The 55,922-nt window shown below is 73.1% G+C and carries 56 protein-coding genes and 1 riboswitch (2 of these 57 running past the window's edge); of the genes, 24 read left to right on the top strand and 32 right to left on the bottom strand.

Annotated elements, in window-relative coordinates:
• A protein-coding gene (locus GA0070618_RS17540) for a deoxyguanosinetriphosphate triphosphohydrolase (protein WP_088982598.1) crosses the window boundary here: on the bottom strand, positions 1 to 455 show its start. 796 nt of this gene lie to the left of the window's left edge; only the first 455 of its 1,251 coding nucleotides appear in the window; its start codon is at positions 453 to 455; its stop codon lies off the left edge, out of view.
• A 5-nt stretch (positions 456 to 460) separates the two neighbouring features.
• Positions 461 to 820, bottom strand: coding sequence for a VOC family protein (locus GA0070618_RS17535; RefSeq protein ID WP_088982597.1), 360 nt, complete (start codon positions 818 to 820; stop codon positions 461 to 463).
• 291 nt (positions 821 to 1,111) lie between these two features.
• Between GA0070618_RS17535 and GA0070618_RS17530 the strand changes: the two genes are divergently transcribed.
• Positions 1,112 to 1,612 carry a roadblock/LC7 domain-containing protein gene (locus GA0070618_RS17530; RefSeq protein ID WP_170107769.1) on the top strand — a complete coding sequence of 167 codons (501 nt, stop codon included), beginning with the start codon at positions 1,112 to 1,114 and terminating at the stop codon, positions 1,610 to 1,612.
• Positions 1,613 to 1,864: 252 nt separating this feature from the next.
• Here the strand turns inward: GA0070618_RS17530 and ppdK are convergent, their stop codons facing one another.
• Complete coding sequence (gene ppdK / locus GA0070618_RS17525; protein ID WP_088985612.1) at positions 1,865 to 4,600, bottom strand: pyruvate, phosphate dikinase; 2,736 nt, start codon at positions 4,598 to 4,600, stop codon at positions 1,865 to 1,867.
• A 314-nt stretch (positions 4,601 to 4,914) separates the two neighbouring features.
• Here ppdK and GA0070618_RS17520 point away from each other — a divergent pair, with 314 nt between their 5' ends.
• Complete coding sequence (locus tag GA0070618_RS17520; protein WP_231931780.1) at positions 4,915 to 6,636, top strand: family 20 glycosylhydrolase; 1,722 nt, start codon at positions 4,915 to 4,917, stop codon at positions 6,634 to 6,636.
• On the opposite strand, the gene GA0070618_RS17515 is transcribed toward GA0070618_RS17520, so the two are convergent.
• The gene (locus GA0070618_RS17515; protein WP_231931779.1) at positions 6,567 to 7,511 is read right to left on the bottom strand and encodes a response regulator; all 945 of its coding nucleotides are present in this window, start codon (positions 7,509 to 7,511) and stop codon (positions 6,567 to 6,569) included. The two genes, GA0070618_RS17520 and GA0070618_RS17515, sit on opposite strands and share 70 nt — an antisense overlap.
• A gap of 209 nt (positions 7,512 to 7,720) precedes the next feature.
• On the opposite strand from GA0070618_RS17515, the gene GA0070618_RS17510 reads away from it, so the two are divergent.
• A complete protein-coding gene (locus GA0070618_RS17510; protein WP_088982594.1) occupies positions 7,721 to 10,567 on the top strand; it encodes an AfsR/SARP family transcriptional regulator in 2,847 nt (948 codons plus the stop codon).
• Between the two features lie 72 nt (positions 10,568 to 10,639).
• Here the strand turns inward: GA0070618_RS17510 and dusB are convergent, their stop codons facing one another.
• Complete coding sequence (gene dusB / locus GA0070618_RS17505) at positions 10,640 to 11,806, bottom strand: tRNA dihydrouridine synthase DusB (protein ID WP_088982593.1); 1,167 nt, start codon at positions 11,804 to 11,806, stop codon at positions 10,640 to 10,642.
• A gap of 267 nt (positions 11,807 to 12,073) precedes the next feature.
• On the opposite strand from dusB, the gene GA0070618_RS17500 reads away from it, so the two are divergent.
• The gene (locus GA0070618_RS17500; protein WP_088982592.1) at positions 12,074 to 13,027 is read left to right on the top strand and encodes a hypothetical protein; all 954 of its coding nucleotides are present in this window, start codon (positions 12,074 to 12,076) and stop codon (positions 13,025 to 13,027) included.
• Positions 13,028 to 13,202: 175 nt separating this feature from the next.
• On the opposite strand, the gene GA0070618_RS17495 is transcribed toward GA0070618_RS17500, so the two are convergent.
• From GA0070618_RS17495 to GA0070618_RS17485, 3 genes are all read right to left on the bottom strand, one after another.
• Entirely contained in the window at positions 13,203 to 14,582 is a 1,380-nt protein-coding gene (locus GA0070618_RS17495) for a glycine--tRNA ligase (RefSeq protein ID WP_088982591.1), read from the bottom strand.
• Between the two features lie 315 nt (positions 14,583 to 14,897).
• Positions 14,898 to 15,446, bottom strand: a complete 549-nt coding sequence (locus tag GA0070618_RS17490) for a hypothetical protein (protein WP_231931778.1) — start codon at positions 15,444 to 15,446, stop codon at positions 14,898 to 14,900.
• Positions 15,447 to 15,471: 25 nt separating this feature from the next.
• Positions 15,472 to 15,813 carry an antibiotic biosynthesis monooxygenase family protein gene (locus tag GA0070618_RS17485; protein WP_088982590.1) on the bottom strand — a complete coding sequence of 114 codons (342 nt, stop codon included), beginning with the start codon at positions 15,811 to 15,813 and terminating at the stop codon, positions 15,472 to 15,474.
• A gap of 28 nt (positions 15,814 to 15,841) precedes the next feature.
• On the opposite strand from GA0070618_RS17485, the gene GA0070618_RS17480 reads away from it, so the two are divergent.
• From GA0070618_RS17480 to GA0070618_RS34050, 8 genes are all read left to right on the top strand, one after another.
• The gene (locus GA0070618_RS17480) at positions 15,842 to 16,099 is read left to right on the top strand and encodes a DUF6703 family protein (protein ID WP_088982589.1); all 258 of its coding nucleotides are present in this window, start codon (positions 15,842 to 15,844) and stop codon (positions 16,097 to 16,099) included.
• Positions 16,100 to 16,335: 236 nt separating this feature from the next.
• Positions 16,336 to 17,322 carry a metal ABC transporter substrate-binding protein gene (locus tag GA0070618_RS17475; protein ID WP_088985609.1) on the top strand — a complete coding sequence of 329 codons (987 nt, stop codon included), beginning with the start codon at positions 16,336 to 16,338 and terminating at the stop codon, positions 17,320 to 17,322.
• Entirely contained in the window at positions 17,319 to 18,083 is a 765-nt protein-coding gene (locus GA0070618_RS17470) for a metal ABC transporter ATP-binding protein (RefSeq protein WP_088982588.1), read from the top strand. Before GA0070618_RS17475 ends, GA0070618_RS17470 begins: the two co-directional genes overlap by 4 nt.
• Positions 18,080 to 18,946 (top strand): metal ABC transporter permease, encoded by an 867-nt coding sequence (locus tag GA0070618_RS17465; protein WP_088985608.1) that lies wholly within the window; start codon positions 18,080 to 18,082, stop codon positions 18,944 to 18,946. Before GA0070618_RS17470 ends, GA0070618_RS17465 begins: the two co-directional genes overlap by 4 nt.
• Positions 18,947 to 18,989: 43 nt before the next feature.
• Entirely contained in the window at positions 18,990 to 19,289 is a 300-nt protein-coding gene (locus GA0070618_RS17460; RefSeq protein ID WP_088982587.1) for an ArsR/SmtB family transcription factor, read from the top strand.
• A gap of 67 nt (positions 19,290 to 19,356) precedes the next feature.
• Positions 19,357 to 19,761 carry a Fur family transcriptional regulator gene (locus GA0070618_RS17455; protein WP_088982586.1) on the top strand — a complete coding sequence of 135 codons (405 nt, stop codon included), beginning with the start codon at positions 19,357 to 19,359 and terminating at the stop codon, positions 19,759 to 19,761.
• 90 nt (positions 19,762 to 19,851) lie between these two features.
• Positions 19,852 to 20,457: a hypothetical protein gene (locus GA0070618_RS17450; protein ID WP_088982585.1), complete on the top strand. Its 606-nt coding sequence runs from the start codon at positions 19,852 to 19,854 to the stop codon at positions 20,455 to 20,457.
• A 9-nt stretch (positions 20,458 to 20,466) separates the two neighbouring features.
• A complete protein-coding gene (locus GA0070618_RS34050; RefSeq protein ID WP_170107768.1) occupies positions 20,467 to 20,634 on the top strand; it encodes a hypothetical protein in 168 nt (55 codons plus the stop codon).
• 102 nt (positions 20,635 to 20,736) lie between these two features.
• Here the strand turns inward: GA0070618_RS34050 and GA0070618_RS17445 are convergent, their stop codons facing one another.
• The 5 genes from GA0070618_RS17445 to GA0070618_RS17425 all read right to left on the bottom strand — a co-directional run bounded on the left by GA0070618_RS17445 (position 20,737) and on the right by GA0070618_RS17425 (position 26,175).
• The gene (locus GA0070618_RS17445) at positions 20,737 to 22,710 is read right to left on the bottom strand and encodes an acyl-CoA dehydrogenase family protein (protein WP_088982584.1); all 1,974 of its coding nucleotides are present in this window, start codon (positions 22,708 to 22,710) and stop codon (positions 20,737 to 20,739) included.
• 125 nt (positions 22,711 to 22,835) lie between these two features.
• A complete protein-coding gene (locus GA0070618_RS17440; RefSeq protein ID WP_088982583.1) occupies positions 22,836 to 23,339 on the bottom strand; it encodes a DUF6328 family protein in 504 nt (167 codons plus the stop codon).
• A gap of 260 nt (positions 23,340 to 23,599) precedes the next feature.
• A complete protein-coding gene (locus tag GA0070618_RS17435; protein ID WP_088982582.1) occupies positions 23,600 to 24,430 on the bottom strand; it encodes an alpha/beta fold hydrolase in 831 nt (276 codons plus the stop codon).
• A gap of 56 nt (positions 24,431 to 24,486) precedes the next feature.
• Entirely contained in the window at positions 24,487 to 25,221 is a 735-nt protein-coding gene (locus tag GA0070618_RS17430; protein WP_088982581.1) for a TIGR03943 family putative permease subunit, read from the bottom strand.
• The gene (locus GA0070618_RS17425) at positions 25,222 to 26,175 is read right to left on the bottom strand and encodes a permease (RefSeq protein ID WP_088985607.1); all 954 of its coding nucleotides are present in this window, start codon (positions 26,173 to 26,175) and stop codon (positions 25,222 to 25,224) included.
• Between the two features lie 326 nt (positions 26,176 to 26,501).
• A riboswitch (TPP riboswitch) is annotated at positions 26,502 to 26,607 on the top strand.
• 76 nt (positions 26,608 to 26,683) lie between these two features.
• Here GA0070618_RS17425 and GA0070618_RS17420 point away from each other — a divergent pair.
• The 3 genes from GA0070618_RS17420 to GA0070618_RS17410 are packed head-to-tail and all read left to right on the top strand — an operon-like array spanning position 26,684 to position 29,580.
• Complete coding sequence (locus tag GA0070618_RS17420; protein ID WP_088982580.1) at positions 26,684 to 27,274, top strand: ECF transporter S component; 591 nt, start codon at positions 26,684 to 26,686, stop codon at positions 27,272 to 27,274.
• A gap of 45 nt (positions 27,275 to 27,319) precedes the next feature.
• A complete protein-coding gene (locus GA0070618_RS17415; protein WP_088985606.1) occupies positions 27,320 to 28,783 on the top strand; it encodes an ABC transporter ATP-binding protein in 1,464 nt (487 codons plus the stop codon).
• Entirely contained in the window at positions 28,780 to 29,580 is an 801-nt protein-coding gene (locus GA0070618_RS17410; protein ID WP_088982579.1) for an energy-coupling factor transporter transmembrane component T family protein, read from the top strand. The genes GA0070618_RS17415 and GA0070618_RS17410 overlap by 4 nt, the downstream gene beginning before the upstream one ends.
• A gap of 167 nt (positions 29,581 to 29,747) precedes the next feature.
• On the opposite strand, the gene GA0070618_RS17405 is transcribed toward GA0070618_RS17410, so the two are convergent.
• The 12 genes from GA0070618_RS17405 to GA0070618_RS17350 all read right to left on the bottom strand — a co-directional run bounded on the left by GA0070618_RS17405 (position 29,748) and on the right by GA0070618_RS17350 (position 40,340).
• Positions 29,748 to 29,981, bottom strand: a complete 234-nt coding sequence (locus tag GA0070618_RS17405) for a hypothetical protein (RefSeq protein WP_088982578.1) — start codon at positions 29,979 to 29,981, stop codon at positions 29,748 to 29,750.
• A 282-nt stretch (positions 29,982 to 30,263) separates the two neighbouring features.
• Positions 30,264 to 30,722 carry a class F sortase gene (locus tag GA0070618_RS34710; RefSeq protein ID WP_231931777.1) on the bottom strand — a complete coding sequence of 153 codons (459 nt, stop codon included), beginning with the start codon at positions 30,720 to 30,722 and terminating at the stop codon, positions 30,264 to 30,266.
• A gap of 334 nt (positions 30,723 to 31,056) precedes the next feature.
• Positions 31,057 to 31,707 (bottom strand): hypothetical protein, encoded by a 651-nt coding sequence (locus tag GA0070618_RS17395; RefSeq protein WP_088982576.1) that lies wholly within the window; start codon positions 31,705 to 31,707, stop codon positions 31,057 to 31,059.
• A 935-nt stretch (positions 31,708 to 32,642) separates the two neighbouring features.
• Complete coding sequence (locus tag GA0070618_RS17390) at positions 32,643 to 32,831, bottom strand: hypothetical protein (RefSeq protein ID WP_088982575.1); 189 nt, start codon at positions 32,829 to 32,831, stop codon at positions 32,643 to 32,645.
• A 94-nt stretch (positions 32,832 to 32,925) separates the two neighbouring features.
• The gene (locus tag GA0070618_RS17385; RefSeq protein ID WP_088982574.1) at positions 32,926 to 33,735 is read right to left on the bottom strand and encodes an isoprenyl transferase; all 810 of its coding nucleotides are present in this window, start codon (positions 33,733 to 33,735) and stop codon (positions 32,926 to 32,928) included.
• A 53-nt stretch (positions 33,736 to 33,788) separates the two neighbouring features.
• Entirely contained in the window at positions 33,789 to 34,586 is a 798-nt protein-coding gene (gene recO / locus GA0070618_RS17380; RefSeq protein ID WP_088985605.1) for a DNA repair protein RecO, read from the bottom strand.
• A 52-nt stretch (positions 34,587 to 34,638) separates the two neighbouring features.
• Complete coding sequence (locus GA0070618_RS17375; protein WP_088982573.1) at positions 34,639 to 35,895, bottom strand: acyltransferase family protein; 1,257 nt, start codon at positions 35,893 to 35,895, stop codon at positions 34,639 to 34,641.
• 145 nt (positions 35,896 to 36,040) lie between these two features.
• Positions 36,041 to 36,934 carry a GTPase Era gene (era, locus tag GA0070618_RS17370; protein ID WP_088985604.1) on the bottom strand — a complete coding sequence of 298 codons (894 nt, stop codon included), beginning with the start codon at positions 36,932 to 36,934 and terminating at the stop codon, positions 36,041 to 36,043.
• Positions 36,935 to 37,032: 98 nt separating this feature from the next.
• Positions 37,033 to 37,407, bottom strand: a complete 375-nt coding sequence (locus tag GA0070618_RS17365; protein ID WP_088982572.1) for a cytidine deaminase — start codon at positions 37,405 to 37,407, stop codon at positions 37,033 to 37,035.
• Entirely contained in the window at positions 37,400 to 38,815 is a 1,416-nt protein-coding gene (locus tag GA0070618_RS17360; protein ID WP_414467590.1) for a hemolysin family protein, read from the bottom strand. The genes GA0070618_RS17365 and GA0070618_RS17360 overlap by 8 nt, the downstream gene beginning before the upstream one ends.
• On the bottom strand, positions 38,791 to 39,264 hold the full coding sequence (ybeY, locus tag GA0070618_RS17355) for an rRNA maturation RNase YbeY (protein WP_088982570.1): 474 nt from the start codon (positions 39,262 to 39,264) through the stop codon (positions 38,791 to 38,793). The genes GA0070618_RS17360 and ybeY overlap by 25 nt, the downstream gene beginning before the upstream one ends.
• Before the next feature lie 14 nt (positions 39,265 to 39,278).
• Positions 39,279 to 40,340, bottom strand: a complete 1,062-nt coding sequence (locus tag GA0070618_RS17350; RefSeq protein WP_088982569.1) for a PhoH family protein — start codon at positions 40,338 to 40,340, stop codon at positions 39,279 to 39,281.
• Positions 40,341 to 40,631: 291 nt separating this feature from the next.
• On the opposite strand from GA0070618_RS17350, the gene GA0070618_RS17345 reads away from it, so the two are divergent.
• Complete coding sequence (locus GA0070618_RS17345; RefSeq protein WP_088982568.1) at positions 40,632 to 41,189, top strand: snapalysin family zinc-dependent metalloprotease; 558 nt, start codon at positions 40,632 to 40,634, stop codon at positions 41,187 to 41,189.
• Between the two features lie 234 nt (positions 41,190 to 41,423).
• Here the strand turns inward: GA0070618_RS17345 and GA0070618_RS17340 are convergent, their stop codons facing one another.
• Together GA0070618_RS17340 and GA0070618_RS17335 are read right to left on the bottom strand one after the other, a co-directional pair.
• Positions 41,424 to 42,776, bottom strand: a complete 1,353-nt coding sequence (locus GA0070618_RS17340; RefSeq protein WP_414467607.1) for a serine hydrolase domain-containing protein — start codon at positions 42,774 to 42,776, stop codon at positions 41,424 to 41,426.
• A 143-nt stretch (positions 42,777 to 42,919) separates the two neighbouring features.
• Complete coding sequence (locus tag GA0070618_RS17335) at positions 42,920 to 43,270, bottom strand: histidine triad nucleotide-binding protein (RefSeq protein WP_088985603.1); 351 nt, start codon at positions 43,268 to 43,270, stop codon at positions 42,920 to 42,922.
• Positions 43,271 to 43,402: 132 nt separating this feature from the next.
• Between GA0070618_RS17335 and GA0070618_RS17330 the strand changes: the two genes are divergently transcribed.
• The gene (locus GA0070618_RS17330) at positions 43,403 to 44,164 is read left to right on the top strand and encodes an SDR family NAD(P)-dependent oxidoreductase (protein ID WP_088982566.1); all 762 of its coding nucleotides are present in this window, start codon (positions 43,403 to 43,405) and stop codon (positions 44,162 to 44,164) included.
• A 72-nt stretch (positions 44,165 to 44,236) separates the two neighbouring features.
• Entirely contained in the window at positions 44,237 to 45,148 is a 912-nt protein-coding gene (gene ppk2 / locus GA0070618_RS17325) for a polyphosphate kinase 2 (protein WP_088982565.1), read from the top strand.
• 31 nt (positions 45,149 to 45,179) lie between these two features.
• On the opposite strand, the gene GA0070618_RS17320 is transcribed toward ppk2, so the two are convergent.
• The 3 genes from GA0070618_RS17320 to hrcA all read right to left on the bottom strand — a co-directional run bounded on the left by GA0070618_RS17320 (position 45,180) and on the right by hrcA (position 48,150).
• Positions 45,180 to 45,914 (bottom strand): 16S rRNA (uracil(1498)-N(3))-methyltransferase, encoded by a 735-nt coding sequence (locus GA0070618_RS17320; RefSeq protein WP_088982564.1) that lies wholly within the window; start codon positions 45,912 to 45,914, stop codon positions 45,180 to 45,182.
• Positions 45,915 to 47,054, bottom strand: a complete 1,140-nt coding sequence (dnaJ, locus tag GA0070618_RS17315) for a molecular chaperone DnaJ (RefSeq protein ID WP_172900394.1) — start codon at positions 47,052 to 47,054, stop codon at positions 45,915 to 45,917.
• A gap of 73 nt (positions 47,055 to 47,127) precedes the next feature.
• Positions 47,128 to 48,150 (bottom strand): heat-inducible transcriptional repressor HrcA, encoded by a 1,023-nt coding sequence (gene hrcA / locus GA0070618_RS17310; protein ID WP_088982562.1) that lies wholly within the window; start codon positions 48,148 to 48,150, stop codon positions 47,128 to 47,130.
• Positions 48,151 to 48,409: 259 nt separating this feature from the next.
• On the opposite strand from hrcA, the gene GA0070618_RS17300 reads away from it, so the two are divergent.
• Complete coding sequence (locus GA0070618_RS17300) at positions 48,410 to 49,480, top strand: DUF4870 domain-containing protein (protein ID WP_231931775.1); 1,071 nt, start codon at positions 48,410 to 48,412, stop codon at positions 49,478 to 49,480.
• A gap of 120 nt (positions 49,481 to 49,600) precedes the next feature.
• Here the strand turns inward: GA0070618_RS17300 and hemW are convergent, their stop codons facing one another.
• Positions 49,601 to 50,824: a radical SAM family heme chaperone HemW gene (gene hemW, locus GA0070618_RS17295; RefSeq protein ID WP_088985601.1), complete on the bottom strand. Its 1,224-nt coding sequence runs from the start codon at positions 50,822 to 50,824 to the stop codon at positions 49,601 to 49,603.
• Positions 50,825 to 50,844: 20 nt separating this feature from the next.
• On the opposite strand from hemW, the gene GA0070618_RS17290 reads away from it, so the two are divergent.
• From GA0070618_RS17290 to GA0070618_RS17280, 3 genes are all read left to right on the top strand, one after another.
• A complete protein-coding gene (locus tag GA0070618_RS17290; protein WP_088982561.1) occupies positions 50,845 to 51,636 on the top strand; it encodes an enoyl-CoA hydratase family protein in 792 nt (263 codons plus the stop codon).
• 123 nt (positions 51,637 to 51,759) lie between these two features.
• Positions 51,760 to 52,623: a hypothetical protein gene (locus GA0070618_RS17285; RefSeq protein WP_088982560.1), complete on the top strand. Its 864-nt coding sequence runs from the start codon at positions 51,760 to 51,762 to the stop codon at positions 52,621 to 52,623.
• A gap of 178 nt (positions 52,624 to 52,801) precedes the next feature.
• Entirely contained in the window at positions 52,802 to 53,704 is a 903-nt protein-coding gene (locus tag GA0070618_RS17280) for a phytanoyl-CoA dioxygenase family protein (protein WP_231931774.1), read from the top strand.
• A 128-nt stretch (positions 53,705 to 53,832) separates the two neighbouring features.
• Here the strand turns inward: GA0070618_RS17280 and GA0070618_RS17275 are convergent, their stop codons facing one another.
• Entirely contained in the window at positions 53,833 to 54,483 is a 651-nt protein-coding gene (locus GA0070618_RS17275) for an MOSC domain-containing protein (protein WP_088982558.1), read from the bottom strand.
• A gap of 301 nt (positions 54,484 to 54,784) precedes the next feature.
• On the opposite strand from GA0070618_RS17275, the gene GA0070618_RS17270 reads away from it, so the two are divergent.
• Complete coding sequence (locus tag GA0070618_RS17270) at positions 54,785 to 55,711, top strand: ABC transporter ATP-binding protein (protein WP_088982557.1); 927 nt, start codon at positions 54,785 to 54,787, stop codon at positions 55,709 to 55,711.
• Positions 55,689 to 55,922 carry the beginning of an ABC transporter permease subunit gene (locus tag GA0070618_RS17265; RefSeq protein WP_088982556.1) on the top strand. 555 nt of this gene lie beyond the right edge of the window, so the window shows 234 of its 789 coding nt (coding positions 1-234); the start codon lies at positions 55,689 to 55,691; its stop codon lies beyond the right edge, outside the window. Before GA0070618_RS17270 ends, GA0070618_RS17265 begins: the two co-directional genes overlap by 23 nt.

Genomic DNA, 55,922 nt, shown 5'->3' with positions numbered 1-55,922 from the left:
AGGTTGAGCCCCGCCGAACGACCGTCCGGGGTGAGTACCTTGGCCTCCAGCCGGGTGAGCACCCGCAGGGTCTGCGCGTTGCCCTCGAAACCACCGCAGCCGGCGGCCAGGCTGTCGAGCGCCCCCTCGCCGTTGTGCCCGAACGGAGGGTGCCCGAGGTCGTGGGCGAGCCCCGCGGTATCCACCACGTCCGGGTCGCAGCCGAGCCGCGCGCCGATCTCCCGGGCGATCTGGGCCACCTCAAGGGAGTGCGTGAGCCGGGTCCGCAGGAAGTCGTCGGTGCCGGCGGTGTGCACCTGGGTCTTGGCGGCGAGCCGTCGGAACGCCGCGGAGTGCAGCACCCTCGCCCGGTCCCGCTCGTACGGTCCACGGCCGTAGCCGGTGTCCTTGGGCGGCTCGGGCACCCACCGCTGGCTGTCCGCCGGGTCCGGTCCCCCGCCGACGTCGACGCCCAAGCCGCTCAGCCGGCCCGCTCGCGCTGCCGCAGGACGCGGAACTCGTTCCCCTCGGGGTCGGCGAGCATCGTCCACCCGGGGCCGTCCCGCCCGACGTCGACGTGACGCGCGCCCATGTCGACCAACCGTTCCACCTCGGCTTCCTGGTCCTCGGGACGCAGGTCGAGGTGGAGCCGGTTCCTCGTGGTCTTGCCGTCGGCGACCGGGACGAACACGATCGCGGGCGTCCGGGGCGCCGCCGCGCGGATCTCCACCGCGTCGGGCCGCTCGTGGACGACCTGGTAACCGAGCGCCTCGGCCCACCAGCGGGCCAGCCGGGCCGGGTCCTCGGCGTCGATCGTCAGGCTCTCCCAGAGGCTGGTCATGCGGCCCTCCTTCGCTGCCGGACAGCGGTGTCACCGGCCAGCCCAGGTTACGCCCGCCGGGTCGTCGGGGCTCGGCGACGAGACCCGGACCGGTCCTGCCGCCGGCTCGACGGCCCCGGGGCCGGAAGCTACCGTTCGGCGGACCGCGCATCGGCCGATCGGACCTCGGTTGCGGACCGATCGCGGCCCGTTATGGGATCGCAGCTTTCCGTGGCCGGCGGTAGCTTTCCAGGAGCGGAACGTCACCGGCGTCACCCCCGCCGGTGCGGAGCGACCCTGGGGAGGGCGATCGTGAACGCTGGCACCCTGATGGACGCGGAGCTGCGCCGGTTGCGGTCGAACCGGCCCGAGGTCTGCGGCGCGGTCCTGGCCGGCACGGACGGCCTGCTGATCGCGAGCGACCTGCCGGCGACCGAGGCGGCCCACCTCGCCGCGCTCGCCGCCGCCAGCTTCGGTCTCGGCCAGCGGGTCGCCCAGGCGGCGACCCGGGGCGAGTTCCGTGAGCACGTGGTCCACACGACGGACGGCAAGGTGGTCATCTACCCGGCCGGGCGGCACGCGCTGCTCACCCTGGTCGCGGGCCCGGACGCCGACCCGGAGTCGCTGCACGAGGCGGCGCGCGCGGTGGCCCGGCGCACCGGCGGGTTCTTCGACGCCCACCGCCGGGGGTACGACGAGCCCCAGCCGCCGATCACGCCCGGCCCGCTGGCCGTCCGCACCCCGCTGGCGACGATCCCGACCCACCTGCGTCGCTCCACCGCTCCCGGTGGCTGGCAGCGGCCACTGATCTGACCCGCCGGGGGCCGGTGGGGGAAGGACGAGCCCGCACCGGCCGCCCCGGCACCTCGCTGCCCGCACGCCGGCGACGAACACGCCCGCGATCGGCACGGTGGTAACGGCGTACGCCAGCGCTCGGGCGGGCAGCGCATCGCCGGCAGGGGCTGGGCCGCCGGCGATGCGCTGCCCGCGCCCCACCCGTCGGCGCTGGCCGCCCGCGCCCCACCCGCCGCGACGGACGGCGACGGGTGGGGCGCGGGCGGCGGGTCAGCGGCTGTCCGAGCCGGTGGTCTCCACGGCGGCGCGGCCGGCCTCCAGCCGGGCGACCGGCACCCGGAACGGCGAGCATGAGACGTAGTCCAGCCCGACCTCGTGGAAGAAGTGCACCGAGTCCGGGTCACCGCCGTGCTCGCCGCAGACGCCGAGCTTCAGGTCCGGCCGGGCGGCCCGGCCCTCCTCGGCGGCGATCCGCACCAGCCGGCCGACCCCGTCCCGGTCGAGCGACTCGAACGGGGAGATGCCGAAGATGCCCAGCTCCAGGTAGCGCCAGAAGAACGCGCCCTCGACGTCGTCCCGGGAGAAACCCCAGCCCATCTGGGTGAGGTCGTTGGTGCCGAAGGAGAAGAACTGGGCCGCCTCGGCGATCTGGCCGGCGGTCAGCGCCGCCCGGGGCACCTCGATCATGGTGCCGATCAGCACCTCGACGCCACTGCCCCCGACCACCTCGGCGATGATCCGCTCCGCCTCGGCGCGTACCGTCTCCAGCTCCTGCACCGCGCCGACCAGCGGCACCATGATCTCCGGTCGGGCGGTGACGCCGTCCCGGGCGCACTGCACGGCGGCCTCGGTGATGGCCCGGACCTGCATCGCGAACAGGCCGGGGATGACCAGGCCGAGACGGACGCCCCGGAGGCCGAGCATCGGGTTCTCCTCGTGCATCCGCCGCACGGCGGCCAGCAGCGCCTCCTCCTGCGCCACGTCCTCGCCGCGTTCCTGGGCGACCGCGACGTTCACCGCGAGCTGCTCCAGCGGCGGCAGGAACTCGTGCAGCGGCGGGTCGATCAGCCGCACGGTGACCGGCAGCCCGTCCATCTCGCGGAAGATCTCCACGAAGTCGGCCCGCTGCAACGGCAGCAACGCGGCGAGCGCCTTCTCCCGTTCGTCGTCGGTGCGGGCCAGGATCAGCCGCTCGACCAGCTCCCGCCGCTCGCCGAGGAACATGTGTTCGGTGCGGCACAGGCCGATGCCCTGCGCGCCGAAGCGCCGCGCCCGGGCGGCGTCCGCGCCGGTGTCGGCGTTCGCCCGGACCGCCAGCCGCCGTCGCTGGTCGGCGTGGCCCATGATCCGGTGTACGGCCCGGACCAACGCGTCGTCGGTCCGCTCCGGGTCGAGGGTGCCCTCGAAGTACTGCACCACCTCCGACGGCATCACCGGCACCTCGCCGAGGTAGATGTTGCCGGTGGTGCCGTCGATCGACACGACGTCGCCCTCGGCGACGGTCTGCCCGGCGACGGTGAACCGCCGCGCCGGGACGTCGACCTCCAGCGCGTCCGCGCCGGAGACGCAGGTCTTGCCCATGCCCCGGGCGACCACCGCCGCGTGGCTGGTCTTGCCGCCCCGGGAGGTGAGGATGCCCTGGGCGGCGATCATGCCCTGGAGGTCATCCGGGTTGGTCTCCCGGCGGACCAGGATCACCCGCTTCCCCTCGGCGGCCAGCTCGACGGCCCGGGCCGAGGTGAAGACGACCTGGCCGACGGCCGCGCCCGGCGACGCCCCGATGCCCCGGGCCACCGCCTGGAACTCGTGGTCGAGCTGGAACCGGGGGAACATGAGCTGGGCGAGCTGGGCCCCGTTGACCCGGTGCAACGCCTCGTCCAGGTCGATCAGCCCCTCGTCGACGAGCTGGCCGGCGATGACGAAGGCCGCCGCCGCGGTGCGCTTGCCGACCCGGGTCTGGAGCATCCAGAGCTTGCCGCGCTCGATGGTGAACTCGATGTCGCACAGGTCCCGGTAGTGCCGTTCCAGCCGGGCCATGATGTCCAGCAGCTCGTCGTAGGAGCGCTTGTCGAGCCGCTCCAGCTCCTGCAACGGGATGGTGTTGCGGATGCCGGCGACCACGTCCTCGCCCTGGGCGTTGGCCAGGTAGTCGCCGTAGATGCCCTGCGCGCCGCTGGCCGGGTCCCGGGTGAAGGCGACCCCGGTGCCGGAGTCCGGACCGAGGTTGCCGAAGACCATGGCGACCACGTTGACCGCCGTGCCGAGGCTGGCGGGGATGCGTTCCTGCCGCCGGTAGAGCACCGCCCGCTCGGCGTTCCACGAGTCGAAGACCGCGCGGACGGCCAGGTCGAGCTGCTCGCGCGGCTCCTGCGGGAAGTCCCGGCCGGTGTGCTTCCGGAAGATCTTCTTGTACGCGTCGACCAGCCCGCGCAGGTCGTCGGCGTCCAGTTCGACGTCGTCGCGGATGCCCCGGGCCCGCTTGACGTCGTCGAGAGCGTGCTCGAACTCCTCCCCCGGCACCTCGCAGACGGTCTTGCCGAACATCTGGATCAACCGGCGGTACGAGTCCCAGGCGAACCGGTCCGCGCCGGCGGGATCCGCCTGCTCTCCGGAGCCCGCGGCCTGCCGGGCGAGCCCCACCACACTGCGGTCGTTGAGGCCGACGTTGAGGACGGTCTCCATCATGCCGGGCATGGAGAACTTCGCCCCGGAGCGGACCGACACCAGCAGCGGGTCGTCCGGGTCGCCGAGGCACCGGCCCATCGCCCGTTCCAGGGCGGCTAGGTGGGCGGCGACCTGGTCGGCCAGGCCGTCCGGTTCCCGTCCGGTGGCGAGGTACTCCTGGCACGCCTCGGTGGTGATGGTGAAGCCCGGCGGGACGGGCAGACCGAGGTTGGTCATCTCCGCCAGGTTCGCGCCCTTGCCGCCGAGCAGGTCCTTGAGGTCCTTGTTCCCCTCGGCGAAGTCGTAGACGTACTTGCGTTCCACGGTTTCCTGCACTGCCACCAGACCCTCCACGCGCACGCCGTCGGACACTTAACGAAGGTTCAGCCACCCATGTACCCCGAGGTCACCGGCTGGTAATCCGGGTTGGACGGGCACCGGTGGGCGAAGGTTAAGCGACCGGGCGGGCGAGCGGGACCATCCGGTGACAATCGGCACAGTCATCACGACTGTCCGCGTTCGTACGGGTTGGTGGGAACGGTTCCACGCGCATGTTCACGCAGTTCAGCCAACCTCTCGTAGGCTTGGCGAGCCATCTCGACCGATGTACCTTTTGCCAGAAGTGCCGCAGTTACACCCCTGGCCCTGGAGGTTCCGTGTCCACCACCCCCTCCCCCGCTCCGCCCGCCGGACCCACCGGCCCGGTCCCCCTCGACGCGACCCGGGAGCCGACCGCCGCCGACCTGGCCGGAAGCGCCGCCGCGCTCGCCGCCGGCCAGCTCGCCACCGCCGACGGCACACCCGCCGGCCCGCAGCCGGCGGCCGTGCCCGGTCCGGACCGGGCCGTGGCCACCGCCGTCCCCGGCCGGAGGGCCACCGTCGCCCTCGGCGACGTGCTGCCCGTGCCGGCCAGCGTCCGGCCGGAACCCGGGGCGGACTTCCCGCTGACCGTCGACACGGTGATCCACGCCGAGCCGGCGGCCCGCGCGGCGGCCGACCGGCTCGCCACGCTGCTCCGGCCCGCCACCGGCCTCCCGCTGCCGGTCGCCGTCGCCCCGGCCGCCGGCGCGATCACCCTCGCCCTGGCCGACCCCGGGCTCGGCCCCGAGGGCTACCGGCTCGACGTCACCCCCACCGGGGTACGGCTCACCGCCGCCACCCCGGCCGGGCTCGGCCACGGGGTGCAGACGCTGCGCCAGCTCCTCCCCGCCGGGGTGGAGAGCCCGACCCCGGTGGACGGCCCCTGGGTGCTGCCCGGCGGCACGATCGCCGACCACCCCCGGTTCGGCTACCGGGGCGCGATGCTCGACGTGGCCCGGCACTTCTTCGGCGTGGACGAGGTGCTGCGGGTCGTCGACCACCTGGCCCGGTACAAGCTCAACCACCTGCACCTGCACCTCACCGACGACCAGGGCTGGCGGATCGCGGTCGAGTCCTGGCCCCGGCTCACCGAGGTCGGCGGGGCCACCCAGGTCGGCGGCGGCCCTGGCGGCTGGTACACCCGGGACGACTACCGGCGGATCGTCCGGTACGCCGCCGAACGGCACGTCACCGTGGTACCGGAGATCGACCTGCCCGGGCACACCAACGCGGCGCTGACCGCGTACGGGCGGCTCGCGCCGGACGGGGTCACGCCGTCGCCGTACACCGGCACCGAGGTCGGCTTCAGCTACCTCGACCCGGACCGCGAGCTGACGTACTCCTTCGTCGCCGACGTGCTCGGCGAGGTCGCCGCGCTCACTCCCGGGCCGTACCTGCACATCGGCGGGGACGAGGCGTTCAAGGTGCCCGCCGACGCGTACGCCCGGTTCGTCGACCGGGTGCAGCCGATCGTCGCCGACGCCGGCAAGACCGTGCTGGGCTGGCACCAGATCGCCCCGGCCGCGCACTCGCCCGGCCGCGTCCTCCAGTACTGGGGGACCACCGCCACCGACCCGGTGGTGGCCGACGCGGTCCGGCGCGGCGCGCGGGTGGTGATGTCCCCCGCCGACCGGACCTACCTCGACATGCGGTACACCCCGGAGAGCCCGGTCGGACACGACTGGGCCGGTGCCATCGACGTGCGCCGGGCGTACGACTGGGATCCGGCCGGCTACCTGGACGACGTGCCGGCCGAGGCGGTGCTCGGCCTCGCCGCCCCACTGTGGACGGAGTACGTCACCTCCCGCGCGGAGATCGAGTACATGCTCCTGCCCCGGCTGCCCGCCCTCGCCGAACTGGGCTGGTCACCACGCGACACCCACGACTGGGCCGCGTTCCGTCGCCGGCTGGCCGCCCAGGGGCCCCGCTGGGAGACCGCCGGCACCGGTTACCACCGCAGTCCGGAGGTGCCCTGGCCGGTGGCCGCCGTGCCCGCGCCCCGCGTGCCGGAGAGCTGACCGAGCCCGGCCTGCCGGGCCCTCCGGACGGCCTCGCTGCGGTCGCTGACCTGGAGCTTGTGCAACACGGTGGAGAGGTGGTTGCGGACGGTCTTCGGGCTCAACCCCAGCCGCCGGGCGACCAGCACGTTGGTCAGCCCCTGGGCGACCAGGTCCAGCACCTCCCGCTCGCGGTCGGTCAGCTCGGGCAGGGGCGGCGGAGCGGACGTGCGTACGCCGGTGAGCCGTCCCACCGCCCGACCGGCGATCCCGGGGCCGAGCAGCACCTCGCCGTTGGCCACCGCCCGGACCGCCCGCTCCAGCTCGGCCGGGGCGGCACGCTTGAGCAGGTAGCCCCGGGCCCCGGCCCGGAGCAGGGCGACCACCGACTCGTCGTCGTCGAGCATGGTCACCACCAGCACACCGGTGCCCGGGTGCCGGGACGCGACGTCCCGGACGGCCGTCACACCGGCGCCGCCGTCGAGGTGCGGGTCGATGACGACCACGTCCGGCCGGTGCCGGTCGACCAGGACGGGCAGCTCGGCGACGTCGCCGGTGACGCCGACCACCCCCAGGCCGGACAGGGAGTCGAGCAGTGCCGCCAGTCCGAGCCGGAACACCGGATGGCCGTCGACCACCACCACCCGGACGGCCTCGTCCGCCGGGTCACCGGCCCCCTCCGGGCCGCCGGCCGACCCGACCCGGCCGGTTCCGGAGCCGACCGCCGTCGACCCGCACGGCACTACGGCCAGGTGTCGGGAGGCCGACCCTCCCCGCGGGGTACGGCGACGCACCGGTGGCCGCGTCCGTCCCGGGTCCACCGGTTCCTCCGGCACCGGGTTCCGCGCGGGCGATGCCTGCGCCTCCGCGCTCACCTGCGACATCAGTGCGGCCATCTCTCCACCTCGTGCTCCCGATCGGCGGTACGGGTCCGGCGGGGGTGGGGGGAAGCCGGACGTGCGGGCCGAGACTGTCAGGAACCACTCGCAATCCGCGTGCAGAGCGTTGGCAACCATCCGGAGCCGTCGAGGCGTCCGGGACTAGAGCCGGCGACTGTGCGACATGGACCATCGGCGGGGACGGCCGGTGGCCGTGAGGGGGAATCGTGGAGTTTCGGGTCCTGGGGCCGACCGAGGTCACCGACGGCGGGCGGAGTCTCGCCATCGGTGGCCCCAAGCCGCGGGCGGCACTGGCCGCGCTGCTGCTGGAGGCGAACCGGATCATCTCGGTGGAGGGACTGGTCGACGCGGTCTGGGGCGAGCAGCCGCCGCCGAGCGCGGTGAACGCGCTCCAGACGTACGTGTCCCGGCTGCGCCGGGTGCTCGGGGCCGAGACCCTGTGCCGGCACCCCGCCGGCTACCGGCTCGTCGCCGAGCCGGACATGATCGACGCACGCCGGTTCGAGCGGCTCCTCGCCGAGGGACGCGCGGCCCTGGCGACCGGGAATCCCTCGGCCGGTCACCGGGCCGCCGAGCAGGCGCTCGCGCTGTGGCGCGGTCCGGCCCTGCTCGACGTGACCGACGCGCCCTTCGCCCAGGCCGAGATCGCCCGCCTCGGTGAGCTGCGCCTGGTCGCCGCCGAGACCCGGGTCGAGGCGATGCTCGCCCTCGGGGACGTCACCGGCGGCGTCGCCGCGGCCCGCGCGATCGTCGCCGACCATCCCCTGCGGGAACGGGGCGTCGCGCACCTGATGCTCGCGCTGTACCGGGACGGCCGGCAGAGCGAGGCGCTGGCCACGTACCACGAGGCCCGGCGGCTGCTCGTCGACGGTTTCGGCCTCGACCCCGGTGACGAGCTCGCCGCGCTCGCCCAGGCGATCCTGCGACAGGACCCGGAGCTGCTCACCGCCCCGGCACCGGGAGCACCGGTCACGGTATCGCCGGCCGGACCCGCCACGCCGACGCCCGCGTACCCGGCCGCCACGCCGCCGACCGCCGGATCGGTACGGCCCCGGCTGGTGCTGCCCCTGGACCGGTTCGTCGGGCGGGACCGCGAGCTGGACGAGATCCGGCAGCGGTTGGCGACATACCGACTGGTCACGCTCACCGGGCCGGGCGGAAGCGGGAAGACCCGCCTCGCCCGGGAGGTCTGCCGCCGGCTGCCCCAGCCGGTGTACGTGGTCGAACTGGCCGGCCTGCACGACGCCGGCCTGTTGGAGGCGACCGTCGCGCAGGCGTTCGGGCTGGCCGTCCTCTCCGACCTGGACGCCGTGGCGGCGACGGTCGGCGACGCCGAGGTCCTGCTGCTGCTGGACAACTGCGAGCACCTGGCCGGGGCGCTCGCCGACGTCGTACTGCGGCTGCTCACCGACCTGCCCGGCCTGCGGGTCCTCGCGACCAGCCAGCGCCCGCTTGGGGTGGGCGGCGAGCGCCGGTTCCCGGTGCCGCCGCTGCCGGTCGACACGATGGCGGTGGAACTCTTCCTGGACCGGGCCGGCGCGGTCGCCCCGGACTGGACGTGCGGTCCGGAGGAACACGAGGTCGTGACCCGGATCTGCGCCCGACTGGACGGCCTGCCGCTCGCCGTCGAGCTGGCCGCCGCTCAGATGGCGGTCCTCTCCCCGGCGCAGATCCTGGACCGGCTCGGCCACTCCCTGGCCATCACCGGCACCCGAGCCGACCTGCCGGAGCGGCACCGCAGCCTGGAGCGGGCCATCGACAACAGCTACCGCCTGCTGGACGGCACCCAACGGGACCTGTTCGCCCGGCTCAGCGTCTTCGCCGACACCTTCGACCTGGACGCCGCCGAGACGGTGGCCGGGGCGGGCGCGGACGTCCTGACCCCGCTCACCGGTCTGATCACCGGTTCGCTGGTGGCCACCACCGGGGCCGGGGCCGCGCCACGCCGCTACCGGATGCTGGAGATCCTCCGCGCGTACGCCGACCGGCTGCTCGGCCCGGTCGACCGGGAGCGGCTGCGGCACCGGCACCTGGACTGGGCGCTGGACCTGGCGCGCGCCGCCGACCGGGGGCTCCGCGGTCCGGACGCGCTGCGCTGGTACCGCACCCTCGGAGCCGAGCAGGCCAACACCCGGGCCGCCCTGGCGTTCGCCCTCGCCGCCGACCAGCCACTGGCCGGCATGCGGCTGGCCACCGACCTGTCCTGGTACTGGTACCACCGGGGTCACCTGCGCGAGGGGATCCGCTGGCTGCGGGACACCATCGACGCCACCTCCGAGGCGCCGCCGGTCGACCGGGCCCGCGCGCTGACCGCGCTGGCCTCCCTGCTCTACCTCGCCGGACGGTTGGAGGAGAGTGGCACGGCCAACCGGGCGGCACTCGACCTCGCCCTGACCGCCGACGACCCCGCCCCCGTCGCGCGCGCCTACATCTACCAGGCGTACGACCTGGCCATGCGGGGCCGGGCCGAGGAGGCGGCGGCGGCCGGGGAGAACGGGGTACGGTTCGCCCGCCGGTCCGGTGCGGACTGGTTGCTCTCCGAGGCGCTCTCCACCAACGGCTACCTGGCCCGGGCCCGGGGCGACCTGGCGACCGCCGCGGCGACCCTGGACGAGGCCATCCGGGTCGGGAACGCCATCGGCTACCGCTGGTCGGTCAGCTCCTCGCACTGGTTCCGGGCCAAGGTGGCGGCCGACGCCGGAGCGGCCGACGAGGCGTACCGGGCGGCGCTGACCGCCGTCCGGGGGCTGGACGACCTGGAGGACGTGACCGGCTGGCTGGCCGCCCTGCACCTGCTCGCCGGGACGCTCGGCATGACCGGTCGGGCCACCGACGGCGCGGTCCTGCTCGGCGCGGTGGCGGGCATCGGTGGCCGGGCCGGCTACTCCCCCGAGCTGATGGACCCGTACGACAGCCCCCGCGAGATCGCCGCGGTCACCACCCCGCTCTCCCCGGCCGCGTACGCCCGTGCCCGGGAGGTCGGGCTGACGATGGACCGGGAGGCGGTCCGGGAGTTCCTCCACCGGCTGACCGACGGCGACTCGTCGTCGTAGCCCCGGGCGACGATCTGTCCACGGTGCTCGAACACCCTCATCCGTCCGCCACCGACCGACCTCGCCGGGATCTCAGCCGCCGGAGTCGGCCAGCTCGGCGCCCTCGGGGACGCTGTCGTCGTCCCGGCTGGCCAGCCAGCCGTCGGGCAGGAACACCTTGCCCGGCGAGTTGGTCCGCCCCCGGGGCTGGCCGAGCGCGCCGAGCGGGAACGGCTCCGCCGGATCGAGCTTGCCGAGCAGGTCGTCGAGCTGCGCCAAGCTTTCGATCATGGCGAGGGAACGGCGCAGCTCACCGCCGACCGGGAAGCCCTTCAGGTACCAGGCGACGTGCTTGCGGAAGTCGGTGCAGCCGTCCCGCTCACCCCGGGCCGGCGTCCGCGACCCGGCGCTGAACTGCTCCACCAGCAGCGCGGCGTGCCGGCGCATGGTCATGGCCACCTCGCCGAGGGTGGGCAGCCGCCGCTCCGGCCGGCCGTCGAACGCGGCGTGCAGGTCGGCGAAGAGCCACGGCCGGCCCAGACAGCCGCGTCCGATCACCACCCCGTCCACCCCGGTGTGCGCGACCATCCGCAGCGCGTCGTCGGCCTCCCAGATGTCGCCGTTGCCCAACACCGGGACGTCGAGCGCCTGCTTGAGGGTGGCGATGGCGTCCCAGTCGGCGGTGCCGGAGTAGCGCTGCGCGGCCGTCCGCCCGTGCAGGGCCACCCAGGCCACCCCCGCCTCCTGGGCGGCCAGCCCCGCCTCGACGTACGTCAGGTGGTCGTCGTCGATGCCCTTGCGCATCTTGACCGTGACCGGCACCCCGGCGGGCGACGCGGCGTCCACGGCGGCCTTCACCAGCCGGGCGAAGAGCCGACGCCGCCACGGCAGCGCCGCGCCACCGCCCCGACGGGTGACCTTGGGCACCGGGCAGCCGAAGTTCAGGTCGATGTGGTCGGCGAGGTCCTTCTCCACCACGATGCGCACGGCCGCGGCAGTGGTCTCCGGGTCGGTGCCGTAGAGCTGGAGGCTGCGCGGCCGTTCCTCGGAGCCGAAGGCGATCATGCGCAGCGTCTTCGGGTTCCGCTCCACCAGGGCCGTTGTGGTGATCATCTCGCAGACGTAGATGCCACCGCCCTGTTCCCGACAGAGCCGGCGGAACCCGACATTGGTGATGCCGGCCATCGGCGCGAGCACCACCGGCGGCCACACCTCGTGCCGCCCCAGCCGCAACCCACCCGACACCCCTGCTCCACTCACCGCTCAAGTGTAAGGAGGGGTCCCCTGTTACCGCTTTTTGCGTAGCAGGGGACCCCTGCAACCACCCGACCGCCCGGCAACCACCCACCTCCCTGCACAACCGCCCGGCGTCCGGCAACCACCCGACCTCCCTGCAACCGCCCGGCGTCCGGCCCGCGCATAGCACACGACGGCCGGTGAGCGGGGGTTGTCCACAGGAGGCCCGGTTGTCCACAGCCGGGGCCGGTGGGGCGGACGGAGTGCCCGGCGCGCCGGCACCCTGCCGGCATGGACCAGCGCCGCACCCTCGAAGAGACCACGCAACTCCAGCAGCAGATCGTCAGCCGGGCGCAACTGCTCGCCGCCGGGTTCGACGACAACCACATGTGCCGCCAGACCAAACGGGGCATCTGGCAGCGCGTCCTCCCGGCCACCTACGCGCTGGTCAGCGGCACGTTGACCGACGAGCAACGGCGGATCGCCGCCGCGCTCTACGCGGGACCGGACGCCCAGCTCACCGGCCTGACCGCACTGAGCTGGTACGGCTTCCGCCAGGCTCCCCGTACGTCGGACGTCCATCTGGTCGTGCCGCACCGCGCGCGCCGCCGCTCGACCGGGCACGTGGTGATCACCCGGGCGCTCGCCCTCGACGAGCAGGCCCGGCGCACCCGGCTCTACCCGGTCTGCTCGCCGGCCCGGTCGGTGGTGGACGCGGCCCGCCGCATGCGGCAGATCCGGCCGGTGCGGGCCATCGTGACCGAGGCGATCCAGCGTGAGTTCACCGATCTGATCTCGCTCGACGAGGAGATCACCCGGGCCCGACGGAGCAGCACCGCCCTGGTACGCCGGGCGTTCGCGGAGGTCGTCGCCGGTGCGCGGTCGGCACCGGAGGCGGAGCTGCGGCAGTGCCTCGCCGCCAGCCGGGTGCTGCCCGAGATCCACTGGAATCCGCAGCTCCGGACCACGGACGGCAGCGTGTTACCCACGCCGGACGGCTACCTCGACGACGCCGCGGTGGCCCTGGAGGTGGACTCGCGGGAGTTCCACTTCTCGCCCGAGGACTGGGCCCGGACGCTGCGCCGGCACAACGAGCTGGGTCGGCACGGCATCCTCGTGCTGCACTTCACCCCGGCGCACATCCGCGGCATGGCGGAGCAGGTGCGGCGGACCGTCGAGGACACCTACCGTTCCCGGCGCGGGCTGGGCGCCAGCGTCGGAGTCGTGGTGTCGCCAGCCCGTTGACGATCTTGACGATCTCCGGCGACCAGGGCTGCGCGGCATCATGTGACGCCGCCTTGTCCGTGGTGCCGGCAGCGCCCCCGCCGCTCCGTCCGTGGTGCCGGCAGGGGCCCCTGCTCCGCAGAAATGCGGTAACAAGGGCCCCCTGCTACCAACCGACCAGGGCCGCCGCTGTCGCTCAGCAGCCGGGGAGTCGCTCGATCAGGTAACGCTCGACCTGGTCGAGGGCGACCCGCTCCTGGGTCATGGTGTCCCGGTCCCGGATGGTCACCGCGTCGTCGTCCAGCGTGTCGAAGTCGACGGTGACGCAGAACGGGGTGCCGATCTCGTCCTGGCGGCGGTAACGACGGCCGATCGCCTGCGAGTCGTCGAACTCGACCACCCAGCGCTTGCGCAGGTCGGCGGCGAGGCCCTTGGCCTTCGGGGAGAGCGCCTCGTTGCGCGACAGCGGCAGCACGGCGACCTTCACCGGAGCCAGGCGCGGATCGAAACGCATCACCGTGCGCTTGTCCACGCCGCCCTTGGTGTTCGGGGCCTCGTCCTCGTCGTACGCCTCGAGCAGGAAGGCGAGCACCGCCCGGGTGAGGCCGGCGGCCGGCTCGATGACGTACGGCACCCAGCGCTCGCCCTTGGTCTGGTCGAAGTACGACAGGTCGACGCCGGAGTGCTTGCTGTGCGTGGAGAGGTCGAAGTCGGTCCGGTTGGCCACGCCCTCCAGTTCGGCGAACTCGGTGCCCCCGAAGCGGAAGCGGTACTCGATGTCGACGGTCCGCTTCGAGTAGTGCGAGAGCTTCTCCTTCGGGTGCTCGTAGAAGCGCAGGTTCTCCTCGGAGAGCCCCAGGTCGACGTACCAGTTCCAGCGCTCGGCGAGCCAGTACTCGTGCCACTGCTCGTCGGTGCCGGGCTCGACGAAGAACTCCATCTCCATCTGCTCGAACTCACGCGTACGGAAGATGAAGTTGCCGGGGGTGATCTCGTTGCGGAACGACTTGCCGGTCTGCGCGATGCCGAACGGCGGCTTCTTACGGGCCGTGGTCGCCACGTTGTTGTAGTTGACGAAGATGCCCTGGGCGGTCTCGGGACGCAGGTAGTGCATCCCCTCGTCGCTCTCGACCGGGCCGAGGTAGGTCTTCATCAGGCCGTTGAACATCTTCGGCTCGGTGAAGGTGCCCTTGTTGCCGCAGTTGGGGCAGTTCAGCTCGGCGAGGGACGCCGGCGGCGCACCGTGCTTGGCCTCGTACGCCTCCTCCAGGTGGTCCGCCCGGAACCGCTTGTGGCAGGACTGGCACTCGGTCAGCGGGTCGACGAAGGCGTCGAGGTGGCCGGAGGCGGCCCAGACGTCCCGGGCCAGGATCACCGCCGAGTCGAGACCGACCACGTCGTCGCGCTGCTGGACCATGGTCTTCCACCACTGCCGGCGGACGTTCTCCTTCAGCTCCACGCCGAGCGGACCGTAGTCCCACGCCGACCGGGTACCCCCGTAGATCTCGCTGGAGGGGAAGACGAAGCCCCGGCGCTTGGCGAGGCTGACGACGGCGTCGATACGGTCGGCGGGCATGTTTCCTCCTACGCCGGCTGGCGGTCGGCGGGGACAGGGAGTGATTCCGGACAGGTTCGGGACTTACGGTACGACCACCACCGCCCCGAGCCCAGCAGGATACTCCCGGTGAGCTGCCCACCCGCGTGGCGGGCCGGACGTGGCCCGCACGGCCGGACGCGAGGCGACACCGCACGGCCGGACGCGAGGCGACACCGGACGCAGGGCGAGACCGCACGACCGACCGGGCGACGCCGCACCGCGAGCGGACGGAGTCACGGCACGACGGACGGACCGGTCCACCACGCGGGTAGCGGCCTGGGCGATCCGGGCCGGTCAGCTCACCCCGCAGACCTCGAACTGCCCGGTGGTGGTGCTCTGCACCAGGGTCACCTGCTGGGTCTCCCGGCCGCCCCCGTCGAGGGTCACGTCGACCGGCACGGTGAGATCGTTGAGGTCGAGGCTGCCCACCCGGTAGGAGGTTATCGCCGGTTCGGCGGTCACCCGCCGTTCGAACTCCGGCCGGGACTCCCGCTGCTTCAGGTCGCGGCAGAGCAGGTCGTACGCCTCAGCGAACCGGTCGTCGACGAGCGCCCGGTAGTAGTCGCCGGTCACCGCGCGGCCCTGCTCGTCGAGCGCCTCGGTGCCGGACACCGCGAGCCCGACCAGGGTCGCCGTCCCGCCGCCACAGCAGAGCAGCACGGCGAGGCCCCCGGCGCCGAGGCCGAGCCACATGCGGACGCTGCGTCCCTCGGTGGGCGGGGCGGCGAACGGCGGGGCAACCCCGGGGCCGGCCGGTGGTGCGGGTACGCCCTGCCCTCCCGGCCCGTCGGGGCCGGGCAGCACGGGGTACGGCGACGGGGCTGCCGGTCCGGGTGCGGTCATACCGGAGAGGGTAGTGCCCGGCGCGTCAGCGGTACGGCCCAGCGGCCCGATCACTCGTGGAGATCGTCACCGCGCCGTCCGGTCCCGCGCTGGCCAACGTCTCGTACGCCGAGGGCTCGTCCACGGACTCGGCGAGCAGCGGGGTGGCCTGGACCTTGACGTCGAACCCGCCCAACGCCCGCCGGTACGCCCCGACCGACTCCCACTCGGTGACCAGGCACCAGTGGCGCGGGTCGTCGAGCGCCCGCAGCAGTTCGCCGCGCAGGTAGCCGGGGCGGGCGGCGAGCGCGGCGAGGGCGGCGTGCGCCCGCTCGGTGAAGGCGGGGGCGACGTCTTCCTCGACCACGAACCGGTTGGTGACGAGCACCGGGCGTCCTCCTCGTAGAGTCTGTGGGATGCAGCGTACGCAGAGCCCTCTGCTGGCCCGCCTGTCCCGGGTGAATCCGACCGGGGTCTTCCTGGCCGCGCTCGCCCTGGTGCTGGTGGGCCTGCTCACGCCGGGCCTCTTCGGCGGGGTGCTGCTCCTGCTGCTGGCCGCCGCGCTGGTCACGCTGCTACGGCTGACCTGGCCGGTGCAGACTCCGGCGACCCGGCTGATCCGGCTGCTCATGCTCACCCTGCTGGTCGCCGTCGCGCTCGCCAAGCTGCTCTGAGCCGCCCCGCCACACGCTGCCACGCTCCGCCGCGCCCGCCGCGCCTCCTGGTCAACCCGCCGGTGCCCGGTGCCCACGCCCGCCCGGGATCGGGTGGTCGGGCTCCAGTGGTGGTTGCAGGGGGCCCTTCCTCATCAAAAAGCGGTAACAGGGGTCCCCTGCTACCACCTGCCACCACCTCACATGCAAGCATGCGTTTTTGACAATCATTGTCGTTGCAGCGGAAGGTGGAGAACATGAACATCCGTTCCACTCCGCGTGTCCTGGCCGCCGCCTCCTCCGCCCTGCTCGCTCTCGGTGCCGTCACGGCCTGCTCCTCGGACGAGGTGGCCGGCGCAGACCCGCAGCGGGTCGACGTGGTGGCCGCGTTCTACCCCCTGGAGTTCGTCAGCGAACGCGTCGGCGGGGACGCGGTGACAGTGGTCAACCTGGCGAAGCCCGGCGCGGAGCCGCACGACCTGGAGCTGAACCCGGGGCAGGTCGGCCAGGTCAGCGAAGCCGAGCTGGTCGTCTACCTCAAGGGCTTCCAGCCGGCCGTGGACGAGGCGGTCGAGCAGAACGGCGGGGAGCGGGTGTTCGACGTGACCACCGTGCAGCCGCTCCTGGACGCCGCGGCCGGCGGGCACGACCACGACCACGGTCACGAGGGCGAGGACGGTCACGAGGAGGAGAAGGCGGAGCCCGCCGGGAAGACCGACGGCGCCAAGGACCCGCACGTCTGGCTCGACCCGACCCGGCTGGCCACCATCGCCGACAAGCTCGCCGAGCGGCTCGGCACGGCCGACCCGGACCGGGCGGCCGACTACACCGCGCGGGCCAAGGCGCTCCGCACCGAGCTGGAGAAGCTGGACGCCGAGTTCACCCAGGGGCTGAAGACCTGCCAGCGGCGGGAGATCGTGGTGAGCCACACCGCCTTCGGCTACCTGACCGAGCGCTACCAGCTGGAGCAGATCGGGATCTCCGGTCTGAGCCCGGAGAACGAGCCGTCCCCGCAGCGCCTCGCCGAGGTCACCGAGGAGGCCCGCGAGCACAAGGCCACCACCATCTTCTTCGAGACCCTGGTCAGCCCGAAGGTCGCCGAGACCATCGCCAGGGAGGTCGGGGCGAAGACGGCGGTACTGGACCCGATCGAGGGTCTCTCCGCCGACAACACCGGTGGGGACTATTTTTCGGTGATGCGCAGCAACCTGGAGACCCTGCGGACGGCGTTGGGCTGCTCGTGAGCGAACCCGTCGTCACCGTGGAGCACGGGGTGGTCGGCTACGACGGCCGCCCCGTGCTCCGTGACGTCTCACTGGCGATCTCCGCCGGTGAGGTCGTCGCCGTGCTCGGGGCCAACGGCTCCGGCAAGTCCACCCTGATCCGCGCCGTGCTGGGCCTGGTACCGCTCGGCGCCGGGCGGGTCACCCTCTTCGGCACGCCGCTGCGCCGTTTCCGGCAGTGGCACCGCATCGGGTACGTCCCGCAGCGCCTCGGAGCCGGCAGCGGCGTACCGGCGACGGTCGCGGAGGTGGTCGCCTCGGGGCGGTTGGCCCGGCGGGGGATCCTGCGTCCGGCCGGTCGCGCCGACCGGGCGGCGGTCGCCGGGGCGCTGCGCGCGGTCGGGCTCGCCGACCGGGCCGGTGACCCGGTGGCGACCCTCTCCGGCGGGCAGCAGCAGCGCACCCTGATCGCGCGGGCGCTGGCCGGGCAGCCGGAACTGCTGGTGCTCGACGAGCCGACCGCCGGGGTGGACGCGGTGAGCCAGGAGGCCTTCGCCGAGGCGCTGCGGGGGTTCGTCACCGGTGGCGGGACGGTGCTGCTGGTCGCCCACGAGCTGGGTCCGCTGCGTCCGCTGATCAGCCGGGCGGTGGTCGTCCACCAGGGGGGCATCGCGCACGACGGCGCGGTCCCGGAGCCGGCCGGTCACCACGCGGACCCCGACCACGACCACGTGCACCCGCACGGTCCCGAGGAGCCCGCCGGGCTGTGGAGCACGCCGTGAGCCTCTTCCAGTACGACTTCATGCTCCGCGCCCTGGTCGGCGCGCTGATCATCGGTCTCGCCGCCCCGGCGCTCGGCATCTACCTGGTGCAGCGCCGGCTGGCGCTGATCGGTGACGGGATCGGTCACGTGGCCCTGACCGGGGTCGGGGCCGGCCTGCTGTTCAACCAGTCGCCGGTGATCATGGCGGTGCTCGCCGCCACCCTCGGCGCGGTCGTCATCGAGCTGGTCCGGGAGCGTGGTCGTACCTCCGGTGACCTGGCGCTGGCGTTGCTCTTCTACGGCGGCATCGCCGGTGGCGTGATGCTGGTCGGGCTCTCCGACGCCAGCAACGCCAACCTGAACGCGTACCTGTTCGGCGCGCTGACCACCACCTCGCGCACGGACCTGGTCACCATCGCGGTGCTGGGGGTGGCGGTGCTGGTCGTCATGGTCGCGTTGCGCCCGGCGCTCTTCGCGGTCTGCCACGACGAGGAGTACGCCCGGGTCTCCGGCCTGCCGGTCCGTACGCTCAACCTGCTGCTGGCGGTGACCACGGCGGTGACCGTCACGATCGCCATGCGGGCGGTGGGCGTCCTGCTGATCAGCGCGCTGATGGTCGTCCCGGTGGCCACCGCGCAGCAGGTCACCCGGGGGTTCCGCAGCACGATGGCGATGGCGATGGCGGTCGGCCTGCTGGCCGCCGGCAGTGGAGTCTGGGTGGCGGCGGTCGCGGACACGGCCCCCGGCGCGTCGGTGGTGGTGCTCGCGATAGCCTCCTTCCTCGTCGTCGCGGTCGGCGCGGCGGCCTGGCGGGCCCTGCGTCGACGACGTACGCCGGCCGCGCCAGCGGCGTCGGAGCCGCACGAGGTGGTGCTGGGCTGATCCTGGTCCCCCCGGTCGTGCCGGCATTGGTTACCGTTGCAGGGTGACCAGCACCAACGGATACGACGCGTACGAGGGCGCGGGAGACCTGCTGCGCGCCCTCTCCGCGCCGATCCGGCTGGCCATCGTCAGCGAGCTCGCCCAGGGTGAACGCTGTGTCCACGAACTGGTGGAGAAGCTCGGCGCGACGCAACCCCTGGTCTCCCAGCACCTGCGGGTGCTGCGCGGAGCCGGTGTGGTGCGCGGTTCCCGGCGGGGCCGGGAGATCGCCTACGCCCTGGTCGACGAGCACGTCGCGCACATCGTGGCCGACGCGGTCAGCCACGCCGGGGAGGGGACATGAGCGACCAGAGCGAGCGGACCAGCGGGGCCGGGCCCGGGGCCGGAGTCGGGGCGAGGGAGACGGCGGCGTGAGCGAGAGCGGTACGGCCGTGCGCAACACCCGGCAGCGCACGGCGGTCAGTGCGCTGCTCGCCGAGGTGGAGGGCTTCCACAGCGCACAGGACCTGCACGCCATGCTCCGCGAGCGGGGCGAGCGGGTCGGCCTGACCACCGTCTACCGGACCCTTCAGGGGCTGGCCGACGCGGGCGAGATCGACGTGATGCGCCCGCCCGGCGGTGAGCATCTCTACCGCCGGTGCAGCGAGGGACACCACCACCACCTGGTCTGCCGCTCGTGCGGGCGGACGGTGGAGGTCGCCGGCCCGGCGGTGGAGACCTGGGCCGACCGGGTGGCCGCCCAGCACGGCTACTCCGACGTCAGCCACACCCTGGAGATCTTCGGCACCTGCCCGTCCTGCGCCGCCGCCGGCTGACCGGACCGCCGGGCCGGGCGCGGGCGGGCCGGCGGTGGGGTGCTCCGGCGCGGTCAGCGGCGGGACGTGTCGCGTGGCACGCTGTGCGGCGTGAGGATCTACGCCGACCGTTTTCCCACCGCCGCCCGCCAACTCGTCACCGACCTGCTCGTCGTCGCCTGGGTGTATGCCGCGATCCGGGGCGCGATGTGGCTGCACGACCTGGTGCAGCGGCTCGCCGTACCGGGGCAGAAGCTGGAGGGCGCCGGTGGCGGCCTGGCCGAGAACCTGGCCGACGCCAGCGGCAAGATCGGCCGGGTCCCGTTGGTCGGCGACGAGCTGACCACCCCGTTCGAGCGGGCCGCCGAGGCGGCCCGGGCGGTCGCCGACGCCGGGCGTGACCAGCAGGAACTGGTCGACCAGTTGGCGTGGGCGCTGGCCGTGGCGGTGTTGGTGTTCCCGCTCGGGCTGGTGCTGTTCGGTTGGCTGCCGCTGCGCCTGCGCTGGATGCGCCGGGCCGGCGCGGCGGCGGCCCTGCGGTCCGCGCCCGCCGGCCGGGACCTGCTCGCCCTGCGGGCGCTGGCCGGGCAGCCGCTGGGCCGGCTCACCCGGATCGCCCCGGACGTGGCCGAGGCGTGGCGGCGCGGGGACCCGGACACCGTCGACGCGCTCGCCGCCCTGGAACTGCGTGAACTCGGCCTGCGGACGAAACGCTAAGGTCGACCGGTGCTCTACTTCCTGATCGTCATGGCCCTGCTGCTGTTCGGCTACGCCGGCTACCTGATGAGTCTCGCCCGGCGCGGGCAGAAGATGCCTTCCACCGCGTACGTGGTGCTCGGCGTGCTGAACGGGATCATCCTGGTGGCCGTGCTGGTCTGGGCGGTCAACCGCTGACCCCACCGGCCCGACAGGGTCCGGCGGGAGCACCGCGGGAGCCCGGCAGGGGCCGGGACCGGGCAGCCACCCGGCGCGGGGCAGCCACCCGGGCGTGGACGGTTACCGGGGCGGGATGCGGCGGCGGACGTCCGGTGCCGTGGACGGGCCGGGTGACCAACGGGCCACCCAGGGCAGGTCGTCCGGCGGGGTGAGCACGCCCTCCTCCAGGCTGGCGTACCGGCCCGCGACGATCCGCCGGGCGGCGACCACGTCCACCGGGTCGGTGTTCGACCAGAGGTTGGTGAAGAGGGCCTCGATGCGCAGCCGGGCCTGCCGGCAGAACAGGTCGGCCAGCTCGCGCCCCTCGGGGTGGGTGTCCCGTTCGGCGTGCGCCCGGACGCAGACCGCCGACATGGCGAACAGCTCCGCCCCGATGTCCACGATCCGGCCGAGGAAGGCCTGCTTGCGCTCCATCTTCCCCTGCCAGCGGGACATCGCGTAGAAGGTCGAGCGGGCCAGCTTCCGGGAGGTCTTCTCGACGTGCCGCAGGTGGCCGGCGAGCGGGCCGAACTCGGCGTACGCACCGGGCGCCTGGCTGCGGCCGACCGCGAGGGTGGGCAGCCAGCGGGCGTAGAAGGCGCCCGCGCGGGCCCCGGCGCGGGCCTTGCGGCCGAGCCCGGCGTCCGGGTCGATGATGTCCCCGGCGACGGAGAGGTGCGCGTCGACCGCCTCCCGGGCGATCAGCAGATGCATGATCTCGGTGGAGCCCTCGAAGATCCGGTTGATCCGCAGGTCGCGGAGGAGCTGTTCGACGGCGGCCGGGCGTTCCCCCCGGGCGGCCAGCGACTCGGCGGTCTCGTAGCCCCGTCCGCCCCGGATCTGCACCAGTTCGTCGACGATCCGCCAGGCCATCTCGCTGGCGTAGAGCTTGGCCAGGGCGGCCTCGATCCGGATGTCGTTGCGGTCGTCGTCGGCGAGCAGGCAGGAGAGGTCCAGCATGGACTCCATGCCGTACGTGGTGGCGGCGATGAAGGAGAGTTTGGTGGCGACCGCCTCGTGCTCGGCGACCGGACGCCCCCACTGCACCCGGTCGGCGGCCCACTGGCGGGCCACGTTCAACGACCACTTGCCGGCGCCGACGCACATCGCCGGCAGCGAGAGCCGACCGGTGTTGAGCGTGCTGAGGGCGATTTTCAGACCTCGTCCCTCGCCGCCGATGACGTTCTCCTTCGGCACGAAGACGTCGTGGAAGCGGGTGAGGCTGTTCTCCAGACCGCGCAGCCCGATGAAGGCGTTGCGCCGTTCGACGGTGATCCCCTCGGCGTCGCCGTCGACCACGAAGGCGGTGATGCCGCCCCGGCCGCCCTCGCCGGCCGGCACCCGGGCCATCACCACCAGCAGCGAGGCGACCGTGCCGTTGGTGGCCCAGAGCTTCACCCCGTTGAGCCGGTAGCCGGTGCCGTCGGCGGTCGGTTCGGCGGTGGTGCCCAGGCGGGCCGGGTCCGAGCCGACGTCCGGCTCGGTGAGCAGGAACGCGGAGACCTCACCGGCGGCCAACCGGGGCAGGAAGCGCTGCCGCTGCTCCTCGGTGCCGAACATCTTCAGCGGCTGCGGCACGCCGATGGACTGGTGGGCGCTGAGCAGCGCGCCGATCGCCGGACTGACCGAGCCGGCCAGCATCAGCGCCCGGCAGTAGTGCAGGTGGCTCAGCCCGAGACCGCCGTACGCCGGGTCGATCTTCATGCCGAAGGCGCCGATCCGGGCCAGGCCCTGGAAAACCTCGTCCGGAATGGACGCGTCCCGCTCGATCGCCGCCCCGTCCACCTCGGACTCCAGGTAGGCCCGCAGGGTGGCGAGGAACTCGTCGGCGCGGGCGGCCTCCGCCGGGTCGGTACGCGGCCAGGGGTCGATCAGGTCGAGCCGGAACCGACCGAGGAACAGTTCCTTGCCGAAGCTCGGCCGGTCCCAGGCCGACTCGCGGGCCGCCTCGGCGACCTGCCGGGCCTCCTTCTCCGAGACCTGCCCCGCCTCCTTCGGCAGTGGCCCCACCCCGTCGGGGTGGGACGCCGGACGGTCGTGCTGCGTGGCGCTCATGCTGCCCCCTCGTACCTCGGTCCGCCTCGCGCGCCGTCCCCGGGGTAGACAGGGAACGACGCCACCCCTGTGGTTACCCAGGCGTAGCGTCGCGTAAGCCCTGCCAGTGGCGTTACCGGGAGGAATCAGTCGCACCGACCCGGAGCCGGGTCGTCGTCATCGTCGTCGAGGTCGTCCTCACCCCAGTTGCGTCGGGCGAACGGCAGGATCGCCCAGAAGGTCAGGAACCACAGGCCGGTGATCGCGCTCAGCAGGAAGGCGATCGGCCGGTCCAGGATGAAGTCGGTGATCAGCAGCACCGCGCTGACCATCGAGACCAGCATGAAGGCGAGCCCGCCACTGGCCATCAGGTGGGCGAAGCGGACCAGTTCCGGCTTCCGGCCCTGGCGGAACAGTGCCCGGTGGAACGCCACCGGCGAAATGATCATCGCGGTCGCGGCGGCGGCGGCGATCAGCGCGACGACGTAGACGTCCTTCTGGAACCCGGTGGTGTCGTCGAAGCCGGCGCTGAAAGGCAGGGTGAGCAGGAAGGCGAAGAGGATCTGCACGCCCGTCTGGGCGACCCGAAGCTCCTGCAGCAGGTCGGCGAAGTTGCGCTGCCAACGCTGCTTCTCGGTTTCCTTGGACAAACCGCCACCTCCGCACGAGGACCAGAACCGGCGGTTACGACCCCTGCCGGCAGCACAGCGATTGCCCCGCGCCACGTGCCACGAAACGCATTCACATGTCTGCTTCCGGACCATGCGGCCGAGTGACGGACCGGACACCACCGGACACCCGAGACCGACCGGACAGCGGCCCCGGAGCCGACGACGGAGGACGGCCTCCGGTCAGGTCCCGCGCCGCAACCGACCGGCGTGCCGTCCTCCGGGGGCGTCCACCGGGCCGCTCACCGGACCGCCTCCACCTGCACGAGGACGGCCTCGGCCAGGGCACCCGGCGCCTCGTCCGGAATCCAGTGGCTGACCCCGGTCAGCTCGACGAACCGGTAGGGACCGGTGACGTACGCGGCACACGCCTCGGCGGCGGTCCGGCCGACCGCGGTGTCCCCGTCGCTCCAGACGTAGGTGGTCGGCACCGACACCGGCCCGGTGGCCACCAGCTCCCGCCCGGACATCGCCCGGTACCAGTTCAGCGCCGCGGTGAGCGCGCCCGGCTCCCGCATCGGCCGCACGTACGTGTCGATCCGCTCCCGGTTCCCCACCCCGCCCAGCAGCTTGCGCAGGGCGGCGGCCTGCCAGGCGAGCAGCACCTTCTCGGCCGTGCCCTCCTTACGGAACAGCCCCATGTACGCGGACCGGGCCTTCTGTCGCCGGTCCCCGGCGATGGTCCGGGCCATCGCGGCCGGGTGCGGCACGGAGACGGCGGTGAGGGTGCGCACCCGATCCGGATGCCCGGCGGCCAGGGCCCACGCCACGATCGCGCCCCAGTCGTGGCCGACCACGTGCGCGGCGGGGACGTCGAGCGCGTCGAGGACGGCGACCGCGTCGGCCACACACTCGGCCAGCCGGTACGCCTCCACCGCCGCCGGTCGGGCGCCGGGCGAGTAGCCCCGCTGGTCCAGCGCGTACGTCCGCAGCCCGGCGGCGTGCAGGGCCGGCAGCAGGTCGACCCACTCGCCACTGTGCTGCGGGAAGCCGTGCAGCAGCAGCACCGCCTCGCCGTCGTCCGGGCCGTCGGCGTGCACCTCGAACGTCAGCCCGCGCACATCGATCCTCATGACCGGAGCCTACCGTCGCCGGATGCGCCGGAACGGACACCGCAACGGCGACGGGCCTACTCGTACTGCTGTTTCGGGGTCGGCACCTGACGCCACGACTCGACCTCCAGGTACGGCACCTCCGCGTCGTTGACGGGGTCGCGGCCGATCCGGTCGGTGTAGCGGCCGGTCACCTCGACCCAGGTGTCGTCGGCCAGGCCGGCGGGGACGTCACCGGTGAGGCCGAGCTTCACCGGGCGGCCGTCGGCGGCGCAGCAGGAGAGGATCATGCGGGCCAGGATCGGCTGCCCGTCCGGACCGGTGACGACGAAACCGGTGAGCTGGACCCGACGGTCCCCGATGGACCGTCCCTGCTCGAACAGCGCCCGGGAGGCGTAGTCCAGCACGGTGATCCGGACCGGGTCCCCCTCGGGCAGCGGCGGGTAGTCGGAGGTCGCCCGGTCGGACAGCACCGTCCCGGCCTGCCCGGCGGCGTACGAGCCGAGGGCCGGCGGGGCGACCAGCAGCAGCCCGAGCACGGGGAGGATGAGCAGCCAGCCGACCCGCGCCCCGTGGTGGCCGTGCCCGTGGTCGTCGTGCCCCTCGTCGTGGTCGACCGGGTCGTCGTCCACGTCGGGGCGGAGTTCGTACCAGAGGGTCATCGCGGCGGCGGCCACCAGCAGCAGCCCGGCGGCGACCAGGAAGGGTTGCAGCCCCGCCTTGACGTAGCGCAGGTGCAGGTCGGTGAGGCTGGCCCGCAGCACCGCACCCCCGAGCAGCAGCAGGACGACCGCCTGGGCCTGTCGGTTCACTCAGAACACCACCGTTCCCACGCCGACGGCCACCAGCACGGCGACCACGAAGGTGGCCGGGGCGAACCGGGACGCGAACCGCCGGCCGAAGGCCCCGACCTGCATCGAGACGAGTTTCAGGTCCACCATCGGACCGACCACCAGGAACACCAGCCGGGAGGTCAACGAGAACTGGGACAGCGACGCGGCGACGAAGGCGTCCGCCTCGGAGCAGATGGAGAGCAGGACGGCCAGCACCGCCAGGGCCAGCACCGAGAGCACCGGGTCGTCGGCCAGGGTCTGCAACCAGCGCTCCGGCACCAGCACGTTGATGCTGGCGGCGGCCATCGCGCCGAGTACCAGGAACCCGCCGGCGTGGACCACGTCGTGGCGTACCGCCGACCAGAACGCGGCCCCCCGGCCCAGGCCGTCCAGGTCCGGACGGTGCGGCAGCCGGATCCAGTCGGTGCGGCCCAGCCGCAGCCAGAGCCAGCCCATGATCATGGCGACGACCAAACTGGCCAGGCCCCGACCGAGGACCATCTCCGGGTTGGCGGGGAAGGCGACCGCGGTGGCGGTGAGCACGATCGGGTTGATCGCCGGGGCGGCGAGCAGGAAGGCCAACGCGGCGGCCGGGGTGACGCCTCGGCGGATCAGCGACCCGGCGATCGGCACCGACCCGCACTCGCACCCGGGCAGGACCACGCCGGCTGCGCTGGCCACCGGCACCGCGAGCGCGGGGTGCCGGGGCAGCGCCCGGGCCCAGAACGAGCGCGGCACGAAGACCGCGATCACCGCCGAGAGCAGCACCCCGAAGACCAGGAACGGCATCGCCTGCACCATGACCGAGACGAAGACGGTGGTCCAGGTCTGGAGACGAGGCGCGGAGATCGCGGTGGCGATCGGCTCCCGGAAGGCCACCAGCAGGACCAGGAGCGCGGCCAGGACCTCCACCGAGCCGATCCGCCCGCGCAGCCACCGGCCCGGCCCGCCCGCCGGGCTCTCCCCCGCTGCGGCCGGCGCCGGGACCGTCCGGCCGCTCCCGGCGGGCGCGTCGACCCCGGCGGGCGCGTCGACCCCGGCGGGCGCGTCGACCCCAGCGGCTTGGCCGGTCGTACCGGGTGCGCCGGAACCCGGCGTGGCCTGGTCGGCAGAGGTCACGGTCGTCCCTTCCGGATCGACGGACTCGGGTACGGGGAGTGCCCCACCCTAACCCGGACCGTGACGTGGCCGACGTCATCGGCGCGACATCGCCCCTGGGTTACGGCCCGTCCCGGTGCTAGCGTCTGCGCTGACAACTTCACATCCGACAGGGGAGCGCACAGCGCTGAGAGTGCGGGCACCGCCCGCAGACCCTCGAACCTGATCTGGGTAATGCCAGCGCAGGGAGTTCGGTCAGCCTCCAGCCGCGTCGTCGTCCGGTGCCACCGGGCGTACGGCGTGCGTCTTGCCTGGTTCGCACACGGACTGGGAGCACGTATCCATGAGCAAGCTCGACAACCCCCGCTGGCGCACCATCGACATCGTGGTCGCCTCGGTGATCGCGGTGGCCTTCGGCGTCATCTTCTGGGCCTGGGGCCTGGTCTGGAGCGCCACCGAGGGCGCGTTCGCCTTCTTCCCGCCGGCGCAGGCCCTGACCTACGCGGTCTGGCTGATGCCGGCCGTGGTCGGTGGCCTGGTGATCCGCAAGCCCGGCGCGGCCCTGTACTGCGAGACCGTGGCGGCGGTGCTCTCCGCGCTGCTGGGCAGCCAGTGGGCCGGCACGGTCATCCCGCAGGGCATCGTCCAGGGGCTCGGCGCGGAACTGGCCTTCGCCGCGTTCCGCTACCGCTCGTTCCGGCTGCCGACCGCGCTGCTCGCCGGGACACTGACCGGTGTCAGCGCGGCGATCTTCGACTTCTTCGTCTGGAACGCCAAGTACGACCTGACCAGCTACCGCATCCCGTACGCGCTGCTCACCGTGGTCAGCGCCGCGATCGTCGCCGGTGCCGGCGGGCACGCCCTGACCACCGCCCTGGCCCGCACCGGCGCCCTGGCCCACCTTCCCGCCGCCCGCGACCGCACCCGCGTCTGACCCGTCCGAGCGCCGGAGGCAGGCCGGAGGGAAAGGAGTGGGGTGGTGGGTGGGGTAGGCGTCCGGGTACGCGGCTTCGGGTGGCGGCACGCGGGGCGGAAGGCGTGGGCGCTGCGGGACGTCGACCTGCGCGTCGAGGCCGGCGAGCGGGTGCTGCTGCTCGGCGCGTCCGGCGCGGGCAAGAGCACCCTGCTGGCCGCGCTGGCCGGGCTGCTGCCCGAGGACTCCGGTGAGCGGGCGGGCGCCATCGAGGTCGACGGGCTCCCGCCGCACGAGGCGCGGGACCGGGTGGGCGTGGTCTTCCAGGACCCGGAGAGCCAGTTGGTGATGGCCCGCTGCGGCGACGACGTGGCGTTCGGCCTGGAGAACCGGGGGGTGCCGGCGGAGCGGATCTGGCCCCGGGTGGACGAGGCGCTGGCCCGGGTCGGCTTCCCGTACCCGCGTGACCGCCCGACCGCCGCGCTCTCCGGCGGGGAACAGCAGCGGCTCGCCCTGGCCGGAGCGCTCGCGCTGCGGCCCGGGCTGCTGCTGCTGGACGAGCCGACCGCCAACCTCGACCCGGCCGGCGCGGCCCTGGTCCGGCGGGCGGTCGCCGAGGCGGTGGACGCCGACACCACGCTGGTCCTGGTCGAGCACCGGGTCGCCGAGGCGCTGCCCCTGGTCGACCGGGTGGTCGTCCTCGCCGCCGGTGGCGGGGTACGGGCCGACGGGCCACCCGAGCGGGTCTTCGCCGAACACGGTGCCGCGCTCGCCGCCGACGGAGTGTGGGTGCCGGACCATCCCGTGCCGCCCCGCCGGGCGGTGGCACCCGCCGGGGAGGTGCTGCTCACCGCCGAACGGCTTGGCCTGCCGCCCCGCCTCGCCCCCACCGACCTGGCGGTACGCGCCGGCGAGGCGCTCGCCGTCCTCGGCCCGAACGGCGCGGGCAAGTCCACTCTCGCGCTGCTCCTCGGCGGGCTGCTCCGACCGGGCACCGGCCGGTTGACCGCCAGCGGAGAACTCGCCGACGCCGACCGGCGCACTCCCCCGCACCGGTGGCGCGCGCCCGCCCTGGCCCGGCGGATCGGCTCGGTCTTCCAGGACCCGGAACACCAGTTCGTCACCGGTACGGTCTTCGACGAACTGGCGCTCGGGCCGCGCCGTACCGGTCGCCCGGAGGACGCCGTCCGCGCCGTGGTAGACGACCTGCTGGAGCGGCTACGGCTGACCCGGCTGGCCCGGGCGAACCCGTACACCCTCTCCGGCGGGGAGGCGCGGCGGCTGAGCGTGGCGACCGCCCTGGCCACCGCGCCCCGCCTGCTCGTCTGTGACGAGCCGACCTTCGGGCAGGACCGGCGCACCTGGTCGGAACTGGTCGACCTGTTCGCCGGGCTGCGCGACGCCGGGCACGGCGTCGTGACGGTCACCCACGACGCGGACTTCGTCGACGCCCTCGCCGACCGTCGGGTGACGCTGGACCGCCGTCCGGTGCCGGCCGGCGGCGGGCGGGACGAGCGGAGGCGGCCGTGATCAGCCTCGAACCGGTCGCCGACCCGACCGCGCCGCTGGCCCGACGCAACCCGGTGGCGAAGGTCGCGGCGGCGCTGCTCTTCTCGTTCACCCTGGTCGCCACCCTCGACCCGGTCGCCCCCGCGATCGCCATCGCCGTGGAACTCGCGGTGCTGCCGCTGTTCGGGGTCCGGTACGCCGTGCTCGCCCGGCGGGCCTGGCCGCTGCTGCTCGGCGCGGTCGGCATCGTGGTCACCCTGGTGCTCTTCGCCGCCGAGCGGGAGGGCCGGGTGCTCGTCGAGGCCGGCCCGGTGCTGGTGACCTCGGGAGTGCTGGTCACCGCGCTCGGGCTGGTGCTGCGGATGCTCGCGGTGGCGCTGCCCGGCGTGATCGTCTTCGCCACCACCGATCCGACCGACCTGGCCGACGCGCTGATCCAGAACGCCAAGGCCCCGCCCCGGTTCGCCATCGGCGCGCTGGCCGCGTTCCGGCTGGTGCCGATGCTCGGCCAGGAGTGGCAGATGATCTGCCTGGCCCGACGGGCCCGGGGCGTGGACGCCGGCCGCAACCCGTTGGCGAAACTCCGGCTCTTCGTCTCCACCGCCTTCGGGCTGCTGGTCGGGGCGATCCGGCGGGGCACCCGGCTGGCCGTGGCGATGGACGCGCGCGGCTTCGACGCCGGCACCCCACGCACGGTCGCCCGCCGGCAACGGTTCACCGTCGCGGACGGGCTGCTGGTGGTGGGGGCGGCCGGCCTGGCCGGCGCGGCCCTGGCGGTCAGCGTCGCCCTCGGCACGTTCCGTCCCCTGATCGGCTGACCCGGCCCCGTCCCGGCCCGCCGCGCCCTCCCGCCCCCGCCCGTCGCGCGAGGTCCCCGACATCGGCGTGTCCGGGAGCCGGTACACCTCCGTTCGGCGACGAGCAGGGCGCCGGGATCGGGCGGAGATGGTCGGGGCGGTGACCGCCCCGACCATCCCGGGGTCGGTCAGCTGCGCCGGAAGGCGTACTGGCGGCTCTGCGCGGCGGGTCGACCGCGACCGGCGGCGTAGGCCGTGCCCCGCTGGGGCGGACCGGCCTTCGGAGCCTGCGGCGGGGTCGAGCCGGCCGGCAGGCTCACCGGGGCCACCTCGATCGAGTCCAGGTCCGGCGGGGTCACGTCCAGCAGGGACGGCTTCGGCGCGGGCGGACGGGACTTCTTCGGCTTACGCTTGGCAGGCATACGGTGCCTCCTTCGGCGAGGGACCGTCCGGATCAGCCGGCACGGTCGGCGAACGGGGAACGGGAGTAGCCCCGGGACGGCCGACCACGGATGACGTCGCGACAGCGACGAAACGCAGAACGCGCACGCCCGGCGGCACGGTCCACGGCAACGGCGGTGGACCTGGCTCGGCACAAGGGCGTCAGTAGCGCATGTCCCGGACGTTATCCCACGGCGTCCCGACGCGCATCCGAATTACCGCCCGCCGTCCGGGGCGACCTCGTACCCCCCGACCGTTCGTGGTCAGGGCACCAGCGTCGCGAACACCACGATGTTGTCCTTGTACGCCTTCGCCGCCTTGTCGTAGCCGCCACCACACGTGATCACGCGGAGTTGCGCCTTGTCGGTGTGGCCGTAGACCAGGTCCAGCGGAAGCTTCTTCTTCGGGTAGCGGGTCACCCCGTCGACGACGAAGCGGGCCTTCTTGCCGTCTTCGCGGGGCACCTCGATGGTGTCTCCCGGTTTCAGGGTGCCCAGACGGTAGAAGACCGCCCGACCCTTGGCGCGTGAGTCGACGTGGCCCACCACCACTGCGGTCCCGATCTCGCCGGGACTCGGCCCCAGCTTGTACCACGCGGTCGTGCCGGGCTGGTTCAGCGGTGGGACCGCGACCTGCTGGTTCTTGTCGAGCCCGAGCGGAACCGTCGGCGCGTCGACGCCGATCTTCGGGATCCTGATGCGGGTGGGCTGCGATCGCGGCATCCCGGCCACCGTCGGGGAGGGCGACGGGCTGGTCACGGTCGATCCGGGATCGTCGGCGAGGCGGTCGGGGACTCCGTGCGCCTCGCCCGGGGCCGCCCCCGGGGCCGGCGACGCGGTGTGTCCGCTCGGCGTCGGCTCCGGTGTGGTGCCGGTCGATGGTGACAGCAGGGACTGCGGTGCGGCGGCGGGGTCGGGCTGCGGCGGTCCGACCGGTTCGGGAGCTGTGGCCGCGAACGTGATCAGTCCTGCTCCGGTGAGCGTGATGAGGGTGACCAGGACGAGGCCAGCGGCACGCCACGGGAAACCGTGGCGGCCGCTGGCGCCCCTGGCCGCCCTAGGCGACCGTGCCATTGACGGACCGCCGACGCAGCAGCGCGATGCCACTGAGTACGCCCACGCCCACCATGCCGGCACCGCCCGCCGCCAGAGCACCGGTGTTGGTGTCGGCGAGCGCGCCACCGCCACCGGCCGCGACGGCGGCCGTGCTCGGCAGCACCCAGGCTCCGTTCGGACCGGCCTGCGCGACGCTGCCGCCGGGCCCGGCAGCCGTGCTGGTCCCGACCTCGGCCATCCGGAGGAGGTCGGTGAGCAGGTTGTTCCGGACGTCCACCTCCACGTCGATGTCGCGGATGCAGACGACGACGTTGTTGGGCTGGATCCTGATGTCGTTCGACGCTGCCTGCGCCGCGCTCAGGTTGAACGTGACGATGCTGTTCACGATGATGTTGTTCTTGATGACCTGGGCGATGTTCTGCTCGTTGACCTGCTCGTTGGTCGCGCAGGTCACCCCGTTGCCGCTCTTGTCACGCGTGTTGAACGTCCTCGGCGTGTCGTCCGACTTCTTCGTCGATACCGGCCCTTGAGTCGGGGCCCCCGCCTCACGGGGCCCTCCGTCGTTCGCGGCGAGCGCGGCGGCGGGAGCGGCGAGCAGGAGGGCGGCGCTGCCCAGCACCACCCCGCCGCCGAGCTTGGTGAACAACCTCATTGACATATTCCTCACTCCTTCTGGTCGGCTCAGGAGGACGAGCCATGACCAAAAGTTAGGCTGTTTCATATGAAACGAGAGGACTTTTCCGTGTTTCGTAACAAGTCGCACCTGAGATGCCATAGGTGGTTAATTATTGCCTCTTGAGGCTTATCGGCACTTTTGTCCGCCGGGCCGCCCGGGCCGCCCGGCTCGCCGGGACCGTCGGGACCGTCGGCGGGACGCTGATCGCATTCTCGGCCACCCCGCCGTCGGGGAGTCCGTCGGTGGCCTGGTCGCCGTAGGGCGTCGGTGCGCTCCGGCGGTCCTCTGGAGCTGCCCGCACAGACGGGGCACAGCGTGGGCCGCCTGGTCCCGGCCTGTCTCGCAGGCGTGACGGCGACCGCTCGGTCCAGTCCACCGGGGCACGGCGCCGGCCCTGCGCCCTCCGAGGACGGCAAGGAAGCGCTGGGGAGAAGAGCGCGGGCGAGCGCTGGGAGACAAGCGCGTGGAAGGGAGCGCGTGCAGGGAAGCACGTGCAGGGAAGCACGTGCAGGGGAGGCCGGGGGGCAAGCGCGTGCAGGGGAGCGCGTAGAGGGGAGCCCGGGGAGACAAGCGCTGGACAGGATCGGGCGGGCGCAAGGACGGGGCAGCTCCAAAGGGCCACGACCGGCGATCTGTCGCCGGGGCGGCCCCTGGTCCGCGAGTCCGGCCCTCCGCCCCGCTCCGCACCCGCACCGCACCGCACCGCACGCCAGTTTCACGACCGTCGGGTGCGAGTGGAACGGGGTGCCGGCCGCCGCCAAGCGGCCTGAGGGGCAACCAGGTCGAGCGGGCCCCGGAGGAAGCGGATAACTCCTATGTGGACAGCGACCGGTCCGTGTGCCGGGGCGCTCCTGCGACCGCCGTGGCCGGTGGACCCGGCGGTGCCGTGCGGAGACGGCACCGCCGGTCGGTCACCAGAACCGACGCCGCCGCTTCGTCCTCTGCGGGCGGAGCAGGTCCGCTCCCCGGCTGAGCATCCGGCTGACGCCGGACGGGCCGCGTCGGGCCTCGATGGTGTGGCTGATTCGTCGTGCGCCGGCAGCCGCCAGCGGCACCGCGACCGCCATGACCGCCCACTGCCCGATCCGCTTCTGGATCATTGTCGGTACACCTCCCTGGATAGCTGCTGACCAGCCAGTACCCAGGGTGGACCGCCGGTAAGCACCACTGGGGCCCGGCGCACACGAAGAAGGCTCAGCCAACCGGGGCCGGCGGGGCGACCGGGTTCGGCAGCGCGCCGCCGAACCGCCGGTCGCGCTGGGCGTACAGCTCGCAGGCGTACCAGAGGTGACGACGGTCGAAGTCCGGCCAGAGGGTGTCCAGGAAGACCAGCTCGGCGTACGCGCTCTGCCAGAGCAGGAAGTTGGAGATCCGCTCCTCGCCGGAGGGGCGGAGGAAGAGGTCCACCTCGGGGACCTCCGGGTGGTAGAGGTACTTCGCGACGGTCTTCTCGGTGACCTTCGCCGGGTCCAGTCTGCCGGCGGCGGCGTCCCGGGCGATCGCGGCGGCGGCGTCGGCGATCTCGGCCTGGCCGCCGTAGTTGACGCAGAACTGGAGGGTCAGCGTCGAGTTGTCCTTCGACATCTCCTCGGCGGCCTGCAACTCGCCGATCACGCTCTTCCAGAGCCGGCCGGCCCGCCCCGACCAGACCACCCGGACGCCCAGGTCGACGAGCTGGTCCCGGCGACGCCGGATGACGTCCCGGTTGAAGCCCATCAGGAAGCGCACCTCGTCCGGGGAGCGCCGCCAGTTCTCGGTGGAGAACGCGTACGCCGAGAGGTAGGGGATGCCCAGCTCGATCGCCCCCTCGACGGTGTCGAAGAGGGAGAACTCACCCGCCTCGTGGCCCTTGGTGCGGGGCAGCCCCCGCTCCTTGGCCCACCGGCCGTTGCCGTCCATGACCACCGCCACGTGCTTCGGCAGCGCCTCGGCGGGCAGTGCCGGCGGCCGGGCCCCGGACGGGTGCGGCGTCGGCGGCGTCGGCGTGCGCCGGCCCGTCCTCATCGATCGGATCACTCGATACTCTCCCTGGTCACACCCGCTCCACCGACCCGTCGCTACCGCGCGACGCCGGCCGGGCCGGCCGTCGGATTGCCCCGGTCGACCAGCGGCAGCGAGCGTAACGCGCGCTCCAGGTGCCACTGGAGATGCGCCGCGACGAGGCCGCTGCACTCCCGGCGTACGGCGGCGGGGGTGGCGTCGGCGACCACCCAGTCGCCGGTGGTCAGCGCGGACATCAGGTCGACGGTGGCCGGGGCCGGGTGGGCCGCGCCGGGCGGTCGGCAGTCCGGGCAGACAGCCCCCCCGGCCGGTACGGAGAACGCCCGGTGCCGGCCGGGCGTGCCGCAGACCGCGCAGGCGACCAGGGCGGGTGCCCAGCCGGCCAGCGCCATCCCGCGCAGCAGGTACGCGTCGAGCACCAGCGTGGTCTCGTGGTCGCCCCGGGCCAGCGACTTCAGTGCGCCAAGGGTGAGCTGGAAGAGCCGCAGCGAGGGCTCCCGTTCGACCGGCGTGAGCCGTTCGGCGGTCTCGGCGATCGCGCTGGCCGCGGTGTAGCGCGGGTAGTCGCCGAGGAACCGCTTGCCGTACAGGTCGATCCCCTCGACCTGGCTGACGGTGTGCAGTGAGCTGCCCTGGTTGCCCTTCGGGTCCCCGGCGAGCTGGACGTCGACGTGGCCGAACGGCTCCAGCCGCGCCCCGAAGCGGGAGGTGGTGCGGCGCACCCCCCGGGCCACCGCGCGCAGCCGGCCGTGCCGGCGGGTGAGCAGGGTGATGATCCGGTCCGACTCGCCGAGCTTCTGGACGCGCAGCACCACCGCGTCGTCGCGGTAGAGCTGTCGGCGGTACCCGGCCACCGGACCATTCTCCCCGCCCACCCCGGGCACCGGTGACCCGGGTGGTGGGCGGTCAGCGCACCCGGACCGAGGCGTCCTCGGCTGGGGCCCCGGCCTCCGGGGCGGCCCCGACCCGGCTCTCGACGGCCACGGACCCGGCGCGGGGCCCGACGGCGGACCCGGGACGGGGCAGACCGTTGCCGCTGGGCCGGGGACGTGGCACGCCGGCAGGCTTGGGCCCGGATCCCTCGCCGGTCCGCACGGCGGGCCCCGGTCCGCCGGTCGCCGCCGGGGCGGAGCCGGTGGGCGTGGCCGACCCCGGACGGGTACGTCGCCCGCCGGGCAGCAGTTCGGGGCGACGGCGGGCCGCGACGTCCTCGACCCAGCCGACCAGCACGGTCACCACCCCGACCAGGAGGAAGACCAGCACCACCCGGATGGCGAGGCCGAGCAGGTCCTGGTGGGACCAGCCGACCACGTCCACCAGCGGGGTGAGCGCGACCACGAAGGGCATGTGCCAGAGGTAGACGGTCAGCGCCCTCCGGTTGAACACGGTCACCGCCCGGCCGAACAGGGCGTTCCGGTCCACCCAGGCCGCTCCGGACGGGGCGAACCCGAGGACGACCAGGATGAACGCCGCCGCCCAGAGCGCGTTGCCGATCCGGATGTCGTTGAGGTCGTAGCCGCGTGCTCCCGGGTGGGTGAGGATCCAGGCCCCTCCGGCGGTGGCCAGCAGTGCCGCGATGGCGACCAGCAGCCGCCGGGATAGTCGGCGCAGCATGCCGTCGTGGTGGGCGAAGCCGAGCAGCCACGCGCCGAAGTAGAGGCCGAAGTCGCGGAGCACGACCGGCGCGCCGGGGAAGCCCAACTCGACCACGACGAGCAGCACGTACGGGGCGAGCAGGGTGGGCAGTGGGGCCCGCCGGAACAGCCAGAGCGCCAGCGGGGAGGCGAGCACGAACCAGAGGTAGTCGCGCAGGTACCAGATCACGCTGAGCGCGAGGGCGCCCCAGCCGTTGGCCGGCGGGTCGGTGATCGGGAAGAGCCAGAGCAGCAGCCGCCAGTTCACCGCCAGTCCGCCGCTGATCAGCATGGCCGGGACGAAGATCACCGCGACCACCCAGAGCGAGGGCAGCAGCCGGCGCAGCCGACGGCCGACGGCGGCCGTGCCGGAGCGGTCGAGCGAGGCGGCCATCAGCGATCCGGCCAGCGCGAACATCACCGACATGGCCGGGAAGACCAGGGTGAGCGTGGCCCACCCGGTGACGTGGTAGACCACGACTCGGATGATCGCGAGGAAGCGCAGCAGATCCAGGTATCGGTTTCGCATCAGCCTGCGTCTATGTCCGGGGGCAGGGGCGGTTTCCTGTCCTACCCTCCGCATCGCCGGCCGGAAACGCCCGGCCCGGGGCATCGAAAGTGAGGAATCCCACAAAAGCCCCGGAAGCCGGGCTCGTCCCGTGCCGGCCGGTCGGTCAGAAACCGAGCCGGCGCAGCTGCTTCGGATCGCGCTGCCAGTCCTTCGCCACCCGGACGTGCAGGTCCAGGTAGACCCGGGTGCCGAGCAGCTCCTCGATCTGCTGGCGGGCCCGGGTGCCCACGTCCTTCAGCCGGCTCCCCCGATGGCCGATCATGATCGCCTTCTGGCTGGGCCGCTCGACGTACACGTCGGCGTAGATCTTCATGACCTGCCCCTCGGGGATCATCTCCTCGACGATGACCGCGATCGAGTGCGGCAGTTCGTCGCGGACGCCCTCCAGGGCCGCCTCCCGGACCAGTTCGGCGACGAGCACCTGCTCGGGGTCCTCGGTGAGCATGTCGTCCGGGTAGAGCTGCGGCGACGGCGGAAGGTAGCCGGTCATCACGTCGACCAGGGTGTCCACCTGGTGACCGGAGACCGCGCTGACCGGCACCACGTCGGCGAACTCGCCCAGCTCGCTGACCGCGAGCAACTGCTCGGCCAGTCGCTTCTTGTCGACCAGGTCGGTCTTGGTCACCACCGCGAGCACGGTCGCCTTCAGCTCGGCCAGCTCGCCGGTGATGAAGCGGTCGCCCCGTCCGACCGGCTCGTTCGCCGGGATGCAGAGGCCGATCACGTCGACCTCGCTCCAGGTGGACCGGACCAGGTCGTTCAGGCGCTCGCCGAGCAGCGTCCGGGGACGGTGCAGGCCGGGCGTGTCGACCAGCACGAGCTGCGAGTCCGGACGGTGCAGGACGGCCCGGATGACGTGCCGGGTGGTCTGCGGCTTGTTCGAGGTGATGGCGATCTTCTGCCCGACGATCGCGTTGGTCAGGGTCGACTTGCCGGCGTTGGGCCGGCCGACGAAACAGGCGAATCCCGCCCGGTACGGCCGGTCCCCGTCGAGCACCCCGCCGGAACCCGCCCGGGTGGAGCCGGCCGGCTCGGGCCGGGCCGCCCCGTCACGCCGGGCCGTCTCGTCACGCCGGGCCGTCTCGTCACGCCGGCTCACTCGACCACCGTGCCGAGGATGGTGCCGTCCGGGGCCGCCAGGTGGATCGGCGCGTCCGTCGCAAGATCGCGTACGGCGGCGTGCCCGGCGGTGTCCAGGGTCGACGCCTCGGTCACCACCACCGCCGCCTCCAACCGGGACGCGCCGGCCGCCGCCGCGGAGGCGACCGCCAACTGGAGAGCGGTGATCGCCAACGACGGCAGCGAGACGCTCGCGGCGGCGTACGTCCGGCCGTCCTGGTCGCGGACCGCCGCTCCCTCGACGGCGCCGACCCGACCCCGTGCCCCCCGGGCGAGGATGACCAGCTTGGCGTCCTCGACGCTCAGCTCGGTGGGGGTGGGAACGGACGGTGCGGCGGGTGACTCAGGCATCGGCGGGTTGCCTCTCCTCGGAACGGTTCGGGTTTCCTCCCCGGGGCTCGGCCTGTTCACCCCGCCCCGGGCTCTCCTGTTCGTCGGTCGGCCCGACCCGGCGCACCAGCACGGTGTCGATCCGGTTCCGCCGACCGGTGGTGCCCTCGGCGACCAGGTGCAGCCCGGCGACCTCCGCCTCCGCGCCCGGGATCGGCACCCGACCGAGCGCTTGGGCGAGCAGGCCACCGACGGTCTCCACCTCGTCGCCGGGAAGCTCCACGTCGAACAGCTCACCCAGATTCTCCACCGGCAGCCGGGCGGTCACCCGCACCGCCCCCTCCTCCGGCAGGTGCTCGACCGGGGGACGTTCGACGTCGTACTCGTCGGTGATCTCGCCGACGATCTCCTCGAGGATGTCCTCGATGGTGACCAGGCCACCGGTGCCGCCGTACTCGTCGACGACGATCACCAGGTGGTTGCGGGCCGCCTGCATCTCGGAGAGCAGGTCGTCGACCGGCTTGGACTCGGGCACGAAGGTCGCCGGTCGCATCAGCTCGGCCACCGGCGTCCCCTCGGCGCGCCCGCCGCCCTGGGTGCGGCGGACCAGGTCCTTGAGGTAGAGCACACCGAGCACGTCGTCGACGTTCTCGCCGATCACCGGGATGCGGGAGAAGCCGGAGCGCAGGAAGAGCGCCAGCGCCTGGGCGAGCGTCTTACGCTCCTCGATCCACACCATCTCGGTACGCGGCACCATCACCTCCCGAGCGATGGTGTCGCCGAGGGCGAAGACCGACTGGATCATCTGCCGTTCGCCGTGCTCCACCACCCCGCGCTGCTCGGCCAGGTCGACCAGCTCGCGCAGCTCCACCTGGGTGGCGAAGGGGCCCTCCCGGAACCCCTTGCCGGGGGTGACCGCGTTGCCGATCAGGATGAGCAGCGAGGCGAGCGGGTTGAGCACCCGACCCAGCCAGCGGACCAGCGGGGCGACCGCCCGGCCGACCGCGTACGCGTGCTGGCGGCCGATGGTGCGCGGACCGACCCCGACCACCACGAAGCTGATCACGGTCATCGCACCGGCAGTGACCAGGGCGGCCCGCCAGCCGGCGCCGAAGGTGTCCACCGCGACCAGGGCCACCAGGGTGGTGGCGGTCAGCTCGGCCAGCAGCCGCAGCAGGAGCAGCAGGTTGAGGTGGCGGACCACGTCCGTGGCGACGATCTGGAGGGTACGGGCACCGCGTACCCCGTCGCGGGCCAGCTCGGCGGCGCGGGCCGGGGAGACCGCGGTCAGCGCCGCCTCGGTGGCCGCGATGACCCCGGCGGCCACCACCAGGCCGGCCGCGAATACCAGCAGTTGCAGATCGGGTAGGCCGGTGGCACCGGCCGCGAGTATCGGGGTGTCCATCACGTGGCTCGGGTCGACCGCCAACTGGCGAGCAACCTCGCCTGGAGCCCGAACATCTCGCGCTCCTCCTCCGGTTCGGCGTGGTCGTACCCGAGCAGGTGCAGCACCCCGTGCACGGTGAGCAGGTGCAGCTCGTCGGCGGCGCTGTGCCCGGCAGTGGCCGCCTGCTTGGCCGCCACCTCCGGGCAGAGCACGATGTCACCGAGCAGGGCCGGCTCACCGGCCGGGCCGGCGCTCTCCCCCGGTCCGTGGTCGACGCTCCCCTCGTCCATGGGGAAGGCCAGCACGTCGGTCGGCCCGTCGCCGCCCATCCAGCGGTGGTTCAGCTCGGTCATGTAGTCGATGTCGACCAGGAGCACGGAGAGCTCGGCGAGGGGGTTGACCCCCATCTCGTCGAGCGCGTGCCGGGCGACGGCGAGCACGGCGTCGGTGTCGACCGGGACACCGGACTCGTTGGCGATCTCGATGGACACGTCTTTCCTCTGCTCTAGCGGCGGCGGCCGGCGCGGCCACCGCCCTGGGCGGTCCGCCCCGGCACCGCGTGCACGCTCTGTGCCTGCTGGTTCTCCCGCTCGGCGTCCCACCGGGCGTAAGCGTCGACGATCTCCCCGACCAGGCGGTGACGGACCACGTCCGAGCTGGAGAGCTGGGCGAAGTGCACGTCCTCGACGTCGGTGAGAATCTCCCGGACCACCCGGAGACCACTTGTCGTCCCGCCCGGCAGGTCGACCTGGGTGATGTCGCCGGTGACCACGATCTTGGAGCCGAAGCCGAGTCGGGTCAGGAACATCTTCATCTGCTCGGGCGTGGTGTTCTGCGCCTCGTCGAGGATGATAAAGGCGTCGTTCAGGGTCCGGCCGCGCATGTAGGCCAGCGGCGCGACCTCGATCGTCCCGGCCGCCATCAGCTTCGGGATGGACTCCGGGTCGAGCATGTCGTGCAGCGCGTCGTACAGCGGGCGCAGGTACGGGTCGATCTTCTCGTTGAGGGTGCCGGGCAGGAAGCCCAGCCGCTCCCCCGCCTCGACCGCCGGCCGGGTGAGGATGATCCGGTTGACCTGCTTGGCCTGCAACGCCTGCACGGCCTTCGCCATCGCCAGGTAGGTCTTGCCGGTGCCGGCGGGGCCGATGCCGAAGACGATGGTGTGCGCGTCGATCGCGTCGACGTAGCGCTTCTGCCCGAGCGTCTTCGGTCGGATGGTGCGTCCGCGCCGGGAGAGGATGTTCAGCGTCAGGACCTCGGCGGGCCGCTCCGTGCCGCCCTGCTCGAGCATGCCGACGGTACGCCGGACGGCGTCAGTGGTCAGTGTCTCGCCTTTCTCGATCAGTTCGAGCAGCTCACCGAAGAGGCGCTCGGCGAGGGCGTTGTCCGCGGGCGCACCGGTGATGGTGATCTCGTTGCCGCGCACGTGCACGTCGCTGTCGACCGAACGCTCGACGAGCCGCAGGATCTCGTCGCCCGCGCCGAGGAGGTTGACCATGATCTTGGGATCGGGGACGGTGATCCTGGTCTGCGCCCGGGACGGGCCCGGAGGTGGGGTGCCGGTCATAGGTCGGGCCGTCGGGCCCTGCGCCACCTGCTCTCGCTCTCGGCGCCGGCCTGAGCTGGCTCGGCGTACGGACGTTGGTCCCATGGTATCGGTTCGGCCCCCGAGACACCCGGCCCATTTCCCCCGTCGTCACCTCGGGCGGGGCGGAGAAGATCACCAGGAAAGCCATGATCACGACATCCGGCAGGATTATATCTGATCAAACTGAAAACGGGCAGAATTGAGATAGACACACATCCATATCTAGGATTCGCTCACCCCCCGTTTCCCGTCACGAACGGAGTGTGACCCGTGTCCCCACGAAGGATCGGCCGTCGCTTCGCCACCCTCGTCGCCGGCGCCGCCACCGTGCTGAGCCTCGGCCTGGCCAACCCGGCACCCGCCGCCGCCGAGGTCGTCAACGCCACCGTCTGCTACAACACCAGCCAGGCCGGCCCCTACGCCGGCATCGCCGACCAGGCCGCCTCGATCTGGAACGCCTACACCAACAACCTGAACATGTCGAAGTGCGGCTCGAATCTGATGATCTACTACACCACCGGGGGCGGCTCCTACGCCGTCCGGCGCAGCCTGGGCAACGGCTACGTGGTGATCGACACCGCGCAGGCCCAGCAGTACGCCCCGCTGCGGATCATGACGCACGAGATCGGGCACATCCTCGGCCTGCCCGACAACTACAACGGCCAGTGCCACCTGCTCATGTCCGGCGGCAGCGCGGGCACCGGCTGCACCAACCCGTACCCGTACAGCACCGAGGCCGCGCAGGTCGACCGGAACTTCGGCGGCTTCGGCGCCGAGGGCGCCCAGGTCTTCCGGGACAGCTGGCCGGCCCTGGCCACGATCGGCTGAACCCGCCCCACCGCACGCTCCGGGGGTCGGCGCCCGCCGACCCCCGGAACCCTGTCCGCCGCCAGCCGCCCGTCGCCTGCCGTCGCCCCTCGGCTGCTGCCGCCGTCGGCCGCCCCTCGGCTGCTGCCACCGTCGGGCGTCTGCCGTCGCCGTCGCCGTCGGCCGCCGCCTGCTGTCACTGTCGCCGTCTTCGTCGGCCGTCTGCCGTCGCCGTCCGGCTGTCGCGTCAGTGACTCAACTGTGGTCCGGCCAGCGCACGTCGTACCCGTCGAAGGTCTGCTGGTCCCGGGTGAACCGGTAGGTCGCCCAGTGCATCCGGCGTACCCTTCCCCGCTCGTCCCGGGTCAGCCGGAGCAGTTCCCCGACCTCCCGTCCGGAGACCGTCCGCAGCACGTCCGGCCGGTCCGGCAGCGGCGCGAAGACCGCCGTCGGCTTGCCCGGCAGGTCCTCCGCCCGACGGGCCCGCAACGCCCCGTCCCGCCAGAGGAAGACGTACTCGAAACCCTCGCCCCACCAGCGGCCCAGCACGTCCCGGTACGCCTCCGGGGCCGGCTCGCCCGGCGACCACGGCTCGATGTCGGCCGGGTCGTGCTCGACGGCGGTGGCGAGCAGCCGGTGCGGCAGTTCGAAGATCGCCCCGGCGGTGCCGGCCGACCCGAGCACCGCGCAGCCCATCGCCCCCGGTGTCCCGTCGCCGCCCCGCCGGCCGTAGACCGAAGCGAGGAAACCGGGCATCGCGCCGTCGTGCCCCACGTGCAGCACCCGGTTCGGCTGCGGCACGAGGATCAGGCCGAGGCCGAAGCCGTCCACCCAGTTCGCCTCGTCGGTGACCGTACGCGGCCAGCGCATCTCGTCCAGGGTCGCCGGGGCGAGCACCGCACCGGTCGGATCCAGCGCGGCCGGGTCGGCGAGGAAGGCCGCCCAGCGGGCCATGTCACCCGCCGTGCTCCAGAGCTGCGCCGCCGGCCCCACCGCGCCGAAGTCGGTCGGCGGCTCCGGCCGGGCGTGGTCGGAGTACGCGTCGACCAGGAAGCCGGTGGCCGCGCCCGGACCGGGACGGGTGGTGGTGGCCGCCAACCCGAGCGGGGCGAGGATCCGGTCGGCGAGCACCTCCACCCAGGTGCCGCCGCGCAGCCGGGCGACCAGTTCCCCGAGCAGGGCCATCCCCAGGTTGGAGTAGTGGAAGCGGCGGGCCGGGGGCAGCACCCGCTCGGCCCGGGTGAGGTCGGCGAGAAGTTGCTCGACCCCGGGGGCCCGCAGCGTGTCCCAGATGTCGCCGTACGGTTCCCGTTGCAGGCCCGAGGTGTGCGACAGCAGCCGGCGCACGGTCGCCTCGCCGTGCGCGGGCACGTCCAGGTGCCGGCCCACCGGGTCGTCCAGGTCGAGCAGGCCCTCGTCCCGGCACTGGAGCACCAGGACGGCGGTGAAGGTCTTGGTGACCGAACCGATCCGGAAGGGCGTCTGCGGGGTCAGCGGGGCGTCGTTGCCGGTGCTGCCGACGGTGAGGCTCCACAGCGGGCGGTCCGCCCGGTGCAGGGCCACCGACAGCGCCGGCACCCGGGCACCGGCCTGCACCTGCCGCACCATCCGCCCGAGCCGCGCGTTGATCTCCACCACACCGCAAGTGTAAGGAGGGGTCCCCTGTTACCGCTTTTTGATGAACAGGGGACCCCTGCTACCACCGCAGCGAGCTGCTACCGCCACGGCGGCGGGGCGTGCCGACCGAGGACTCAGCGGGCGAGCATCGGCCCGAGCGGGGCACCGCCGAGCAGGTGCGCGTGCACGTGGAAGACCTCCTGGCCGCCGTGCCCGCCGGTGTTGAACATCAGCCGGAAGCCGTCGGCGAGCAGCCCCTCGGCCTCGGCCACCTCGGTGGCGGTGGCCAACACCTGGCCGGCCAGTTCCGGGTCGCTCTGGCCGAGCGTGGCCACGTCGGCGTAGTGCTCCTTGGGGATCACCAGCACGTGCACCGGAGCCTTCGGGTCGATGTCCCGGAAGGCGAGGGTGGTCGCGGTCTCCCGGACGATGGTGGCCGGGATCTCCCCGGCGACGATGCGGCAGAACAGGCAGTCGGAGCTCATCGACGCATGGTAGGACCACCGCTTGCGTACCGGCATCTCGCCCGAGCCGGGCCGGCATGTCGTCGCAGGTCCCCGGCCTCGACCAGCGGCCCCGGGTCGGGTCGGGACCCGACAGTCGGGGATCATGGCCGGGTGGACTCTCGGGCGGTACTGGTGACGGGGGCTTCGCGCGGCATCGGCCGTGCGGTGGCCCGCAGGTTCGCGGCCGGCGGCGACCGGGTGGCGATCCACCACCGCGACTCGGCGGAACTGGCCGAGCGGCTGCGGGCGGAGCTGCCCGGCGACGGGCACGTCGTGGTCCGGGCCGACCTGGCCGACCCGGACGCGGTCCGAGCAGCGGTGGACGAGGCGGCGGCCCGGCTCGGGGGCCTGGACGTGCTGGTCAACAACGCCGGGGTGTTCGGCCCGGCGGACCCGCCGCACCCGGTCTTCGAGACCACGTACGAGCAGTGGCGGCAGCGCTGGCGGGAGATCGTCGACACCAACCTGCTCGGCGCGGCCAACGCGTCCTGGTGCGCCGCCCAGCACATGCGCGACCGGGGCGGCCGGATCGTCAACGTCTCGTCCCGGGGGGCGTTCCGTGGCGAGCCGGGCAACCCGGCGTACGGGGCGAGCAAGGCGGGCATGAACGCGATGGGGCAGTCCCTCGCGGTGGCGCTGGCCCCGTACGGCATCGCGGTGGCGACGGTGGCGCCCGGTTTCGTGGAGACCGACATGACCAACGAGCACCTCAAGTCGCCCCGGGGCGCGGCCGTGCGGGCGCAGAGCCCGTTCGACCGGGTGGCCCGACCGGAGGAGATCGCCGCCGCGGTGCACTGGCTCGCCTCCCCGGAGGCGGAGTGGGCCTCGGGCACCATCGTCGACCTCAACGGCGCGTCCTACCTGCGTTCCTGAGGCAGATCTCCCAGCGAATTCCCAGTCATCAGGGCGGCTGGCCGGTCCAGAGCCGGGGTAAGGATCCCCGACATGGCCGACTCCGCGCTGCTGGATCTCTCCGCCGACTACCAGGTGGTCGACGACCACGACGACGACCCGGTGCTGCTCCGCGCGGACGGCAGCCCGGTGGACACCTGGCGGGAGGACTACCCGTACGACGAGCGCCTGTCGCGTGAGGAGTACGACCAGCACAAGCGCCTGCTCCAGATCGAACTCCTGAAGCTCCAGGATTGGATCAAGGAGTCCGGCGAACGGCTGGTGATCCTCTTCGAGGGACGGGACGCCGCCGGCAAGGGCGGCACGATCAAGCGCTTCATGGAACACCTCAACCCGCGCGGCGCGAAGGTGGTGGCCCTGGTCAAGCCGAACGAGCGGGAGTCCAGCCAGTGGTACTTCCAGCGTTGGCTGCACCACCTGCCGGCGGCCGGCGAGATCGTGCTCTTCGACCGGTCCTGGTACAACCGGGCCGGGGTCGAGCGGGTGATGGGCTTCTGCACCCGCAAGGAGTACCTGGAGTTCCTCCGCCAGGCCCCTGAGCTGGAGCGGATGCTGGTCCGCTCCGGTATCCGGCTGGTCAAGCTCTGGTTCTCGGTCTCCCAGAACGAGCAGCGCACCCGGTTCGCCATCCGTCAGGTCGATCCGGTACGCCAGTGGAAGCTGTCCCCGATGGACATCGCCGCGCTGGACAAGTGGGACGAGTACACCGAGGCCAAGGAGGCGATGTTCTTCTACACCGACACCGCCGACGCGCCGTGGACGGTGGTCAAGAGCAACGACAAGAAGCGGGCCCGGCTGGAGGCCATGCGGCACGTGCTCAACCGCTTCGACTACACGGACAAGGACACCGAGGTCGTCGGCGTGCCCGATCCCCTCCTCGTCGGCTCCGCCGGTCTGGACCTCAGCCCCGACGAGGAGACCGTCCAGGTCTTCCCCCGCCTCTGACCCGTGTCGATCTCGACGGATCCGGGGTGGGTCACCAGCGGGTGAGGCGGGTGGCGAGCACGCTGAGCGCGGCCACCCCGGCGGTCGAGGTACGCAGCACCGCCGGCCCGAGCCGCACCGGGCGCCCACCGGCGGTCTGGAAGGCGTCCAGTTCGGCCGGGGCGATCCCACCCTCCGGCCCCACCACCAGCACGATCTCACCGGCCGGAGGCAACTCGACGGTGGTCAGCCGGTCCTGCGCCTCCTCGTGCAGCACGAACCCGGCGGCGGCACCGGAGATCCGCGCCGCCACCGTCGCCGTCGACTCGTCGGGGGACCCGGCCACCACCGGAAGCCAGGCCCGCCGGGCCTGCTTGGCTGCCTCCCGGGCGGTCGCCACCCACTTCTCCCGGGCGCGTACGCCCCGCTCGCCCCGCCACTGGGTCACCGAGCGGGACGCCGCCCAGGGCACGATCTCGTCCACGCCGACCTCGGTCATCGCCTGGACGGCCAGTTCGCCCCGGTCACCCTTGGCGATGCCCTGCACCACCACGATCCGGGGCACTGCCGCGTCGACGTACCCCCGCGAGGTGACGGTCAGGTCGAGGGCGCCCCGGCCGACGGCGGTGACCACGGCGGCGGCCGTGCCGCCGCGACCGTCGGCCAGCAGCAGTTCCTCGCCGACCCGGAGCCGCTGCACGGTGGCCGCGTGGTGGCCCTCCGGGCCGTCCAGGGTCAGCGTGTCGGCGACGGGCAGCGACTCGACCAGGAACAGCGGGGCAGACACTCAGCCGTGCCCGTTGAACGCGTCCCGCATCCGGGAGAAGAAGCCGCCCTGCTTGCTCAGCTCGGCGACCTCCTCGCCCCGGGTCTTGGCGAACTCGCGCAGCATCCGCTCCTGGTCGGCGTCGAGCTTGGTCGGGGTCCGCACGTCGAGGTGGACGTAGAGGTCACCCCGGCCGGTCCCGCGCAGGTGCGGTACGCCCCGGGCGCGCAGCCGCATCGTGCTGCCCGGCTGGGTGCCCGCCTTGACGTCGACGGTCTCCTCGCTGTCCAGGGTCTTGATGGTCAGTCGGGTGCCGAGCGCCGCCGCGGTCATCGGCACGGTCACCCGGCAGTGCAGGTCGTCGCCCTTACGGGAGTAGACGTCGTGCGGCCGTTCGTGGATCTCGACGTAGAGGTCGCCGGCGGTGCCGCCACCCGGGCCGACCTCACCCTGCTGGGCGAGGCGGATCCGCATGCCGTCCTCCACCCCGGCGGGGATCTTGACGGTCAACGAGCGGCGGGTACGGACCCGGCCCTCCCCGGCGCAGGTCGGGCAGGGGTGCGGGATGGTGGTGCCGTGCCCCTGGCAGACCGTGCAGGGCCGGGCCGAGACGACCTGGCCGAGGAAGGTGCGCTGCACCGACTGCACCTCGCCCCGGCCACCGCACGCCTCACACGTGGCCAGGTGGGTGCCGGCGGCCGTGCCCGCGCCGGAGCAGGTGGTGCAGAGCACGGCGGTGTCGACGGTGATCGGCGCCTCGACACCGAACGCCGTCTCGTTGAGGTCCAGCTCCAGCCGCAGGATCGCGTCCGCCCCGGGACGGGTGCGCGGGCGCGGCCCGCGCGAGCCGGTGGCCCCGCCGAAGAAGGCGTCCATGATGTCCTGGAAGCCGACGAACGGTCCCGCGCCGCCCGGCCCGCCCGGACCGGCCGCGCCGCCGCCGGGAGCGAGCGGGTCGCCGCCCAGGTCGACGATCTGCCGCTTCCGGTCGTCCGAGAGGACCTCGTACGCGGCGTTGATGTCCTTGAACTTCTCCTGGGCCTCCGGGTCCGGATTGACGTCCGGGTGGAACTGCCGCGCCAGCTTGCGGTAGGCGCGCTTGATCTCGTCGTCGGAGGCTTCCCGGCTGACACCGAGGATGCCGTAGTAGTCCCTGGCCACTGCGTTCCGTGTCCTCATGTTCGTCTCGCGTTACGCCGGTCGTCGGCCCGAGTCGGCCGTCGGCCCTGACTGGTCAGTTCTGGGCCAGCAGCTCGCCCACGTAGCGTGCCACGGCGCGTACCGTGGCGATGGTGCCGGGGTAGTCCATCCGCGTCGGGCCGAGCACGCCCAACCCACCCACGATGGTGGCACCCGGACCGTAGCCCGTGCTGACCACCGACGTACCCCGCAGGTTGTCGATCTCGTTCTCGTCGCCGATCCGGATCCGGGTCGTGCTCGGCTCGACCTCGCCGATCAGCTTGAGCAGCACGACCTCCTCCTCGAGCGCCTCGAGGATCGGACGCAGCGAGCCCTGGAAGTCGAGCAGGCCGCCCCGGGTCAGGTTGGCCGTGCCGGCCAGCGCGATCCGCTCCTCGTGCCGTTCGACCAGGGTCTCCAGCAGAACGGTGGAGAGCGTGGTCATCGCCGGACGCAGCCCGGCGCTGACCTCCTCCACCAACGCCTGCACCAGCGGCGGGGTGTCCGACAGCCGGGTGCCGCAGAGCTTCTCGTTGACCAGGCGACGCAGGTCGGTGACGTCGTCGGCGGGAACCGGCGCGGGCAACTCCACCAGCCGCTGCTCGACCCGACCGGTGTCGGCGATCATCACCAGCATCAGCCGGGTGGTGGAGATCGGCACCAGCTCCAGGTGTCGCACCGAGGAACGCGCCAGGCTCGGGTACTGCACCACGGCCACCTGGCGGGTGAGCTGGGCGAGGAGCCGGACGGTGCGGTGGACGACGTCGTCGAGGTCGACCGCGCCGACCAGGAACCGCTCGATCGCCCGACGCTCGGCCGGGCTGAGCGGCTTGACCCGGCTGAGCCGGTCGACGAAGAGGCGGTAGCCACGGTCGGTGGGCACCCGGCCGGCGCTGGTGTGCGGCTGCCGGATGTAGCCCTCCTCCTCCAGCACCGCCATGTCGTTGCGGACCGTGGCCGGGGAGACGCCGAGCTGGTGCCGCTCGACCAGCGCCTTGCTGCCGACCGGCTCCTGGGTCGCGACGTAGTCCTCGACGATCGCGCGCAGCACGGCGAGCTTGCGGTCGTCGAGACCCACTCTCCCCACCTCCTACGCCGGTCAGCGCCCGGCCCGTCGCGGTGCGTGCCCACCCCCGGCGACGACCGGCGGCGGTCGCCGACGGCGACGGCACGCTCCTGGCACTCGACTTTAACGAGTGCCAGTCTACGTCGGGGCACCCCCGGGACGCGATGATCGGTGTCGACCCCTCGTACCCTGCCCGGTACGGGCCGTCCGCCCGGGTGATCAGGACACGCCCGCTGGTCGCGCCTTGCCCGGTGCCCCTACCGTGACCGGTATGACTGAACCGCCGCGCCCGCCCGGCGCGGGCGACGCCGGCCGGTACCCGCCGGAGCCGACCATGCCGCTCGCCCCGTCCGGGTCCCCGTCGACACCCGACGAGCCCACCGCCCCACTGTCCGACGCGGCCGGTGCACCCGGGTATCCCCCACCGGGTGGATCCACCCCGCCCGGCGGTTGGTCCACGCCGCCCCATGAGCCACCCACCGAGCACCTTCCCGCGTCGTCCCCCGAGCCGCCGACGGAGAACTGGACGACGCCGTCGTACGAGCCGCCCACGGAGAACTGGACCACATCGTCTCCCGAGCCGCCCACCGAGAACTGGACGACGCCGTCGTACGAGCCGTCGACGCAGCGCTACGGGTCGCTCGGCGACGACTTGCCGACGGAGCGCCACGCCGCCGTCGCCCCGGAGCCGCCGACGGCGGGTTACGGCCCGCCCGGTGACGCCCCGTCGGCCGACCACCCGACCTCGGGCGGACACTTCGCCGCGGCCGGCTACCCGACGCCGGACCCCCAGGCCAGCTACCCGCCACCGGGTGACCAGGGCGGTTACCCCCCGCCAGGCGAACCGGGCGGTTACCCGCCCCCCGGTGAGCAGGGCGGTTACCCGCCACCGGGCTTCCCGCCGCCCGGGGCCACGGGGGCACCCACCTCCGGGGGGCCGGGCGGGTATCCGCCACCGGGCGGGGGCGGGCCGCAGCCGTCACCCGGCCCGATCGGTGGCGACGACCGGACCTGGGCGATCCTGGCCCACGCCGGCGGCCCGATCGGCATCGTGATCGGTGCGACCCTGTTCGGCTGGGTCGGGCCGCTGATCGTGCTGCTGGTGCGGGGCCAGCAGTCCCCGGCGGTACGCGCGCACGCCGTCGCCGCGCTCAACTTCCAGATCACCTGGGCGGTCGCGATCCTGGTGGGCTGGCTGCTCGCCGCGATCACCTGCGGCCTGCTCTCCTTCGTGCCGATCGTGCTCGCGATCGTGCCGATCGTGCTCGGCATCGCGGCCGCCCTCAAGGCCAACCAGGACCTGCTCTACCAGTACCCGATGACCCGGAGCTTCGTGAAGTGAGCCGTCCGGCCGGTCCCGGTGGTGTTCCCGGGGCCGGCCGTCCTCGCGCCAGCAGGCGCGACACGGCGCCCGGGAACCGGCCAGGGCGGCGGGTGGCGTGACACGGTGTCGAGGGGGCGCTCAGGGCAGCAGGTCGCGGACCACGGCGTCGGCGAGCAGCCGGCCACGCAGGGTGAGCACCGCCCGGCCGGCGGCGTAGTCGGCCTCGGCGAGCAGCCCGGCGGCACGGGCCCGCTCGGCACCGGCCCGGCCGGCGGCGTCGAGCACCGCCAGCGGCAGCCCGGAGGCGAGCCGCAGCCGGAGCATCACGTCCTCCATGTGCGCCTCGTCGGCGGTGAGGACCTCCCGCGCCTGGCCGGGTGACTCCCCGGCGGCCAGCTTCGCCGCGTACGCGCTGGGGTGCTTCACGTTCCACCAGCGCACCCCGCCGACGTGGCTGTGCGCCCCCGGGCCGAGGCCCCACCAGTCCCCGCCGGTCCAGTAGAGCAGGTTGTGGCGGCACCGGGCCTCCGGCGTCCGGGCCCAGTTGGAGACCTCGTACCAGGAGAAACCGGCCGCGTCGAGGGCGGCCTCCGCGGCCAGGTAACGGTCCGCCGCGACGTCGTCCGAGGGGTACGCCAGCTCGCCCCGGCGCATCCGGGCGGCGAGCCGGGTGCCCTCCTCCACGATCAGGGCGTACGCGCTGACGTGGTCCACCCCGGCGGCGACCACCTGGTCGAGCGAGGCGGCGAAGTCCTCGGCCCGCTCCCCCGGCGTACCGTAGATCAGGTCGAGGTTGACGTGGTCGAACCCGGCGTCGCGGGCCTCGGCCGCGGCGGCGGTGGCCCGCCCGGCGGAGTGCTTCCGGTCGAGCACCGCGAGCACGCCCGGCGCGGCCGACTGCATGCCCAGCGAGATGCGGGTGTACCCGGCCGCCCGCAGCGTCTTCAGCGACTCCGGCGTCACCGACTCCGGATTGGCCTCGGTGGTGACCTCGGCGTCGGCGGCCAGCCCCCAGGTGCGGTCGATGCCGTCCAGGACGCGGGCCAGGTCGTCGGCGGGGAGCAGGGTGGGCGTGCCACCCCCGACGAAGACCGTGTCCACCCGGGGCGGCGGAGTGTCCCCGAGCACCCGTGCGGCGAGCCCCAACTCGGCCAGGACGGTGTCGGCGTAGCTGTCCCGGCTCGCGCCGCCACCGAGCTCGCTGGCGGTGTAGGTGTTGAAGTCGCAGTAGCCGCAGCGGCTGGCGCAGAAGGGCACGTGGAGGTAGACCCCGAAGCCGCGCGCGCCGACCGCGCGCAGAGCGGTCGATGGGAGCGACCCGTCGGTCGGTACGGATTCGCCTTCTGGAAGCACGCCGGGCATGGCCACTAGTGTGCCCTTCCATGACCTCTCCCGACGCGCTGGTGCGGGTGTCGACGGCCCGTGGGGTGACCACGCTCACCCTCGACAGCCCGCACAACCGCAACGCGCTCTCCACGCCCCTGATGACCGAGCTGCTCGACGGCCTGGCCACGGCGGTCGCCGACCCCTCGGTGCGGGTGGTGGTGCTCGACCACACCGGTCCGGTGTTCTGCTCCGGCGCGGACCTGAAGGAGACCGCCGCGGCGTACACGAGCGGGAGCGTGCCCGCCGGGAAGCTCGGCGACGTGCTGGTGGCGGTCCGGGAGTGCCCGAAGCCGGTGGTGGCGCGAGTCGCCGGACCGGCCCGCGCCGGCGGGCTCGGCCTGATAGCCGCCGCCGACCTGGCGGTCTGCGTCGAGGAGGCGACCTTCGCCTTCACCGAGGTGCGACTCGGGGTGATCCCGGCGGTGATCTCGGCGACCGTCCTGCCCCGGCTGACCTCCCGCGCGGCGGCCGAGCTGTACCTCACCGGGGAGACCTTCGACGGCCGGCGGGCCGCCGAGATCGGTCTGGTCACCACGGCGGTGCCCGCCGCCGAGCTGGACGAGGCGGTGGCCCGCTGGTGCGCGGCGCTGGTCAAGGGGGCGCCGGGGGCGTTGGCCGGCGCGAAGGAGCTGCTACGCCGTACGGCCGAGACGGACCTGCGCCGTGAGCTGGACCACCTGTCCGCCGTCTCCACCGGCTACTTCCTCTCCGAGGAGGGCCGGGAGGGGGTGCTGGCCTTTCGGGAAAAGCGACCGACCCGGTGGGTGGCTGCCCTCGACGCCGGGTAGGCGGTCGACGGACGTCCGGCCGGTGGGACATCGGTGATGAGCCCGGACTCCGTCGGCCGAACCGGTCGAGAGAGCGGACCCGTGGCATGCGGGACGTAGGCTTGGCTGACTGTCGTTCAGGGGGTGTGGGTGCGAACTCGGGCAATTGTGGCGACCGGCCTTGTCCTCCTCATCATCGCCAGCATCGGGATCTATCTCGTCATCCGGAACGTCGGCGACGACATACGGTTGCCGATAGCAGGACGCAGTTGCACGGTCCGGGCCGACGGACACGTCCGGCTCAACGCCGAGCAGATGGCGAACGCGGCGACCATCGCGGCGATCGGCATCCAGCGGAAGATGCCCGAGCGGGCGGTCGTCGTCGCGCTCGCCACCGCGTTCCAGGAGTCCGGTCTGGAGAACCTGGCCGGCGGCGACCGGGACTCGATCGGGCTGTTCCAGCAGCGGCCCAGTCAGGGCTGGGGCACGCCGGAGCAGATCCGCGACCCGCGCTACGCCGCCAACAAGTTCTACGCGGGGCTCAAGAAGGTCCGCGGCTGGCAGGAGATGCGGGTCACCGACGCCGCCCAGGCCGTCCAGCGGTCGGCGTTCCCCGAGGCGTACGAGAAGTGGGCCGACGAGTCGGAGGTGCTCACCCGGGCGCTGCTCGGCGACGCCACCGCCGCGGTCGCCTGCACCGTCGGCCGTACGCCGGTGATGCGTGGCGCCGCCGCGGCGGCCGCGCTCACCCAGAACCTCACCCTGGACTGGGGACTGCCGGAGGCGGTCAACCCCGCCGAACTGACCGGGCTGACCGTCCCCGCCGCCGATCCGCGCGACGGCTGGCGGTACGCGCACTGGCTGGTGTCGCACGCCCACGACCACGGCGTCCGGCGCGTCCTCTTCGCCGACCTGGAGTGGACGGCCGACCGGGGCACCTGGTCCCGGGTCTCCGACCGGGAACGGCAGGACGCCCAGGTGGTCGCCGAGGTCTTCGGCGAGGCGTGACCTCCGTCTCTCTCCGTGACCACCTGCGGGGTCCGTCCGCACCGCCCAGCCGCCGGGACGTCCACCATCAGGCCAGTTCCCGGTGGTCGGGTGTCGGACGCCGACCTTGGCGACGGCGCGTTACCATCGGCGATCTGTGCCAGAAATGGCGGATTCCTTTCGGGGAGGGGTGACAGCGGTGTTCGACTACGGTGGCCGGACCGGTTACGAGCCGATCAGCGATGTTGATCGCAAAGAGTTCCACGAGCAGGGTTTCCTTCTGCTCCGGAACGTACTGACGGAGGATCACCGGGCCGCCCTGGAGGCCGCGGTCGACCGCGTCTACGAGGAGGAGAAGGCCAAGGGCAAGACCACCAAGGACGGGACCCTGCACCTGCTGGGCTTCCTGGAGCGGGACGAGCTCTTCGGCGAACTGCTCACCCACCCGATCGCCTTCCCGTACATGTGGGGGCTGGCCGGGTGGAACATCTACACGCACCACAACCACCTGGACGTGACCCCGCCGGCGGCCGAGCCGGAGAAGCCGTACTGGGGTTGGCACCAGGACGGGTACCGCCAGAACTCCGACCCGGAGACGATGGACCCGAACCTGCCCCGGCCGATGTTCTCGCTGAAGGTCGCCTACGTGCTCTCCGACCTGTCGGAGAAGGGGCGGGGCGCGACCAAGGTCATCCCGGGCAGCCACCTGTGGAACTCGCTGCCCCGGCCGGACGACCTGACCGTGCACAACCCGGACCCGGAGGGCACGGTGGAGATCACCGCGAACCCGGGCGACGCCTTCATCTTCGACCGCCGCCAGTGGCACTCCCGGTCGACGAACCTGTCGACCATCACCCGCAAGATGCTCTTCGTCGGCTACACCTACCGGTGGATCCGCCCGCTGGACGAGCTGCACATCGACAAGGACGGCGAGTGGTGGGCCAACCGCACGCCGGTGCAGCGCCAGCTCTGCGGTGAGGGTACCCACACCGCGAACTACTGGGGCATCAACTGGAACGGGTACATCGACGACGAGATCCCGCTGCGCAAGGAGCTGAAGGAGCGCGGTCTGCTGGACCGCAACATCCCCTGGCTCCGCTGACCGCAGCCGCCGCACCACCTCCGGGTGACCACAGCGCCGCACCACCTCCGGGTGACTGCCGCGCCGCCTCCCGGGTGATTGCAGGGGACCCCTGTTACCGCTTTTCGGGTAGCAGGGGACCCCTGCAGTCACCTCGGACCGGAGGCCACGCCCAGCCGACGGCGGACCTTCTCCCGGATCGGCTCGGGCAGACCCGGCGCGTCGAGCAGCCGGGGCAACAGCTCCGGCTCCCCGTGCAGGGCCCGAAACACCTCACCGATGGTGACGCCGTGTGCCGGGCGGTCCCGCACCTCGACCCGGTCGTCGGCGCCCACCTCGCCCTCCCGGAGCACCCGGAGGTACGCCCCGGGAGCCGCCCGCGCGGCGAACCGCTTGATCAGATCGGGTACGCCCCAGACCCCGGCGAACGTCCGGCAGGGCGTACGCGGCTTGGTGACCTGGAGCAGCGCGGACCCGATCGCCCACTGCTCCCCGATCACCGCCCCGGTCACGTCCACCCCGTGGGTGGTGAGGTTCTCCCCGAAGCGCCCCGGCGGCACCGCCCGATCCAGCTCCGCCGCCCACCATTCGGCGTCCTCCGTGGCGTACGCGTAGACCGCCTGGTCGGGGCCGCCGTGGTGGGCCCGCTCGGCGATGAAGTCGCCGACCACCCCGTCGAACCGGATCGGCACCCGCCCGGCCGCCGGCCGCTTGTCGATGCCACTGCGGCCGCTGGCGTCACCGGCCCACTCCGCCTCGGTGACCACCGCGAGGTTCACCGAGATCACCTTCCCCGTCATACCGGCCAGCCTACGACCGAACGCGGCCCGGCCGTCAGCCGCGAGGGCCACGACGGCTGGTAGCCGGCGACGCCGAGGAGCCACGGCAAAGCCGCCACGCTCACCATCGCACCGGTCACCGGCCCAGTTCACCCCGGCGTGCTGTCAGGGAAGGCCCGACCGGCTCACCGCAGCGGCGGGCGCCCATGCGCGGCGTGGCTCGTATGCTGCGGGTTTGCCGGGTCCCGGCAAGGATCCCGGCCGGTTGTCGACCGGATCCGGACCTGGAGGCGGGAAGGGGGTCGTGTCCACGATGTGGGGTATGACGAGCGACATCGCCGTACATGCCGAGGACCTGACAAAGCTCTACGGTCCGCGCCGCGGCATCGAGGGCCTCACCCTGGAGGTCCGCACCGGGGAGGTGATGGGTTTCCTTGGTCCGAACGGGGCCGGGAAGACCACCACGATCCGGCTGCTGCTGGACTTCCTGCGCCCCACCCGGGGACGCGCCACGATCTTCGGCCTGGACCCGCGCCGGGACAAGGCCACCCTGCACCGGCAGATCGGTTATCTCCCCGGCGAACTGGCGTTCCCCGGTCGCGGCCGGGCCGATGCGCTGCTGCGGTTCTTCGCCGATGCCCGCGGCGGTGTGCCGTGGTCGCAGGTGACGGAGCTGGCCGACCGGCTGAGCCTGGACCTGTCTCGGCCGGTGCACACGATGAGCAAGGGCAACAAGCAGAAGGTCGGCCTGGTCCAGGCGTTCATGCACCGACCGGCGCTGCTGGTCCTCGACGAGCCGACCAGCGGCCTGGACCCGCTGGTGCAGCAGGAGTTCCTGGCCATGGTGCACGATGCCCGCACTGCCGGGCAGACCGTGTTCATGTCGTCCCACGTGCTGGCTGAGGTGCAGCAGAGCGCCGACCGGATCGCGATCGTCCGCGACGGCCGGCTCGCCGCGGTCGAGCGGGTGGGGTCGCTCGGCCGGCGTGCGGTCCGCACCGTCGAGATTCACTTCGCCGACCCGGTCGACGCGGCCGAGTTCGACGTTCTGCCCGGTGTCAGCGACGTGACGATCTCCGGGCCGGTGCTCAGGTGCACCGTCGACGGCCGGCTCGATCCGCTGGTCAAGGCCGCGGCCCGGCACGAGGTCGTCGACCTGCTATCGGCCGAGCCGGACCTCGAGGAGACGTTCCTGTCGTTCTACTACCACTCCGAAGGAGCCGGCGATGCTGCCCGCGCTGGTGCATAAGACGTGGCGGGACGACCGCCGAGCCGTAATCGGCTGGGTCGTCGGCGTCGCCGCGTTCACCGCCACCTATACCGGCTTCTACGCCAGTTTTCAGGGCGCGGCCGAGCTCAAGCAGGACGCCCTGCCCCAGGGGATGCTCGATTTCCTCGGCATCGCCGACATGCTTTCCGCCGCCGGCTACCTGCAGGCCACCGTCTTCAGCCTCATCGGC

Source organism: Micromonospora echinospora (assembly GCF_900091495.1).
Classification (GTDB): Bacteria; Actinomycetota; Actinomycetes; order Mycobacteriales; family Micromonosporaceae; genus Micromonospora; species Micromonospora echinospora.
This window is presented reverse-complemented; position numbering and strand designations above follow the sequence as displayed.

What these genes read in the sequence shown, in the direction of transcription:
- GA0070618_RS17335 (WP_088985603.1), bottom strand. Translation starts at nt 43,270, where the DNA reads ATGAGCTCCGACTGCCTGTTCTGCCGCATCGTCGCCGGGGAGATCCCG.
- hemW (WP_088985601.1), bottom strand. Translation starts at nt 50,824, where the DNA reads ATGCCCGGCGTGCTTCCAGAAGGCGAATCCGTACCGACCGACGGGTCG.
- GA0070618_RS17300 (WP_231931775.1), top strand. Translation starts at nt 48,410, where the DNA reads ATGACTGAACCGCCGCGCCCGCCCGGCGCGGGCGACGCCGGCCGGTAC.
- GA0070618_RS17535 (WP_088982597.1), bottom strand. Translation starts at nt 820, where the DNA reads ATGACCAGCCTCTGGGAGAGCCTGACGATCGACGCCGAGGACCCGGCC.
- GA0070618_RS17490 (WP_231931778.1), bottom strand. Translation starts at nt 15,446, where the DNA reads ATGACCGCACCCGGACCGGCAGCCCCGTCGCCGTACCCCGTGCTGCCC.
- GA0070618_RS17290 (WP_088982561.1), top strand. Translation starts at nt 50,845, where the DNA reads ATGACCTCTCCCGACGCGCTGGTGCGGGTGTCGACGGCCCGTGGGGTG.
- GA0070618_RS17445 (WP_088982584.1), bottom strand. Translation starts at nt 22,710, where the DNA reads ATGAGCGCCACGCAGCACGACCGTCCGGCGTCCCACCCCGACGGGGTG.
- GA0070618_RS17395 (WP_088982576.1), bottom strand. Translation starts at nt 31,707, where the DNA reads ATGAGGTTGTTCACCAAGCTCGGCGGCGGGGTGGTGCTGGGCAGCGCC.
- GA0070618_RS17390 (WP_088982575.1), bottom strand. Translation starts at nt 32,831, where the DNA reads ATGATCCAGAAGCGGATCGGGCAGTGGGCGGTCATGGCGGTCGCGGTG.
- GA0070618_RS17435 (WP_088982582.1), bottom strand. Translation starts at nt 24,430, where the DNA reads ATGAGGATCGATGTGCGCGGGCTGACGTTCGAGGTGCACGCCGACGGC.
- GA0070618_RS17350 (WP_088982569.1), bottom strand. Translation starts at nt 40,340, where the DNA reads ATGACCGGCACCCCACCTCCGGGCCCGTCCCGGGCGCAGACCAGGATC.
- GA0070618_RS17405 (WP_088982578.1), bottom strand. Translation starts at nt 29,981, where the DNA reads ATGCCTGCCAAGCGTAAGCCGAAGAAGTCCCGTCCGCCCGCGCCGAAG.
- GA0070618_RS17270 (WP_088982557.1), top strand. Translation starts at nt 54,785, where the DNA reads ATGACGAGCGACATCGCCGTACATGCCGAGGACCTGACAAAGCTCTAC.
- GA0070618_RS17495 (WP_088982591.1), bottom strand. Translation starts at nt 14,582, where the DNA reads ATGCCCGCCGACCGTATCGACGCCGTCGTCAGCCTCGCCAAGCGCCGG.
- GA0070618_RS17275 (WP_088982558.1), bottom strand. Translation starts at nt 54,483, where the DNA reads ATGACGGGGAAGGTGATCTCGGTGAACCTCGCGGTGGTCACCGAGGCG.
- GA0070618_RS17420 (WP_088982580.1), top strand. Translation starts at nt 26,684, where the DNA reads ATGAGCAAGCTCGACAACCCCCGCTGGCGCACCATCGACATCGTGGTC.
- ppk2 (WP_088982565.1), top strand. Translation starts at nt 44,237, where the DNA reads ATGGCCGACTCCGCGCTGCTGGATCTCTCCGCCGACTACCAGGTGGTC.
- GA0070618_RS17365 (WP_088982572.1), bottom strand. Translation starts at nt 37,407, where the DNA reads ATGCCTGAGTCACCCGCCGCACCGTCCGTTCCCACCCCCACCGAGCTG.
- GA0070618_RS34710 (WP_231931777.1), bottom strand. Translation starts at nt 30,722, where the DNA reads ATGCCGCGATCGCAGCCCACCCGCATCAGGATCCCGAAGATCGGCGTC.
- GA0070618_RS17475 (WP_088985609.1), top strand. Translation starts at nt 16,336, where the DNA reads ATGAACATCCGTTCCACTCCGCGTGTCCTGGCCGCCGCCTCCTCCGCC.
- GA0070618_RS17385 (WP_088982574.1), bottom strand. Translation starts at nt 33,735, where the DNA reads ATGAGGACGGGCCGGCGCACGCCGACGCCGCCGACGCCGCACCCGTCC.
- GA0070618_RS17500 (WP_088982592.1), top strand. Translation starts at nt 12,074, where the DNA reads ATGGACCAGCGCCGCACCCTCGAAGAGACCACGCAACTCCAGCAGCAG.
- GA0070618_RS17375 (WP_088982573.1), bottom strand. Translation starts at nt 35,895, where the DNA reads ATGCGAAACCGATACCTGGATCTGCTGCGCTTCCTCGCGATCATCCGA.
- GA0070618_RS17515 (WP_231931779.1), bottom strand. Translation starts at nt 7,511, where the DNA reads ATGGCCGCACTGATGTCGCAGGTGAGCGCGGAGGCGCAGGCATCGCCC.
- GA0070618_RS17480 (WP_088982589.1), top strand. Translation starts at nt 15,842, where the DNA reads ATGCAGCGTACGCAGAGCCCTCTGCTGGCCCGCCTGTCCCGGGTGAAT.
- GA0070618_RS17340 (WP_414467607.1), bottom strand. Translation starts at nt 42,776, where the DNA reads ATGGTGCGGCAGGTGCAGGCCGGTGCCCGGGTGCCGGCGCTGTCGGTG.